The sequence below is a fragment of the Maribacter sp. ACAM166 genome, assembly GCF_005771495.1.
Classification (GTDB): Bacteria; Bacteroidota; Bacteroidia; order Flavobacteriales; family Flavobacteriaceae; genus Maribacter.
Genome location: NZ_VAUW01000028.1, coordinates 1 through 57281, shown reverse-complemented (window position 1 = coordinate 57281; position 57281 = coordinate 1). Strand labels below are relative to the sequence as shown.

The following is a 57281-nucleotide window of genomic DNA, read 5'->3' as shown; positions in this document are numbered from 1 at the left end:
TTTGTTATCGGCCGTTTTGCCATTGGTGATATTAACGTAAGCAGGTAGATTTCCATCATAATCTAATAGGGTATGCATTTTTATGGCCCCTTTGGCTGTTTTATACTTGGCCCAATCAAACAGGCTCGGGCAAAGACTTACCGTAGTGGAATCAAGCAGGAATATTTTTGATTTTATCTTGAACTTCACGCGTCTTAAATGTGCCTGCTGTCCCAGACTTTCCAACAGGGAATAATAGTAATCCCTGAAAAGCTCCCAATCACGACGTTTGTTCTGATAACTGATCGTTGATTTTGAAGGGGCCTTGTCCACTCCCATATGGTTGAGATTGCCCGTGGCCGAACGCAATCCATTACTGATATCACGAACGGACTGGCTTTTTGCGAACTGACAGAAAAGCATCGAGACCAAGTGCGTCCAACTTGTAAAACCCTTTTGGTGCTTATCGGTATTCCTTTCTTTTACCAACTTATTGAAAATACCGCGGTCGAGCTTTGAGATGATCTGAGAAAACAAAGTTATATTTACCATAGGAGAAAGGTGTTTTTTGTGTTGCACCATAAAGGTAACTTTAAGGAACAGGATTCCCTTTCTCTTTTTTAATCGTTTAGGACGCTATTGATGTAATATATCAAATGAGCAATGTTATCTTTTTTAATTAATTTTCAACCTTAAACAGTATGTTATATGCTAATGTCTTCACCTGTAATTGATGCCTATTGTATTCAGCCTAAAGAATATTTTTGCAATATCAATAGATATACTTTTCAAGAAATTATTTTCTTAGATAGTGGGTATCAATTTGAATTCAAAATATTGGAAAATTTAAAATCAAGTAATGCCAAATCCGCTGACGACCTTCACCTTACACCGAAATATATTTTATTTGAAGATATTCAGCTACTTAACAGTAAGTATTGGGATACGAGTCTGAGAATGGATTTTTTATTTAACCTGATTGAACTCATTGATGTAGAGGATAAATTTACCCTTCTTAGGAAAATATACCTTCATAACGGACCCTATGTTATAAAAGTAAAACAGGCATTAAGGAACATCGGAATTCATCCAATTTTAGATTCAAACTTATCTATATTAAAAAAATATAATGAAGATTTGATTGGTGCTTATCTATTAAAATATTATGATTAGATACAACTCAAACTTATCAATATTATTGAAATTCAATTTAATTTTACAGTGATTGTAGCAGTAGAAGATATTTTTTATAATTCAAAAAATTGACGACCCCTTTTCCGAAAAATAGAAACTTTCTCAATCCAAAGCATCTACCTCCATTATTAGAACTACATTTTTCGATTATTGAAAATCGACTTAGCCTCCTCATAAATCCGCTCAAAATTAGCCTCTAAATCTGCATTGGAAAACTCTCTTGCACACTGTGGAAGCCCTCTTTCAATTTGCTGTAATTTAAACTGTACCTTCTTATCCTTCCCATCTGCGTAGGTTATAAATTCGCCCTGTTTCAATCGAAAGAATACATCTGCCCTAATTTTTGGTATTTCCTTTTCCCCTGTGATAACCCGTGTGTCAAAATCTAGGCTATAGCCCCGACTCACACTTTTGGTCGGATCTTTAACGATTTCAAAAAATCGTTCATAATACTTTGCAGTGTCCGGATCGTTTACCTTTCCGAAAAACTGATAGGAAAGATTACTCAATATTGCCTTACTTGCCTTGTCACCATACATCATATCGTTTTGAACCTTGTCCTGCATCACATACACCGTTGAAATATCATAACTCCGAAGTGTTGCTGGAATACGGTGCATATTCAATAGTCGGATGGTTGGGGCTTCCTCCATTAGCAAGAATGAAGGTTTCGAATTCCGAACGCTCATTTGCTTGGTAATGGTGTGAATAATTGTGGCAATAACCGGCGAATAGGAAGTCTCAAATTTTGGATTATTCACAATCGAAATTACAGTAGGATTATCTTCATTATTTATATTGAGTGGCACTTCATCTGCCGATAATGCCATAAAAATGCGCTGTGTACTAATACGTTTGAGCGCATTGGCCAAGGTACTTTTTACCCCTGCCGTTTGCCGTTCAGAATCCTTGCCACTAATAAAGGCATCTGCCATCGCTCTTGATGTTGTATTCGTCTCCAAGAACTTAATAAGGCTCTCCGTATCCAGATATTGATAAACAGCTATTAAATGAGGCAATGTACAGCATTGAGGATAGTCTGTTTTCAGCTTCCAAATCAATCCACCAACCAATCCTTCCGCAGCATCGTTGAAAAATTTTGTTGCTCCAGTAGTTCCAGATTCCCGTTGCTCCAAAAGATTTTCAATCAATACCCGTGACACCTCGTTTACACTTTCCTCGTTCTCTAAATAGCGTGGTGCGATAGGATTTACCCTATGAATGATTCTGTCAAAGGAAATGACCTTAAACGGGATATCACCATCCTTAAAAAGTGGATAGGCCATCTCCGTAAGCTCAAAATCTTTGTAGTCGTGAATGATTCCACAAAAGCCTTCTTTTTTAAAGTGTTTCAGAAATCCATAAACCACGCTTTCGGTCTTGCCACTTCCCGCAGAACCGATGACCGATGCACCACGTTTGATGTTGTCCAGTTTAAAATTTCCTTTGGTGGTGGCGAAGTTGACCTCGTATTTGGTAATTCCATTTTTTGGCTTGTCCGTCGTATGCAAGAAAACATACATTCCTACATTAATTAATAGCAGCGGGCAAACGATATAGAGGGCAATTTCAATCAAATTCGCTTCTAGGTTTAAATAAAACACAAGGGCACCAAGCAATTGAAAGTTGATGACGAATGCAAATCTGCTTACCCAATAGATTGTATAGAAACCAATACTGGTCAAGCCAATAATCAAAAATACCATTAAGAGATTGTCCGGTTGCATACTTCTATATTAGATTCCGATGGAGCTTGATTTGATGGCCACTTCAACCCCACGTCGAAGTCTGTTGACCACCTTCATTGCCAGTTGTGCCTGTGTGACGGGAATGGTCGGCATCATAGGGATACCCGCTTTACCCATTATTTTGAACGCCAATGCTTTTTGATTGGTAGGCAATTTCATCAGGGAAGCGTAATACGCTTTTGGATTTTTGACGAACTCCTTTCTTGCATTGTAGGTCTCCGCAAAGTTCCGTTGGTAGCCAAATGTCTTGTCAAAGGTCTTCTCTGCCTTTTCAAAAAATTTGTCACGGTCAAATCCACGTTTTACCGTCTTACCATTTAATTGAACATCGGAAGCTTTGTATTTACTTCCTGGCGACAAGCTGAAACTGTTGGAAGCATCCTTCCGGCTCACAACAATATGGATGTGGCTTTGGTTTCCAGGCTTTGGCATTCCTTGAACAATACGATTACCATCTACTTGATGCGGAGCTTGCTTTTCTAGCTTAGCGATTTCTTTATTCATCTTGCTGATGTTACCCTCCGTTCTTCCATCTTGGACATTTCGTATTTCGGATTTGAGCTGAAGTATTTTCGTGGCGTATGGTTGGTTTTCGTTGATCTCTCTATCCGTTCCCTTAAAGGTTCGTTGGTGTTCGATTTTCGCATAGTACTTTATGTCATCAATATTGACAGGCCGACCATTAATTTCACGGTTAAAGGAAGCCACATAATCCTTCATCAGCTCACGGGTATACTTTTTCAGATCTTCACTGCTGTTCTGTAATCTGTTCAATTCATATTTGGATGGACTAACAGTAATGGAATAAAATCTCGGTTCGGTCTTTTCCAGTTTGGCAGTATTACCATCAATCTCCTTTACCACTTCTTCGGCTGAAATCTCATCGCCATATTGGTTGAAAAATTGCTCCATTCCTGCCTGTCCGGCAGGCAGGTGTTCCTCCTCCGGACCTTGATTTTCCTTCTCCAAGTAGCCCACAAAATCCGCTGAACTTTGTGAATATGTACCCCCTAATTTTTGAGGTGTGATCGTGATATACATAGCTCAAAATTTAGAGTTCGTTGTTTGGGTTTTTCCTTTCTTGAAACCGAACTTGCTTCTTTTCTTCCACGAATTTCTTTTCCAAGATCAACGGTTTCTTTTTCGGTTCTTCGACCTGGAAAAGAGATTCGATCATCGCTACCGTGGGTTTGGTCTGGGTCTTTTCCATATCCCTCATAATGGCGATCACTGCATTGATCCGTTTCTTGATGGATGCTTCGATGGTCCTTCCGGTCGGGCCCAATTTTTCCTTTGGCGAGATTTCGTTGTAGAAGAAAAAATCGAGCATCGTGGCCATTGCCTCGGTGTGCGATTTGAAGTGTGTCCGTGAAAATTCCTGAAAACGTTTGGCAGTTGCCCGCTTAAACCTGATGGTGATGAATGAGTCCATTTTCTTTCGCTTTTTTGTGCATTTGACGTAAATCCATCCCTGTTTACAGGCTGTTCAAGGGCATTTGACGCAAATCGAAGAAACTTTTATAATCCATTAATTTTCAAGTAACTGAAAATCAATGGATTATACACTAAAAGGAATATGTAACGCGGCTCTGCCCGTTACCCTCTTGCTACTCCTTTTCGTCACGCCAGAGCGTGACAAAAATTTCATACAATCTGGCCAAAAAGCCAATTGCCATTTTAGGGAAATGAATTTCCTATATGTTGTTTATTCGATGGGTACGGTTATCGGCGAAAGTCGAAAAATGGATAACCCTACGTAAATTGAATGCTGAATATCAGCGAATTAAAGATAGTGATTTTTATTGAACTGGAATTACTTGAACAGAAAAGCACCTCCAAAATTTAGAGGTGCTTGATTATTAAGTTTAGAAAATTAGATGTTGAATATGAACTTATAGGAATATAAATTTCGCATTGCTTCTTCTTCAATCATCGTTTCAAAACAAGTATAATTTTCGGTTACGTATTTACGGATACTATCGCCGAATTTTCGTTCCACGTCTTTTTTGGAATCCTCTAAAAGTCGGTTTTGAGCTGCCTCGCTCAAATCTGTAAAATTGAGATATACCATCGCTTTATATTTTAATATTCGCTTGGTAACATCAGCGTATCGTTTACAAAAAACAGCCGGAGTTCATCGAGCGGAAAATCGGTTACGTGATACCCCTGTTTTTCCAGAATAGTATCGTTGCCATCGGTGTATATAATTTCGGCTTCGTAGCCTGTAAGATTCTGTTTCTCCTCGGACAATCTTTTAAAATCTATGTTAATGAATTCACTTCGGTCCATCAGGCTTTTTGCGATTACGGAAGTGTCCGTAATGAGCCAAAAACAATCTGCTGCATTGGCGAGATATTTGAGTCCGTCCGTAAAACGTGTTCTTAATAATGGGATTTGATAGAATAGTTCCGTTCCGTGAAAATGTTGCAGTCCTTCTTTGATTTCGGTAACTTGTGCTTTCATTGTTTACTACTTAAAAGGTTAATAATGAGAATTGAAAAAAGGGCGTTTAATTTCGGGAACGCCCTTTTATTTTTAGATGTTACTTATCGTTTTTACTTCCAAGTAAAAGGATTTCATTTGCTTCAACCTCTGTTGCATAGCGTTCATTGCCATCATCGGTGGTATAGGTCCGGGTCTTAAGTTTCCCTGTAACACCGAGTTCTTTTCCCTTAACGACATATTTTTCGATAATTTCAGCGGTCTTGCCCCAGGCTACGACGGTGTGCCAATCCGTAGTCTGTATTTTTTCGCCTTTGGCATCTTTGTAATACTCGTTCGTGGCGAGTGAAAAACGGGCGACTTTCTTACCGCTTTCAAGGTTTGTAATGGTTGGCTCTTGTCCAACGTTTCCGATTAACTGTACGTGATTTTTTAAAGTACCCATAATAAAATATTTAAGAATTAATTAAAATACTATCTCAACCCCGCCAGAACTCTTCGGGCTGGCATTCAGATAGTTTGCGTTTCTATTTTTTTGAAGTGATTTACTTATTACACCTCGAGCGTTTTCCTTTTTTGTTTTTTTTGGTGCCGCTTCATTTTTGAGGAGTTGATATGATTCCATGTTTTCTAATTTTTGATTTACTTCCCACAGCGCCGTCGCCGTTACCTTTTTTTGTTGCTTACGGCCTTTACAATATCCAAGGTTGGCAAGACGTATAAAAAAGAGGGCGCACAGCGCACCTGGTTTATGCCGTCGGCCAAGAATGGATGTTGTTTTTTCGCAGGCAAAAAAAGGTTGGTGACGGTCGGGAGGTAGGTCAAAATGGAACTTGGTAAGATCTCAACACCTATGAAGCGGCACAAAACGATTTATGGGATGCAGCGTGGCAGCGGACTTGATGCCTACGTGTTGAAATAGGATCAAGCCTTAGCATGGAAAAGAATTTTAAGTAAAGTACTATTACTGAAATGGGGACAGGCCGAACGTGGGCATTATGTCCAAGACCTTGGCAGTGAAGCGGATTATCCGAAATGTAGCTTTTCGCGAAATGCAGGGGAATCGGCTGGAACGGTTTATGGAGACGAATGAGTCTTTTTGGGACGGTCTAGCGGACGCTATTCACGCTTTCGGCTCTGGAATGCAGCGTCCCGTTCCAGCGTAGCGGACCGGGTTAGCGGAATGGAAAGCCGAAATTGGGGATTGTGTCCAAGACCTTGGCAGTGAAGCGGATTATCCGAAATGTAGCTTTTCGCGGAATGCAGGGGAATCGGCTGGAACGGTTTATGGAGACGAAGGTGTCTTTTTGGGACAGTCTAGCGGACGCTATTCACGATTTCGGCTCGGGAATGAAGCGTTCCGTTCCAGCAGCGGACCGGATTAGCGTAATGGAAAGTCGAAATTGGGGATTGTGTCCAAGACCTATGGTAGGGAAGCTCTTTTCCCGGAATGTAGCTTTTCGCGAAATGTAGGGGATTGTGCTGACCGGGTTCAAATTATGTTGGTTTTAGTGTCCAACACAAGATCCAAAGAGCCTTCTCAAAACAAATCAACTCTCAAGATTTCAGACTGGGTCATCGAAAAAGGAAAATTATATTTGGATTAAAGATTTACTTTTTTAAAGATGTTTCCGATTTAATAAACAGTTCTTTGATAGCGCCCATTGCTTCTCCTTTGATAAGCCATGATAAACCAAAAGACATAACGGCCAAAGTTTCCATCCAAAAAACAAAATTTTTGATTCTGACACCCAGCAAGAAATATATTGCTAATAAAAGAATAGCGGACCATACCAGAGTTCCACAGGTTTTAAATAGGACATACCTCGAACTTCCTTTCTCCTCCCCTCTGGAAAATTTAAAAAAAGACATCCAGCCCATTAAGAAAACAAAGATACCGGCGAAAACAAAATGATAGTTATCGGTTGGGGGGTCAAGATGACCAAATAATGGAAAATTTCCGTTATCACATATTTTATCGATTGTGGAACTTCCACTATTATCACAGGCCGTAGGAACCCAAACTACAAATAATGCGGCTATACCCGCTAAGTTTGTCAGCCAATTGTCATTAATAAATTCATCTTGGTCCTTACTGAATCCCTTATACGAAATTAGAAATAGACCCAATGAGGATAAAACTATAATTAAATATATTGACGGAGCGGTAAGGTAATAATAATGACTCAACGAGGAAATGATAGTCCTATCTGCTAACAATGGAAGTGCAATAGGTAGAGATAGCCCCAGTAGGCCGATTAGTTTCCTGATGCGATAATCCGACGGTCTTAGATGTCCCATAATCTATATCGTGTTTTTGTCCGAGATTTTTTTAATATATTTTAGAAAAGTAGTTTTACCAGTTCCTGGTTTCCCGGTAAGATATACAAGTTTGTCCGTCTGTTTAACGAATTCTGCTGCCCTATTAAATTCGGTATTTTCTTTGTCGAGTTCTATGTTATCTATAAAATCGGGCATTCCTTTTTTCAGCTTTACATAACAATTTGATATAGTTGCTAGTACGTGGATTTCTTTAATGATCGTAATATATGAATACTCAAGTGTTTATCGACAATGGAGAAAACATATCAAGTGTAATAAGGAAAGTATCGATGCGCTAACGAAAATATAACTACTAAAATTGGAGCGTTTCGACAATCTCTTTTTGAAGTTCTTGTAATACGATTGTTTTTTATAACATTCATTTAACGTCACTTATCCAGAATAATAAAATACATTATCAAAGAATATCAAATGATGTTATTTGACATAGGTCAAAAAAAAAGGCAAAATGTTGTACCTATGTTGTACCTGAACAAAAAAAGCCCCTCAAAACTGAGGGGCTTTTGACTGCTAAATTTGCAGTCTCTAAGTACAGGTGGGGAGACTCGAACTCCCACACCTTGCGGCACCAGATCCTAAGTCTGGCGTGTCTACCAATTCCACCACACCTGCATTTTTACTTTTTTTTCGACTTTTACTTGCCTAAGTCCTAAGTCTAGCGTGTCTACCAATTCCACCACGCCTGCATAGTTTCCCGATTATTATCGGGCTGCAAATATAAGCCAAAATTTCAATTCTCTAAATTTTACCTATTTAAAAATTACTCTTTTTCGTACATTTATCAAAAGTCCTATAAAATATACCATGCAAAACGTAAAAAAATATCTCTCAGAAAACAAAGACCGATTTTTAAATGAGCTTATCGAACTACTTAAAATTCCGTCTGTTAGTGCAGATCCGGCTTTTTCACAAGACGTACTAGATACTGCCGAAACAGTAAAGACAAGATTAGAGGAAGCAGGTTGTGATGTGGTAGAAATACATAAAACTGCAGGATATCCTATTGTTTATGGTGAGAAAATTATAAATTCTGAATTACCAACCGTATTGGTATACGGTCATTACGATGTACAACCGGCAGACCCAATCGATTTATGGCATTCACCACCATTTGAACCAGTGATTAAAAAAACCAGTTTACATCCTGAAGGAGCTATTTATGCTAGGGGAGCCTGTGATGACAAAGGTCAAATGTATATGCATGTAAAAGCAATGGAGCTAATGGTGAAAACCAATCAGCTGCCTTGTAATGTAAAATTCATGATTGAAGGTGAGGAAGAAGTAGGTAGTAATAATCTAGCTATTTATGTGGCGGAAAATAAAGACAAATTGGCGAATGATATCATATTAATTTCTGATACAGGAATGATTGCCAACGATGTACCTTCTATCACTACCGGTCTCCGAGGATTAAGTTATGTTGAAGTTGAAGTAACCGGTCCAAATCGTGATCTTCATTCAGGACTATATGGCGGTGCCGTTGCCAACCCCATCAATATTCTAACAAAGATGATTGCCAGTCTACATGACGAAAATAATCACATAACTATACCTGGTTTTTACGATAAGGTTGAGGAACTTTCAAATGAAGAAAGAGCAGAAATGGCAAAAGCTCCATTTAGTTTAGATGAGTATCAAAAAGCGATTGACATAACATCTGTCTATGGCGAAAAAGGATATTCTACAAATGAACGTAACTCCATTAGACCTACATTAGATGTAAATGGTATTTGGGGAGGATATATTGGTGAAGGTGCTAAGACCGTAATTGGAAGCAAGGCATATGCCAAAATTTCTATGCGTTTGGTTCCACATCAAAATTGGAAAGAAATCACGAATTTATTTAAGACCCATTTTGAATCGATTGCCCCGAAAGGAGTTACCGTAAAGGTTAAACCGCATCACGGAGGGCAAGCATATGTGACCCCAATTGACACTATTGCCTACCAAGCAGCATCGAAAGCTTATGAAACTACCTTTGGTAAGAAACCAATTCCACAACGTAGTGGTGGTAGTATTCCAATTGTTTCTTTGTTTGAAAAAGAATTGGGTAGTAAGACTATTTTAATGGGCTTTGGTCTGGATAGCGATGCCATCCACTCCCCTAACGAACATTTCGGTGTGTGGAACTATCTTAAAGGCATTGAAACCATACCATACTTTTACCAGTATTATACGGAGATGAATAAGAAATAAATTAGAACGTCTCTGTGAGCGTAGCGAAGCAATCTGTAAGTTAGGTACACGAAACTAACAGATTGCTTCGTCGCTATTAAACTCATCGCAAAGTCGTTTTATATCTTCTTAACGTACTTTGTAATAATAACAGTTAGCGTAGGCCCTACTTTACCTTCAATATATTCTGCGTTCTCGCGGTCTAAAGAAATTCTACGAACTGCAGTACCTTGCTTGGCAACTTGGCTAGATCCTTTTATTTTAAGGTCTTTAATCAATACCACACTATCTCCATTTTCAAGAATAACACCGTTCACATCTCTATGAATAATTTTATCTGCTTCAGCTACCCCTTCACCTGTAGCTTTTGCCCATTCTAAAGCTTCTGGCTCTAAGTACATCATATCTAAAAGGTCTTTTGGCCATCCTTCAGATTTTAAACGCGATAACATACGCCAAGCAACAACTTTCACAGAATCGTATTCACTCCACATGCTGTCATTAAGACATCGCCAATGGTTTGCGTCCATTTGTTCTGGGTCATCAATTTGGGTCCGGCAGGTTTCACATGCCAAGATACTCACGTCCACTCCACTGATAGAAACCGGTAGAACTTCATACACTTCTAAATTATTGGTTGCCGTACAAAGTTCGCAAGTGGAACCGCTACGTGCTTCCAAATCAGATAATACACTCATTATTGGTTGTTTTGAGAACAAACTTACATCTTTTTGATGGGTGGTTGAGCCTTTCCCCAAAGAATTGGGGTCGGGCTATTCATTACAAGAACACTTCGCCAAAAAAGGCGAATGCGGGCTTTTCATTACTATCCTTAAGGCAAAAGCAACGAAATTTACTCTACAGTTGTAGAATTAGAATATTTACTCTATGTTTGTAGAACACACTCTAAACTTGTAGAAAATGCAGTTATCTAAATCTGAAGAAGAATTAATGAATATCCTCTGGAAACAGAAGAAAGCCTTCATGAAAGATTTGTTAGATGCATACCCAGACCCCAAGCCGGCTACTACTACGGTAGCGACTTTATTAAAAAGAATGGCCGACAAGAGATTCATTGATTATAAAAATTTTGGTAGAAGTAGGGAATACTTTCCGCTAGTTAAGAAGAAAGATTATTTCTCTAAACATGTAAACGGACTCATTAAAAACTTTTTCAATGATAGCGCCAGTCAGTTTGCATCATTTTTTACCCAAGAAACCAATTTGAGCAAAACCGAATTGGAAGAATTGAAAAAATTGATAGACAACGAACTTCTAAAGAAATAGCTATGAGTATCTTTCTTTTAAAATCTACCGCCTGCATGGCCGTTTTTCTACTTTTCTACAAACTACTTTTAGAAAAGGAAAGCATTCATACCTTTAAACGGTTTTACCTTTTGGTAGCATTAGTAACTTCTCTCATAATCCCTAATTTAGTTTTTACGGAGTATGTAGAAATAGCACACGTAAATCTCAGCAAAGAAATACCTGTAATTAACTTTACAGATGATGCACAATTAACTCAACTATATATAAAAGAATCAATCTTTAATTGGGAATTAGCATTATGGTCATTTTATGGAATAGGGGTGCTTGGCTTCGGCTTTCGTTTTGTCAGACATTTAGTTCAAATTGGGTTACGAGTTTGTAATAACCCCAAAGTAAAAAATAGTTTTATCGTAAAAGTTCTATTGCAAGAACAACTACCGCCACACACATTTTTCAGTTATATTTTTCTAAACAAACAAAAATTTGAAACAAACAGTATACCTGATGCCGTATTACTACATGAAGAAACCCATGCCAGACAAAAACACAGTTTAGATGTCTTGTTCATAGAATTAATTCAAGTGCTGTTTTGGTTCAATCCGTTAATCTATATTTTCAAAAAATCTATTAAACTTAATCATGAATTCTTAGCAGATAGTGCTGTAATCCTTAAAAATGAAGACCAAATAAGCTACCAAAATATTTTACTGGCGTACTTATCAAACGACAGCTTTAATAAACATCAATCAACTGGTGTCGCCAATGCCATCAATTATTCATCAATCAAAAAACGATTTAAAATCATGAAAAAACAAACATCAAAAAAGTCAATTATTTTAAGAAGTTTTCTCTTTTTGCCCTTAATAGGTTTGCTACTGCTAGGGTTTACGGAAAAAAAAATAGTCCAAATTTCTAAAAACAACTCAGTTGTTAATGAAGTAGGGATTCTTATAGAGAATGTTGAAATCCGAATCGATAATGAAGGAAATCTATTTCTTCAGTATAACTTGCAATCAACTTTTAATAATTTAGAAATTAATCTTTACAATTTAAACAAGAATCTTTCAAAAGAGGAAAGAGAACAACAAGTTAAAGCTGTTATCAATTTAGAAGCCGATACCCCTCAAAAGTTAATTGAGGAGGTTGACCGTATTTTAATGGAATATGGCGTTGCACAATTAAACATTCTTGGGCCAGAACCTGCTTACATTGGGAATCTCATTGAAACTGTTACGGAACAGTCCCAAATTAAAAAGTATAATACCCTATCCAAAAAATACAACGCTATTCCTATTGAAAAAAGAATTATCCCCTTAAAGGATTTAGAAGTATTAGAGACCATCTTTAAAAGTATGAGCAAGGTGCAAAAAGGAGCAGCACAACCTTTCCCTGAATATCTTCCTAGACAAAATCAAGAAAGCGCTACAAAAAAACAAGTAACAGAATACAATAAATTGGCTAAAGAATATAACGCTATGATGGCCAAGGGTGGAAACATTCGCATCATGAAATCAGATGTAGATCGACTGACTCATATCTATGAATTAATGTCTGACGACCAAAAAACAGATGCAGCACCTTTTCCAGATTTTCCTGAACCACCGCCAGCTCCAAAGGCACCTAGAGTAAATAAAGGTGAAAAAAGTAATATTCCAACTCCACCATTGCCAAAAGAACCAAAAACGAACGCAGAATCATTTCCAAATTTCCCTGCACCACCGCGTTCGCCAAAAGCCCCAACGACACGTAACACTACTAATTATGCCAATAAACAGCTAAGAGAAATTATTCAGAACCAAGATCCTTATGACATGAATCATATTTCCCTAAAAACGGTCAGTGGTATTCCCGTAACTCCGAATACTTTTTATTCTGGTGGCGATGTGGAAAATCTAGATTTTAAAGCTCAGGAAAATATGAAAGTTTACATTCATAACTCTAGTTCGTCTAAAACAGACAATTCTCCTAATCTTATGGAAAACTTGTATTCACTCGAAAAACAAGATGCCCAATTCTATTTTGATGGAAAAAAAATAACCTCCGAAGAAGGGTTTGAAATTATTGAGAATGAAAAAAATATTAAAATTGAAACGCTACCTTATTCAAATAAACAACCAGAAGTTCGAATTTATAAAGAAGATAATGATTTACGAATTCCACCTCCTCCTGTAACACCAACACCAAAATCTCCTTTAGATTATGCTATAGACATGGCAAAAAAAGGAGCCACATTCATGTATGAAGGCCAAGAAGTTTCTTCGGATAAGGCTATTGATTTACTGAAGAATAACAAAGAGTTAAATATTGAATCGCGTAATAAAAATGGAAAGACAATTGTAAGAATTACAAAAGACCCTGTAACAATAGATTAATTTTTACGTCACATATGTGTTAAAGCCCTCCTAAATGAGGGCTTTTTGCGTACCAAAAATCAAATAGTTCCGTTCTCACTTTATACACCATCATCAATCAAAACAAAATCAACATGTTACAAAAATTTTTCATTCTTTGCTCTGGCGCTGATGCCGACCTCTTAAAAACATGCTCTAAAGGGGAGCAAAACAAATACGCTGGCATTGGTGCTACCGTATTCTTTACGGCCGTTATGGCATTTATCGCCAGTAGTTACGCACTTTTTACGGTATTCGACAATGTCTACGCTGCAATGTTCTTCGGCTTTATCTGGGGAATGCTAATTTTCAATTTAGATAGATTCATTGTTTCTACTATAAAAAAGCGTAATAATGTCGGACAAGAATTTCTACAAGCTACGCCAAGAATCATATTGGCGATTATTATAGCCGTGGTGATTTCCAAACCATTGGAAATGAAAATTTTCGAAAAAGAAATCAATCAGGTTTTATTGGAGCAAAAAAATGAATTGACATTAGCCAATAAAGACCAATTAGCTTTGCAATACACTCCAAAAGTAGAGCGCTTAAATCAAAGTATAGCTGCTTTAAAATCTGAGATATCAATCAAAGAAACCGAGACAAACGCTTTATACAATATTTACATAAATGAAGCAGAAGGTACCGCTGGCACCAAACTATTGGGAAAAGGTCCGGTTTATGAGGAAAAAAGAGAAAAGCATGATGCAGCACTTGCCGAATTACAAGAGTTAAAATCAATAAATTCTGAAAAAATAATGGGAATTGAGTCCCAAATTACCGCTTTAGATATTGAGTTTACTGAAGTAGTCAAAAACTCTCAGCCTATTATTGATGGTTTTGACGGACTAATGGCAAGAATTACAGCTTTGGATGAACTCCCTTGGTTTCCATCCTTCTTTATATTTCTATTGTTTTTGGCCATTGAAACATCCCCTATTATTGCCAAGCTATTGGCTCCTAAGGGCGAGTATGATATAAAATTAGAGGAAGAGGAAAGTATTTTAGCCTCTTGGGTTGCACAAAAAGTAGCACAGCGTAAACTAATCGTTGCCACAGATGGTGAAATCAACCAAAAAATATATGAAGATTTAAAAGGTGAAGAGGAACTATACGGCTACAAAAAGAAAAAAGCGGAAGAATTATTACGCTTACAAGCAGATACCTTTCACGAAATACAGGTAAAAGGATTAAAATAGAAAAAGACCAATATTTCTATTGGCCCTTATAATATTTGGGGGAACTATCAAATATTTCAAACTGTTATTATTTCTTCATTATGGTACAAATGTACCCTGTTACTTAGATGAATATTTCTCATATAAGCTCAAATCAATAAACATGTAGTTGGAAGGTATAAAAGTGCCGTCAAGCCAATTAAAATTATCCTTAACGAAAACTACCGTAATTATGCATATAGATAATCTTAATCGCTAATAAGTTAAATTTATATATAGGTAGTATTAACTTTACATTCTTTATGGCAGCACTTAAAGATATCAAGAGAAAGAAGCGAAGGTTTTATAACCTGGTAATCATAATCGTACTTCTAATCATAATTGTCACGGGTATTATGGTGCAGCTAGGATAATAGGTTATACTAGCCCAAAATTGAACCGAAGTGTTCAATCTTATAATGTCTCCCCTATGACCAAGAAAAAACAGAAAATTAAAAAATACCTTAAACTCTTCGGGAAGATAATTCTTGTGCTATTATTGTTATTTTTTGTTTTGGTTTTAGTGGTTAGAACACCGTGGGCACAGAATATAATAGTTGATAAAATCACTACCTATATTTCAGGCAAAACGAACACAAAGGTTGAAGTTGGTAAAGCATTCATAACCTTTTCTGGAGATATTCAATTAGTCGATGTTTATTTAGAAGACAAAAAAGGAGACACCCTGCTATATTCGAAATCATTACAGGCAGACATACCAATTTACCCAATCTTAGTTGAAAATAAATTATCGATTGATGGAGTAGATTCAGATGGTGTTGTTGCCAATATCAGCAGAGCGAATACTACAGAAGAGTTTAACTTCTCGTTTTTAATCGACGCTTTAACTACGCCAACAGACAGTTCAAATACCACAACATCAGGATCGATGAAATTCTCTGTAGGTGACTTGAACGTTTCCAATTGGAAACTGAATTACAATGATGCTTATTTAGGAATAGACATGAAGCTCATTCTAGGTAAACTCGTTATTAATGTTTCTGAATTTGATTTGGAAAAGATGAAATTCACTTTGGATGAATTTACGTTAGATAATACTCAATTCACTTATTTACAATCGAATCGATTTCCTGAGGTTGAAGATACAACCAGTACAATCTTACCTTTTATTGAGGCAGGAAATTTTAATGTTCATAATCTAAAAGTCAACTATAAAAGTCAACCAGATGGTTTGGAAGCCAATTTAAAATTAGGCACCATTAACCTAACCGATATGTTGGCCAACGTATCCAAAAATCAATATGAAACAGATGACCTTGTACTTCATGATTCACAAATCGAACTGCAACTGGAAACTGAAGATACTTTTCAACCAGTTTCAAACTCCGATAAAGGATTTGAATGGCCAGCGTTTATTCTTGGTATTCAAAATTTAGATTTAAAAGAAAATAATTTTACATATAATTCAAATAAAACTTCACAAAACACAAAGACATTCGACCCAAATGCATTTCAGATTCAACAGTTAAAACTGCAAGCATCCAACTTTAAATATCAACCCGAAAAATTCAATCTCGATGTTTCAGAATTTTCATTTAAGGAACCCAGCGGCATCCGGCTGGATCAATTGGCTTTTAAGGCAGGGTTAACAGACACGAATGCCACTTTATCAGATATAGTTTTCCAAATGAACCAAAGTTCTGCTAATGCAGATTTAAAAGTTCAGTTCGAATCGTTGTACAAAGTATTTAAAAATCCGCAGAACAGTTCTTTATCTACAGCGATATCCAACTTAGTTTTAGAAATAGAAGATGTACAACAACTCTTGCCAGAACTTGCTCAAAACCCTTATGTAGATGCATTGGCCATACACAGCATTACGGGTTCGCTTAATGCTAAAGGCAATTTAAAAAAAGTGGATCATTTTAAAACCAAATTAGCATGGGGAGCAAATACAAAAATTGCTGCATCGGGTTCGATAAGCAACTTAACTCAAACAGACTCTCTTGGATATAATTTGAACAATATTGTCATAAATAGTATTAAAAAAGATTTAAATAGATTTATATCGTCTAAAGAAATTGGTCTTTCCATACCCGAAACCCTTTTAGTAACAGGAAGCTTATCGGGCGGAACTACTTGGGTAAACACGGATATGAACATTGAAATTCCGGAGGGACTGGCACAAATAAATGCCTTGGTAGATTTTGGAAATACCATGCGCTTTGATGGTAGCGTTGCGATAGACAGCTTACAATTGGGCAAACTTTTACAGAACGAACAATTGGGCAAAATATCATTGAACATAAAAGGATCCAGTTCGGGAACAGAACTATCCAATATTGATGCAGTCATAGATGGATCTATCTCTCAATTTCAATATAATGGTTATGATTACAAAGAAATTAAAATTTCAGGCAAGTTAAAAGAAGGCAACGGAGACGTTTCTGCAGCTATCACCGACCCTAATTTAAACATGAAAGCAACCTCAATCGTTGCTTTGGAATCAGATGAAAGCAACATAACTTTTACATCAAATATCATAGGGGCAGATTTACAAAAATTAGGACTTACCAAAAATAATATTAAGGTAGCAGCGAATGTGAATGGTACGTATATTGGTTCGCCCTCAAACTACACCGTGAATGCCGATATTGATGAAGGTATTGCCATAGCAGACAACGAACAATACCAGGGTTCTACCATATCTCTAAAAGCACATATAGAAGATTCTATTACTGATATTTCTATTAAGAGCGGATTTATAAATGGCACACTTTCGTCAAATGCATCACCGAACCGTATTACAAATGCTTTAAAGAAACAATTGGAGCATTATTTCACGACTGATCCAATAGCTTTTGAAGCCGAAGACGGCATAGAGGCCAAATTGGCGTTAGCGGTTGTGCCGACACCTATACTTTCTAAAGTATTTTTCAACGGAATTAAAGATTTAGATTCCTTGACTATCGATGCTAGTTTTAATTCTAAACTACAACGGATATCGGCCGAAGTAAACGTACCGCATGTTACTTATGCAGGCAGTTCTGTTGACAGTTTAAACGCCTTTATTAAAGGAGACTCTGTTGATCTTAAATTCTCTGCAGGCATTGCAGAATTAATTTACAATCCCGTACATTTAAAACAGACCTATCTAGGGGGCAGTCTTAAAAACAAGGAACTTGTATTGGACTTTAATTCTAAAAACGATACGGTGCAAGTCATGCATATATCTTCTGCACTTGTGTTTCAAAAAGATACACTTAAGTTGCATATAAGTCCGGAAGATTTGATTCTCAATAAAAAACAATGGGAGCTACCTGAAAATAATAGCATAGTCATTACGGAATCATATAGTGATTTTCAAAATTTAATATTGAGTAGAAACGCTCAGAAATTAGAAATTACCACCAAGATTCCCAAGATGGAAACCGACCACATAGGCATCCTTTTCGATAATTTTCAACTACAGACCTTTCTTAGTTTTTTCAACCCCGACGAAGCTTTAGCAAAAGGGAAGGTTGAAGGTGATTTTGTAATTCTTAATCCGTACTCAACTTCCGGTTTGGTAGCTAATATTGATATTAAAGATTTTCAGGTGATGCAAAATCCATTAGGCACCTTAACCTTAAATGCCGCTTCGAAATCGTTGTCTGAATATGATTTTGATTTGGCACTAAAAGATGCTGCGGCAAACTTGACTTTAACAGGTGATTATACCACTAGAGAAACTACTGCCGACCTAAATATGGAACTTGATATCCAAAAACTAGAGGCTAGTATTATACAAGGTTTTGCAAGGGGAGAACTTACCAATGCAAAAGGATATCTTGATGGCAGTTTGTTAGTTAGAGGTACACTTTCAGAGCCAACATATTCTGGTAGAATAAACTTTAATGATTTTGGATTGAGTCTAGCTTCTTACAAAACTGTATTGGTCATTAATGAACAAGCGATAGATTTAAACCAAGATGGAATTACTTTCAATTCATTTGATATTAACGATGTTAATCAAGGCACCTTAACCATAGATGGAGATATTTTGACAAAAAATATTTTTAATCCCGGGTTCAACTTTACTATAAATACGGACAATTTTAGGGTATTGAATTCTAAAAAAGGAGATGATAAATTGGTATACGGTATTGCTAGTATTAAGGCGGACGTAAAGGTAACTGGAAATTTAAAGACACCTATAATCAATGGAAAATTACGTGTAAGAGATGTCACCGATCTTACGTATTTAGTGCCACAAGACCAATTGGATATACAGGAGCGTGATGGGATAGTCATTTTTGTAAATAGAGAAAACCCCGATGCGATATTAACCCGAAACGACCGTGAAACATCCAATTCCTTTTTTGCAGGTATGGATATCAATACGACCTTAGAAATTGCCAATGAAGCGACTTTTACCATCATCCTTGATGAAAAGACCCAAGATAAATTACAAGCGTCGGGTGAAGCTACTTTAAATCTCAACATTGACCCAAACCAAGATATTCGATTATCAGGAAGGTTAGAACTCAATTCAGGTTTTTACCGTACCAGCTTATATAATTTGGTAAGCCGTGAGTTCCAGTTACAAAAAGGAAGTAGTATTGTTTGGAGTGGTGACCCTTATGATGCAAAAATGGATGTAACCGCTATTTATGAAATAGAAACTTCTGCAGCTCCGTTAATGTCTGCCATAAGTTTTGGACAGGAAAGTGGAGTTGCCGGAAGGTATCAACAGGCCGCACCATTTTTGGTCTATTTAAACATTGATGGTCAACTCATACAACCAGAGCTCTCTTTTGGATTGGATATGCCCGAAAATGCACAAGGTAATTTTGGTGGTGCAGTCTATGGCCGCATACAACAACTGAACGAGCAAGAATCTGAACTGAACAAACAAGTATTCTCACTTTTGGCCCTCAACCGTTTTTACCCCACGACGGGAAGTGACGGTAGTAACGGTGGAGCAATTGCTATTGCACGAAACAATGTAAACAAGGTACTTTCTAGTGAATTGAATTCAATTTCAAATAAGCTATTGGGTAATAGCGGTTTTGAATTGGGCTTTGACCTTGACAGTTTTCAAGACTATCAAACAGGCAGTGCTCAAAACCGCACACAACTTAATATAAACGCTAGCAAGAAGCTTTTTGATGATAGACTAATAGTTACAGCAGGTAGTGCTTTAGATGTTGAAGGCAGTGCGGCTTCGAGCGATACAGCTACTCCCCTCATAGGAAATGTGACCTTAGAATATTTATTAAGTGAAGAAGGTACCTATAGACTGAAGGGGTTTAGAAGACAGGAATATCAAAATATTATTGATGGGCAACTTATCGTTACAGGTTTAGCCTTTATTTTTGACCGAGAATTCAACAAGTTCAGTCAATTATTTAGTCCATTGAAAAAAGAAGATACCGAAGAGAAACTTTCAAAAAAGAAAGAGCAGGAAAAAGATAACGTAAAGAAAAATTGATTTTAGGCTATTGAAAAATAAGAGTATTACATATAGAACATTTTACTGCATGGCATTCTTGCTCATTTACTCGTGTGGTATAGAGAAATATATTCCAGAAGGAGAACAACTATATACCGGCGCAAAGCTCGATTTAGAAACCGCCAATGAGGTGAATGACATTAAAGAGGTGAAGACCGAGTTGCTCAATTTAATCGAACCCAACCCCAATACAACTTTTCTGGGGATGAAACCTGCCCTATTTTTTCATTATAAGGCACAACGCAGAAAACCTGGTTTCATCTATAAATTCTTAAATAAATCTTTTGGTGAGGAACCCGTTTATTTTTCAGATGTGAATCCAGAACGGGTAGAAGAACTTATATTGAACAGACTGGACAACAACGGTTTTTTCTACAGTCGTTCCGATTCAGAAACTCGTATCACTGGTAAATTCGCATCCGTAAATTATTCGGCAAAATTACCAGAACCTTATCTGCTAGAAAATTATAAGTTAGAAACCGATTCACTTCCTATCTATAAGGAAATAGAAAAAATGTTACCTGAAACGGCCTTAGTACAAGGTGACCGTTTTGACCTCGACCTACTAAAGATAGAAAGAGCACGATTAAACCATGGTCTCAAGCAACGCGGGTACTACAATAGCCAAGAAGACCTTTTAATTTTTGAAGCAGATACAAATCAATATAAGAATAGAAAATTCGACCTCTTTCTTAGACTGAAAAAAGATGTGCCTGGTCGGGCGTCGATACCCTATACAATTGATTCGATTACGGTTTATCCTAATTACTCAATTGAAGGAGATACCTTACCGTTGGCTCAAAAGAATTCGACCCAAATTGATGGTATCGATTTTATACAAGATAAACTGTATTTCAAACCAGAATTATTGGAATCCTATCTCTTATTCAATAAAGGAGACCTATATGATGCTAATACATCGAAACTCACCAGTAACCGACTATCGGCCTTAGGAAGTTACAAATTTGTAAACATCCAATACACAGAACTCGATACTACAGCAACCGACGGTGACAGTGGTTCTTTGGCAGCCAGTATTTATTTAGCGCCGTTAACCAAACGCTCTATACGAGCAGAATTGCAGGCAGTTTCGAAATCTAACGGGTTTACAGGCCCAGGAATTTTACTGACATACAGCAACCGAAATGTATTTAATGGCGGTGAAACCTTTAGTCTCTCCACTAACTTCTCTTATGAGTCTCAACTATCGAGCGGGAACAACTCAAGCTTAAGTAGCATTGCAGGTGGCATAAAAGGCGATTTAATTATACCAAGGTCCATCCCGTTTTCGCCCAGTAGATTCAAGTATGCAGTACCAAAAACAAAAATTTCATTAGGATTAGATTTTCTGCAGCGAAGTCAGTTATTTACTTTGAGCTCCATCAACACCTCTTTTGGATATACCTGGAAGGAAAATCAATATGTATTTCATCAATTAGACCCAATTAGTATCAACTATTCAAAATTATCGAATGTAACGGATCAATTTCAGACCATTCTTGATGATAATCCTTTTTTAAGAAGAAGTTTCGACCAACGGTTTATAGCAGGTCTTATGTATGGTTTCACTTATGATGAAGTCTCAAACCTCGGTAAGGAATATCCCATCTATTTTGCCACTAATTTTGATTTGGCGGGCAATATGTTCAGTTTGGTAAGTGGTAGCTCAGAAACCATTTTCGGTGCAGAATTCGCCCAGTATGCAAAAGTTGATGCAGATTTACGTTTCTATATGCGGTGGGAAAAAGAACGTACTTTGGTTTCACGACTTTATGCAGGTTGGGGTGTACCTTATGGAAATAGCCAGACGTTACCCTTTGTAAAACAGTTTTTTTCTGGCGGACCATACAGTGTTCGAGCTTTTAACATACGATCCTTAGGTCCCGGTAATTTTAATGCCGAAACAGAAAACTCCTCTACCGATTATTTTGACCGTTCAGGAAATTTAAAATTGGAAGCTAATGTTGAATATCGTTTTCCATTAATCTCCTATTTGAAAGGTGCCTTTTTTATTGATGCTGGTAATGTTTGGCTTACAGGAGATTATTCTGATATTGAAGATGATCAACAAAATAGCAACTTCTCACAAACTCTATTTACAGATGGTAAATTTGAGAAAGACTGGTTAAAAGAAATAGCGGCCGGTGTAGGTTTTGGGTTGCGATTAGATATTCAGAATTTTGTAATTCGATTAGATTTGGCTTCTCCGCTTCGTATTCCATATTTACCAGAAAATAACCGTTGGAATGTTCCTTTCTTTGGCGATATCGATAACAATATGACCTTAAATTTTGCAATTGGTTATCCGTTTTAAGGAATCAGTTTCCCCAAATGCGCTCCCAAAGGGCTGTCATTAAACGTTTCGCATCCTTTTTAAACTTTGGCATTTCTTCAACTAGTATGTCATCCCCTTTGGGAACAAGTCGATAACTGAATGCAAATTGCGTATCATTCTTATCCATACTTATTAACCCGAACCGTAAATCGTTAAAGTATAACTGCCCTTCTTTTTCTGATATGGTATACCAACCTTCAGTGATTATAATGAGCCTTTCTATTTTCCCATTTGCAGCCAAATCACCCAATAATTCATGGTTCTTTGAATATGATGTGAAAACGATTGGTTTACTGTCAAAAAAAGAATAGTCACCCATAAGGTACGCATTCTCTGTATCGACATTGGCCATCCATAAAATAGTATTAAAAGGAGCAGGTCTTGTATGTAATTGCGAATATGAGATTCCCTGAACCTCCAAGGCATTTTCAAATTTATGATATGCAATTCCTTTTAAAATTAACGTCAATACTAAGTAAGAACTACTAATAATGAGTCCCAGATTGACATACTTTCTTCGTTTCAAAGCTGTTCGCTTTTGAAATAGTGTCAAAATCAGGAATACCAAAAAAGGAATTGTATACAAAGGGTCAATCACAAATACACTCTGAAAGGCTAGTCTAGTCTTGAAAGGCCAAAAAAGCTGTGTACCCCACGTGGTAAAAGCGTCTAATAATGGATGAGTGAATAGGCCCCAAAACATAAGCCATGACCAGTCTTCCCAAGAAGCTTCATCACGTCTATTTAATTTCCAAATGAGCCAACCAAAAACTGGTGCGAATAAAACCGCAAAGAAAATGGAATGACTAAACCCCCTATGCCATTCCGTTGCGGTTACCGTATCCATAAAATACCGCGACAGAACATCTAAGTCTGGAATAGTACCTGCAATAGCTCCATAAAGCATTGCTTTATTCCCTACTTTTTTACCCAATACAGCTTCACCTACAGCTGCGCCAAGAACTATTTGCGTTAACGAATCCATATGCCCCTTAGCCCCCAAAGGGGAATTTAAATATCAAGTTCAAATACTAACACTTATACTATTTCCTTTCTCTATCAAACTTGAACTTCTTCACTCTACAATACCCATCTTTTTCAAAAGAAATGAAGCATTCATATTCTGACAAATACCATCTTTAAATGTATAGTCGAAATGGAGTTCATTGTCAATAATTTCAGCATCAAAATAATAGTTCTTAACCATAGGATATTCTTTGGCGACTTCACATAAACTTAAATCGTGGGTTGCAATAATACCTGTAGATTTACTTTTCACCAAACGCTCTACGAACTTTTTAGAACCAAGTGCCTTATCGGTACTATTCGTTCCTTTTAATATTTCATCTAATACAATGAAATAACGGTCGGTTTGGATTTCATCGACAATGTATCGAAGACGTTTTAATTCTGAAAAGAAATAAGATTCATCGTCTGTCAGTGAATCGGTCGTACGCATACTAGTAATCAATTTTATCGGTGAATAAGACACTGCCCCTGCACAGACAGGCAAGCCCACATTCGCCATCATTATCTGTAAGGACACCGTTCTTAAAAAGGTACTCTTACCCGCCATGTTGGCTCCAGTAATGATAAAAAATTGACCACCTTCAATAATGATATCATTTAGGATACTTTTTGAAGGATCTAACAAAGGATGGCCCGCATTTTTAGCTTTCAAAACCACTTCATTAGTGGTGATTTCTGGATATGTAAATGATGGATGGTTAAAAGCATAATTCCCCAAACTGTTATAGGCATCAAAAAAAGTAATGGTCTCGAACCAAGTTTCTACATCCCTACCATAACTATCAATCCATTTTTCAACAGCAAGACAATCGGTCAATGAGCGTAGAAAAAATCCGTTTGCTATAACAAGATATAGTAGGTTATTATTACGGTCTAAGTTACCCAAGAGCGCTGCGAATTTTTTAAGGACTCCAGAGTTTTTCTCTCCTCCACTAAGAATTTTTGATTTATTCCTTTTTAATAATTCAGAAGTAAAAACAGTACCTTCAATCATTTCCAGCAATTGGTTATACTGGTCGAAAGTGGATTTTAATTTGGTAGCGTCCTGCCCTAATTTTGTTACCTTTTTGGTGAATACACCAACAATAAGCATCCCTAATAACAACCAAAAAATCAATAAAGATTCAGGTACAAAATCCAAAAAATAAGCTACGAAAATACCAATGGACAAACCTGAAAATACTAACGGTATATACTTCATCGCCTTTGGCACAAAAGGAACATAATTTTTCAACCAATCGGTAATGGTTTTTGTAGAAGTTTCAGTTCTGGTAAGTGAAGCCATCGCGGAAAATTCTTGACGCCAATCGACCATTTCCCCTATTTCGATTATTGCCTGCTGCTTTTCTTGAATAGAGTTTATATCATTTTCCAAGTAAATATCGGCAAGCTTTTGACTTCCTTCTGGTAATTTCGTACGATTAGAAATTTGATAAAAAGAACCATCCCCAAATAAATCAATATCCTGACTAAAATAATGGCCTTCTTCATTGAATTCCTTTCCAGTCTGAAGTTTGCTATAATTCCGTTCAAAAACTTGAAGCTCTAAAGTATTGATAGCGACCAATTCTTGTGATTTAGCCTTTTTGCCTTTTAAATCTGAATACCTTGAAATCAAATACAAGAATACCGGGATACCAATCAGCAAAACACCAACCACATATTTGGCATTTATAGAAGCAAAATAAACAGCGGTAACAGTCACTAAAAAAATGACTAGCCGTAATGAGCTAAATAAAAATAGTTTTTGATTCAGAGCGCCTACTTCCTCCTCAAAACCAGCAACTCTTTGTGTATAAAATTCAGATAAATTCCTCATTGATTTGCACTCATTTTAAGTTTGCAAAGATACTCTTAGAAAATGATAGCTACTTACACTTTTAGAGGACATCTAATTCTGCACGCAACTTTTTAGTGAATTTGGAAACTACCATGTCGTAGGAGTGGTCTATTAATTCCTTCAGTAGTTTTGGTGGTAATTGATCAAGAAAAACTGTATTCCAATGCACCTTACTCATGTGCCAACCTTCAATAACACCATCATGCGACTCGCGCAGTTCAATAGCCCTGTCAGGGTCGCATTTTAAGTTTACTTGTGAAGGAGCACGCTCTAATCCACATAACGCGAACATTTTCCCCATCACCTTAAAGACTAAGGTTTTTTCATCGAATGGAAAACCCTCTGTCACTGCTTTTTTTGAAAGGCAATAGTCTCTAAACGCCTCAATGTTCATTTTAATTTGGTTGATGATTGAAAATATCTAAAAAAGAATGTTTTCAAAATAACACTTCCTATTTTCCTTGAGTTCTAATACCAATATTTACCATTTAGCAAGTCCAAAAATGTCTCAACATCTTTCCAGACACACCTAATTTTGACGAAGTACGTATCACCACTATTATTGACCTATACCATCTCAAAGACTTCCCCTACTAAATTAGGATTACATGGAATTTAAGATAAATCTATATCCAAAACCTATTGTTACCAAGACTTAGTCAATGTTGCATTTAAATACTTATAGAGTCGTAAACAATAACCTTGTTCCACAAGCTTTCAGATTCTTTAATGAATAGCTTATGCGGTGCTTCATCTTGATAGGCCTTTTGAGATTCAGCAGAATCAAAAGAAAGAATTAGTGAATAGGTGAAAGAACCATCGACCACATTTCTACTTGCACTTGGTGGCGTACCAATAAACTTGGTCTTTGCGTAACCCGAGTTGTCTAAAAACTTCCTTAAAGAGGTTTCAAATGCTGCACGATCGGCTACATTATCTGGATTTTTTAACCAAAAAAATACGGTATGGGAAAAATTGGAATCGAATTCTGTCATTTCTTTATTATTTTGACCAAAAACGGTGCTGGTCATAAGTGTTATTGCAAGGATACAAATTATGTTTTTCATTTTTAAATTTTAATTAATTAACATTAGTTCTCTAATTGGTCTATTTTTTGTTGTGGGATTTTAAGTGCTGTATAATCTAACTTCCAGCCTATGGTTTCCACAATTTTCTCCATTATCAATACCGTCTGCAAGGCTTCTTTACGAGCGGTTTCCATCAATCCGCTTTCTGGTATTTTTTTGCGAATATGTTTTTTAGCCTCTGCATTTAACTTGGTCAAATCCTCCGGTACGAAAAAATTAAAAAAACCACTCTTAATATCATAAAACTCTAACTCCGGCTCTATGCTTAACACCTCATAAGACTATTAGTTTTTTTTCTTCATCTGCATGCATCAACAACTTACTAAGGTCATACCCAATATGAGCTTTTGCCTTAATAACAACCAAGGCTTTTTTCTTACTACTTACCAAGCTCATAAACTCCTTTACATTCTCGTATTTATATATTTCAGCAAAATCGCCCTCAACGGATATCAGCTTACAAACACTCTTCATTTTATCTAACAGTACGGTAGATTGGTGTGTTGTAATCTCTTTAGTTTTCCTTCCTTTAAAAAAGTTAAAAAACCAATATGCGCCAATAGCACCTAAAATTAAACCAAAAATAGTATCGAATATATTATCCATTTGTATTCCCTATTTCACCCAAGTGAGTGAACTTAAACCCTTTTTTATATTTAAGTCCGTAGCCAAAGATACGGTCCATGGCTATATGTATAAAAAGAATTGTGCCTATTAATTGGACGAAAGGCCACATTAAGTAAATACCTACAAAATATAAAAGTATGCCTACACCTCGATGATGCGCCACATTATAACAATAGGCTCCTACTTTAGGGCCAAGAAGATAACCCACCATCGAGATATCGGGAGCCAAAATCAATACGGGCAACCACCACCATTGGTACCCTAACAGCCCGAACATAAATATACCAAGAATCATTAAGGCAAGCTCTTCTAATTTCAATAGGTTTTTCATGATTATACTATTTTATAAAGCACAGGTCTACTCGGACTTGCATCATTTTCAAAAGGGGCTACTTGTAGGTTTAAAAAATAATTCCCGTCGGGAACGAAATTAGGAACATAAATAAATTCAGTAATTGTCGAACTCAATCGTACTTCCCCACTAAAATTCCAAAATGCTTTGTGGGCCAAAAGCTCCCCATTATCTTTTTCTTTATCTACAGATGGTAAATCAATTAATAGATGCTCTATACCCAAATTTCGAATATACTCCATTGCTTCTTCCAAAATGTAAGGTGGGTTGGTATGTGAATATTGTCTTGTCAATTTAGACTTAGCATTTGGTATTGTACGAATGATCAAAGCCTTCGGCGCCTCATCTTTTAATATTTCTTTTAATTGGTTTTTGGTAATCACCAAATCGCCATTTTCCTCAACAGGTATTATTGTAATCACTTCTGCTAAGAAAAAAAACTGATGTAGATTTTGATTGATGGACTGATGTTCTTTTGATATATGACCAACACACTCGGTATGGGTGCCATGTGCGTGCGGATTAAACCAAATATCATAAAAATTAGTGCTCGAACCTGCAGAAATACTACCCGTAAATTCTCCGTCTATATGTGGTTCGAGTTTTGGGTGCCCAACATACCATGCATTTACATTCTGAGCGATGTTTGTAATTGGTATTGAAATATCTAAGGGTTTAGATAAATCTATTTGGTAGTCTTTAGTTTCGTAAGTAATAGTAGTTTTCATTTTTACTTTGTGTCAGTATGAACGCAGTCGAAGACCTATACGAACTATTTACAAAATTAAAATAGTATACTTGGTAGCAACAATACGCATAGAAAATTACAACTTTTTAGATTGCTCCTCGTAAAGATTTTTTTGTCGAGAAGCTTCATGTTTTCCGGATTGTTCTCGATACATTTTTTTTGTTTTCGTTTTACTTCAACAAAAAAATACTTGAACTGACATTTATTACTCGTGGACACCCTGTCACTTCGAGTAAATTTCAAAGTAGTCGCTGAGCCTACCGAAGTGTAAGAAATTATTCATATCGAGAAGCTTTCATGTTACATACTGTTGTCGATACCTAGCTAACGGAGGTTAACCATAAACAAGTCGGCGGCAATTCCATCAGCTAAAAACATTCCTTTTTGAGTAGTTTTCAATACATCATCCTGTAAAAGCAATAATCCTTCCTTTATATATTTATCAGATTGAAGCAATGCATATTCCTTGTGCTTTTCACCATATTCTGAACCAATTCTTAATAAAGATACACCCCAAATAGTGCGCAGCCCAGTCATTACATATTCGTTATATTGGTCAGCAACTGTCAAAACCTCAACTTCCATAGGAACAACCCCTTGTTCGATTGATCTTATATATTTTGGATTATTATTGATGTTCCACCCTCGTCTTGTTCCGTCAAATGAATGTGCCGACGGACCTATACCTATATATTTTTTTTGCTGCCAATAGGCAGAATTGTTCTGCGAATAAAAGCCTGGTTTAGAGAAATTTGATATTTCATAGCATTCAAATCCTACATCCAATAAAGTAGTATACAACTCCTGAAAATGTTCTTGCGCTTCTTCGTCTGTAGCAGGTACGACCAATTCTTTCTCAACGAATTTTGCGAGAGCCGTTTTGGGTTCTACCGTTAAGGCATAACTGGATATATGAGGAATATTAAAACTAATGGCTTTTTCTATGTTTTTCTTCCACCGCTTCAAAGTCATATTAGGCATCCCATAAATAAGGTCGATAGAGATATTACTAAAATGTTTCGTTGCTATTTGCAAACACTTTTCTGCCTCAATAGTATTATGAGCCCTATTCATCAGTTTTAAATCTTCTTCAAAAAACGACTGTATACCTATGCTCAATCTGTTGATAGGACTCTCGGCCAACTGAAGTATTTTCTCTTCAGATAAATCATCAGGATTCGCTTCTAGCGTAATCTCCGGATTACTTACAACACTATAATGTTCATAAACCGAAGCTAAAATTAGCTCTATTTCATCTGTCTGCAAAACGGATGGCGTACCTCCACCAAAATAAATAGTCGCTACCGTTTCATCGTTAAATTCAGCTTTTCGCAGTTCCAGTTCCTTGCAAATAGCCGAAATCATTCCTTCTTTCTTACTTAGGGAAGTAGAAAAATGAAAATCACAATAGTGACATGCTTGTTTGCAAAATGGAATGTGAATGTATATACCGCTCATAGTTCAGTTTTCAGTGGACAGTTTCAGTTGGCAGTAAAATTCTCTGAACCAAATTTTAAAGGATTATTGTTCATGTAATTTAATAGTTTACCCACTTCTTCACTTTCATTAAAGAACTCTTGATAAGAATCTTTATCAAGATAATTACACTCCAAGGCAAACTCTAACCAAGTTTGTGTTTCAGAATTTTCAGGATATCTCCTTTTACGATAAGCTTCCGCAATATTAGCACTTACACTCCTAGAAGAACGTCTAACCTGATCTGTCAGTGAATACTTTTCTTCCTTTAGAAATGATTTAGAAACATGATAAATCTTCATCGCCAAAGCAAAAAATTTTTTATACGCCAATAAATCCTGAAACTGCATTTCTTATTGTTTTACTGCAAACTGAAACTGTCCACTGCTTACTTTTTAACTCGCTTATCATTCTGCTTTACAAAAGCATCCCACCCGGTATAATTTTTACCAACCTCGATTCTGCCTTCATTGTAAAAATGGCATACTGCAGCAGCTAGTCCATCAGTGCTATCTAAGTTTTTAGGTAAGGTTTTTAAGCCCAACACACTTTGAAGCATTTTTGCAACCTGTTCTTTACTAGCATTTCCATTTCCGGTTATTGCCATCTTAATCTTTTTGGGCAAATATTCGGTTATCGGTACTTGTCTTGAAAGACCGGCAGCCATGGCAACGCCCTGTGCCCTGCCTAGTTTGAGCATAGATTGAACATTTTTACCGAAAAAAGGTGCCTCAATAGCGATTTCATCGGGGTGATATGTGTCTATAAGTTCAATAGTACGTTCAAAAATAAGTTTCAATTTGGTGTAAGGGTCCTTATATTTTTGGAGTAACAATTCGTTCATTTGAATGAACTCCATTTTTTTACCTACTACTTTTATGAGTCCAAACCCCATAATCGTAGTTCCTGGATCTATCCCTAATATAATTTTCTCGTTCGCCAAAATGCTTAATTTGTATTTAATTGAACAGGAATACGGTATTTACTATTTACCGGAATCCCTCTTTTTAAAGCGGGTGCAAGTTTAGGAAGATTCTTTAAGCTTTGGGTAATCACGCCATCAAATTCTGGCATTTGTTTTAGTACCGAAGCATCTTTTTCTATGTTGGTGACATTAATTCTCCCTGTAGTATCAATCACAAAAATAACAGAGATAGTTTCACTTTTCTTATCGGAAAGGATTAGTTCAAAATCATTTAAGGTTGTTTGAAAATGAGTTATTAATGTTTCCTCAAAGCAAATTTTTTGTTCTGCTTTGCTGGCCGTTTCATCACACGTATAAAAAAATGGATACGAATCAACACTGTTCCAATCTATATGGCGTAATTCTTCATTAATAAGCTCTTGCGTTCTCTTTTGTTTAGATTCAAAGAATGAACAAGAATTTAAAAGCATTAAGATAAGAAAGTATACATATCGTTTCATTACACCTGTTCTACATGTGAAATTACGATTTTTTTGAGGAGTTTATTCTTTGGTAAAATGGATTTGCTCCTTTAACTCCGTAATGCGTTTTCTAACCGATTCATAAAAGTATGGATGCTCGTTTGGATATTGCTTCAGAAAATTTTGATAAAACTCTAACTTCTTTTTTGGGTCAGAGCCCAGCTGATCATATACCGTAGTGATATTATAATAGATACGTGCATCTGTTACATCATTATCGTGGGCCAATTTGTAATAATCCAAAGCAGTTTTTAAATCCTCTTGATCACGGGCTATATCTGCCAATCGACTATACCCTTCGGCAAATATTGGTTTTTGCACTTCCATAGCTTTATTAATGAACATTTTAGCAGAATCCAATTTCTTTTCTTTCTGATAAATGCTAGCCAAACTAAAATACGTTTGAGAATTGCTGTCATCTCTACTTAACAAGACGGTATAGTTCTGTTTTGCCTTTTCAAATTCCCAATTCATAAAATAAGAATACCCCAACTTCTCGTATACGTACTCTTTGTTCTCCCCCAAATCTAATACTCGCTCAAAAAAGGGAATCGCATTTTTGAATTGAAAATCGTTATAAAGAACAAGTGCATTAAGGTTAATCATGGCTACATCATTTTCATATAGCAGTAATCCCTTTTCTATATAATTCAGAGCGCTATCCCGTTCCTGTTTTATGGTATAATATTTTGCCAGTTGAAATAGACTTCGAAGATGTGTACTATCTAAACTCAAAGCTTTTTTATAATGAACCAGACTTTCATCAGATAATTCAAGATTGCTATTAGCTTCCCCTAAATAAAATTGAAATTCTGGATTTTCATTGTTGAGTTGTATGAGGTTAATAAACACTGATTTTGCATCCGCATACGTCTTTACTTTTAAAAGTAATTTACCTAACTCTAATTGTGCCAATTGAAAATTCGGATTGTCATTCGTCACATACCGATATTGAACAATTGCCTTATCAAAATTTCGAATAGCATTGTAGCTTCTTGCAATCTGGAGTGCTGCCGTACCATCGCCGATTTTCGAATATTCATTGATAGCTTTAGAATAATTACGGGTAGCATATAAACTATCTGCAACGGAGGAAGACGAGGTTTGCGCCTCGGCTTTACATAGTTGTAATATTAGAACAACAAGAAAAAGTTGTTTCATAGTAAGATACTTCTATTGTAATTTGAAGTTTACCGGAATTGAAAACGGAACATTCACCGCTTTACCTTCATTTTTACCGGGCGTCATTTGTGGCAATCTTTTAATGATACGCTCTACCTCATCTTCCAATAATTTATCGGGACCTCTCATTTCTATGTTATCGATAACTCCTATAGAAGTAATCATAAACATAACGTTTACTCTACCCTGAACACCAGCCTCCTGAGCTGCTAAAGGATAATTAAAATTTTTACTTATATGCGCTTGAATCATCTCATTAAAACATGCCCTTTTATCGAAAACATTTTCACAACCTGGGAAAATTGGGACTTCCTCTACTATAGCAAAAGCAAACTCTCCTTCAATATCATAGTTTTTTGATTGCACGTTTGTGATTTCAGAATCATCCAATTTAAATACTATTGGAATAGAATAAGGTATACTGATTACCTTTCCATTTTGTTTAGCAGGTTGCATTTGAGGTAATCTATTTATAATGCGCTCCACTTCATCTTCCAACAATACATCTGGCCCTCTCATTCTTAAGTCAGCAACAATACCATTCTCGTCAATCAAAAACATCACATTTACTCTACCTTCTATTCCAGCTTTTTGAGCTTCCTCAGGATAAGAAAAATTCTTACTTATATGCTTTTGTATTTTTTCATTAAAACAAGCTCTTTTATCTTCAACATTCTCACACCCAGGAAATACCGGTGCTTCATCTACAACAGAAAAATTAATACCAGAACCTACCTTCAGTTTTGTCTCATTAAATGAGCCATCTACGGTTTTTGATTCCAACTCACAACTAGTGTAAAACAACATTCCCAGTACCATAGGCACTAATAGCAAATACTTTAATTGCCAGATTTTCTTTGATTTTTATTTTTGTAACATAACGATTCGTTTTTTGATTAATGATTGTGTGAAAAACTGATTGATGAATGATATTTGTTCAGTTTGAAATACTTGTGATAATAACTGCTGATAATGTTCAGATTTATGCTCTTTAGCAACTTGGGCATCAGCAGTATATTCGTGTAATTCTGCAGTACGATTTTGATACACGTATACTAATGGATTAAACCAACCTACAATACGCATCAATTCAAAGAATAGAAGATCCCAAGTATGACCCTGTTTTATATGTACCAGTTCATGTTCAATAATGGTATTATGTTTCATTTTCAACACCTTATCACCAATGAAGATTGATTTGAAAAAGGAAAAAGCCAGTGAACTATTTTCTATGATGACTTGAGTAAAATTAGCATACCGAATTTTCTTACCACTTTCTCTAAGTAGATATAATTGTCTCAATTTTAAACCGAACAATACCGTGGCGACAAACATTCCTGCATAAAAAACGACCATATACCATGATAGTTGAAAAACATTAGTATCCATTACTTCAACTGAAACCACTTGTCCACTTAAATTCCATAAAAAATCAGGATACCCAGCAAAAGTCTTTGGTACTTGTTGCTTAAATGCTTCAATTTTTACCCAAGGCAGAATTATGGAGAGCACATAAGTGCCTAACAAATACACTCTGTTCAATTGAAAGAAGGTTTCCTTTTTTAGGAAAAAGTCATAAATGACCAAAAATAATAATTGAAAGGCGATGCACTCAAGAATGTATTGTATCATTTGATCTTGAATTAGTCTTCTGTTTTAGTATTTACCTCTACCGGTTCGGCAGCTTTTTTAATTTCCTTCATTACCGACTCTAGTTCAGAAAGGCTCATATCGTTCTTCTTCATGAAAAAAGACACCATACTTTTAAATGACCCTTGAAAATAATTGTCAACCAATTTATTGATGGACTGATTACTGTAATCTGACTTCTGCACCAATGGAAAATATAGATACCCTTTTCCTTCTTGCTCGTGATCTACAAAACCCTTGCTTTCTAAAATTCTTACTATCGTAGAAACCGTATTATATGCCGGTTTTGGTTTCGGCAACTGTTCTAAGATAGACGCAACATTACATTTCTGTAATTTCCATAATAATTGCATTACCTCTTCTTCTGCTTTTGTTAACTGCTTCATTCAACTAAATATTTAGTTAAAAAATAATATTTATGAATCTCACTGTAACTTTTGAACGCTATCTTAGTCTAAACAACTACAGTTACTTTAAACAATGGATATATTCTTACTCGTACTTGGTTTTATTTTAATGCTTGTAGGCATACTAGGTAGCTTTTTGCCTATTTTACCCGGACCGCCGATAAGTTGGGTTGGGCTGCTTTTGCTTCATTCTACCAGTGTAATTACAATGAATTGGGTATTCTTAGGCATCACTTTAGCTATTGCGCTAATAGTTTTTGCCTTGGATTATATTATCCCTGCCATAGGAACTAAAAAATTCGGAGGTACACGTGCTGGTGTAATCGGCACTACGATAGGTTTGGTTGTAGCACTAATCTTTCCTGTTCTAGGGCCTTTCGGTATTATTATTTGGCCTTTTATTGGTGCATTGGTTGGTGAATTATTAAATAAAGCGGACAAAAAAACCGCTACGAAAGCGGCTTTTGGTTCATTCTTAGGATTTTTGACCGGTACTTTTTTAAAGTTTATGGTCACTATCGTTTTTCTAGGCTTGTTCATTTCGAAAGCATGGCAACACAAAGCTGCCCTGTTTCCTTTCTTTGACTAAACTTATTCGTTAATCCAATCTGTTTTAGCTGCTATAGGGTTTCGTTTTCCTTCTGGAAGTTCTCCATCAAAATTTCCCATATAAAAGAATCCCAAACATTTTTCACCATCCGCCAAGGTGAAAAATTCATTCACGTATTTTATGAGTCCGGGTGAAGACCAATAACAACCTATACCCATTTCAGTACATAAAAGCCACATATTCTGTACTGCCATTGAAACTGCAGCAACCTCCTCCCATTCAGGTAAAGATTCCTTCGTATCACGCTGCATACAAATCGCAATGACAGCTCCTGCTCTTTGTGGGTTTTCTTGTAGTTTTTTAATTTTTATCGCCTTAGGCCTAGGGTCTACTTCCTTGTATTTTTTAGATAAAAATGTTCCTAAACGCCTTTTGGCATCACCTTGTATTACCTTAAAGCGCCAAGGTTCAGTGCACTTATGGGTTGGAGCCCAATTAGCCGCTTCAAGCACCTTTTCAATATCGGTTTGTGCAATAGGAGTATCATCATATTGTGCCGGAAATATTGATCGTCTTTTCTTTATAATTTCAAATATCATATCTAATTTTGTTCGTTATTCATTGTTAGTTCTTCGCGATGGTTGATGGTTGATGGTTGATGGTTGATGGTTGATGGTTGATGGTTGATGGTTGATGGTTGATGGTGTTTACAAAATTAAGAATTTAATACACTCTTAGTTCGTAGCTCCTGACTCCTAACAAAAAGCTTATTTTTTAAAAATTTAAGCACTAAATACGTTCTGTTTGTCACTAATCACTATCTCCTAACAACAATTGTATGCAGTTTTTCAAAACCGGATTCGTATGTTCCTTCTTCCAGATAACCGAAAGTTCTGCACGCTGAGGAATATTTTTAAGTTCTATAAACTTTACACGCATTTGAAAACCGTTCTGTAATGCTGTTGGTACTATAGCGATGCCCATATGATTCTCTACCAACTTAAAAATAGTATGCGCATGAACCGATTTATGTGAGACTTTAGGTGTGAATCCTGCATCTTGACAAATGCTCATTATTGTATCATAATACAATGGACTATAGGCTTTGCTAAAAAGTATAAAATCATCATTTACAAATTGATGTATTCCTTTAAATTCTCTAGTAAGTAATGGATATCGTTCTGGCAGCACCAACGAAAATGTATCCTTGAAAACGGTTTTCATTGATAATGTACTTGGAACGCGAGAAACACGTACAAAACCCATATCCAATTGGTCGTTCAAGACGGCATCTACTTGTGCGAAATTTGCAAGTTCCTCTAAAGATGTCTTCACTTTTGGGTAGGCGTCCTTTATTTTCAACAATAATTTAGGAATCACCTCTTGCATTGCCGAACCTAAAAACCCAATCCGTAATTCCCCACTATTTCCGTCACTAATTAATTTTAATTGCCGTTCAACCTTTTCTAAATGATTAAAAACGAATTCAACTTCTTTCTTTAAGTAATGACCTGCTGGTGTAAGAGATACCTTTTTCTTAGTACGTTCGAATAATTGTGTTTCTAAAATTTCTTCCATTTGCCTAATCTGTCTACTTAATCCGGGTTGGGAGATGAATAATTTTTCAGCAGCTTTTCTAAAATGCAATTCCTCTGCAACGGCAAGAAAATAAGTAAAGTGACGCAATTCTATTTGATTACTCATAGTTATGAATTGATGATACTATTGATATTGGTAATTATCAAAAATAGGTATTAATTTTAATTCAAATCTAGAGACGTCAAAGCTATGAGTGAACAGGCATTTAAATTAGGTGAGGATTGGCTTACTGCCGGGAAAGCTTTAGAAATTGCAAATGGTAAAATTTCCATTATCCTTTCTGATGAAACTCAGCAAAAAATAGCAAAAAGTTGGACCATTGTTCAAAAGATAGTAGACAAGGGGCATCCGGTGTATGGTATTAATACTGGTTTTGGACCATTATGTACAACCAAAATTTCAAAATCTAAAACCCATATATTACAGACCAACATCCTTCAAAGTCATAGTGTAGGGGTAGGTAACCCAATAGCGAAAGACATAGCGAAATTGATGTTAATTCTTAAAGTCCAATCGCTGGCTAAAGGATTTTCAGGAATTGCCCTAAAAACTTTAAAACGGATTATTTGGCATATAGAAAACGACGCTATCCCTGTGGTGCCTTCCCAAGGATCTGTTGGTGCATCAGGTGATTTGGCTCCCCTGTCCCATCTATTTCTACCGCTTATAGGTCTGGGCAAAGTTGAGTTTAAGGGTGAAAAAATTACCACTGCAACCTTGTTCGAGCAAACTGGACTCGAAGCTATACCTCTTGGCCCAAAGGAAGGGTTAGCGCTAATTAATGGCACACAATTTATCGCCGCACACGGAGTGAAGGTTGTTGCCGAACTTCACTCCTTATTGGCTCAGGCCGATATTATAGGTGCCATGATGATTGAAGGGTTACAAGGTTCGGTGAAACCATTTTACAATGAACTTCATGCACTGCGACCGTTCAAAGGCAATGTTCATGTTGCTAAACGCGTTAAAAAATTATTGAAAGGTTCTGAAATAATGGAGGATCACATTGATTGTGAAAAAGTACAGGACCCCTACTCCATTCGATGTATTCCACAAGTACATGGCGCTTCCCGAACCGCTTGGTTGCATTTGAAAGAATTATTAGAAGTTGAATTGAATTCAGTAACAGACAACCCGGTTATCATAGATGAAGAATTGACCATTAGTGGTGGTAATTTTCATGGACAGCCATTGGCTATGGCCTTAGATTATGCATGTTTGGCAGCGTCCGAATTAGGTAATATTTCAGATAGAAGAATTTATTTGGCCTTGGAAGGAAATAGTCCTGGAGTTCCTAAATTACTGATGAGCGATACCGGTATTAATTCGGGTTACATGATTTTACAGTATACAACGGCAGCTTTAGCAAGTGAAAACAAAGGACTCTGTTTTCCATCAAGCGCAGATAGTATTCCGACATCCCTTGGTCAAGAAGACCATGTAAGTATGGGCTCAATAGGCGCTAGAAAAGCATTACAGGTCATTGGTAATGTTCAGAAAATATTAGCTATTGAACTGCTGACAGCAGCACAGGCATTTGAGTTCCGAAAGCCATTAAAATCTGGTGTCTTTTTAGATGAGGTGCATAACGCTGTACGAGAACAAGTAGCATTTGCTAAAAAAGATCGCGTTTTTGCAGACGATATTGAAAAAGGAATAGAAATGATTCAGAATAAGACAATCATCAATGTTGTAGAACGTGTTCAAAAAGAACATAACATATCATTAAAAACTAACTTTTCAACTGAATTCGAAGTATATTGAATCTATGGAAAAAACAACTTTAATAGGCCCTTTCAAACAAATTATACCCATGACCGGGCTCCCTTTAAAAGGTGCCATAAAGGATAGCGAATTGCAGATTATACCTGATGGCGGTATCTTGATAAAAGATTCCGTTATTGTGGCGATTGGAAATTTTCAAAACTTACAAGCAGAGATTAATCCTGAAGAAACGATACTTTTAAAAGGCAATCATGTTTGCGTACCGGGTTTTATAGATGCACATACCCATATCTGCTTTGGAGGTTCACGTGCGAAGGATTATGCCATGCGAAATGCCGGTAAAACCTATTTAGAAATTGCACATTCAGGTGGAGGTATCTGGGACACGGTCACTCAAACTAGAATGGCCACTCAAGAAGAATTGACGAAAAATACTATAAAAAGAGCTAATCGTCATCTCAAAAATGGCACTACTACGATAGAAGTAAAAAGTGGTTATGGGCTAACGGTAGAAGAAGAATTAAAAATGTTACGGGCAATCAAGAATGCCAACTGTAGCACTTTGCCAGATTTAATACCGACCTGCTTAGCCGCACATATGTTACCCAAAGATTTTTTAGGCACAGAAACTGCATACCTAGCTGAAATAGCTGAAGGTTTATTCCCTATTCTCAAAGCGGAAAAACTAGCAAACCGTATTGATGCATTCATTGAAGAGAGTGCATTTTCATCCAAAGACATTAAAGCCTATTTTGAAAAAGCAACTAAAATGGGATTTGACATCACCGTACATGCCGATCAATTTACACCGGGTGGAAGCAAAGTTGCTGTAGATCATAATGCAGTAAGTGCGGATCATTTGGAAGCAAGTACTGAAAATGAAGTAGTCTTATTAGCAAATAGTACTACTATAGCCGTTGCATTACCAGGAGCTTCCATAGGTTTGGGCTGTGATTTCACTCCTGCACGTAAATTATTAGATGCAGGTGGCTCACTCGCCATTGCTAGTGACCACAACCCAGGTTCTGCCCCAATGGGCGATTTGTTGACCCAAGCCAGCATCTTGGGTACTTTCCAAAAACTAACGAATGCAGAGGTACTTGCAGGAATTACGTATAGAGCGGCGGCTGCCCTGAACCTTTCGGATCGTGGAAAATTAGCGGAAGGACTTCTTGCTGATTTTGGTGTCTTTCACAGCGATAACTATCAAGACATTCTTTACAACCAGGGCAACTTAAAGCCTTGTATGGTATGGAAGGATGGGAATTTGGTCTACGATAAGCATAAATAGTAAGTGTAATTATTGAATTAGCGAACAGTAAAAATCAGAATGATGGAATTTAAAGAACAGATACAAATTGGAATTCCCAATGACCTTCCTCCAAAAAAAGAACGTTCTTCAGCAGTTAGTCATGCTCCCAATCGCAAGCAAATACTTTCTAAAGCCGAAAAACAATTGGCTATTCGAAATGCCCTACGGTATTTTCCATCCAAATGGCATTCGATACTAGCTCCTGAATTCGCAGAAGAATTACAAACTTTTGGGCGAATTTATATGTATCGTTTTCAACCATCATATAAGATAGTTGCGCGACCTATATCTGAATATCCAGCTAAAACAACCCATGCAGCTGCTATTATGTTAATGATTCAAAATAACTTGGATCCTGCCATTGCACAACATCCCCAAGAACTGATTACCTATGGTGGTAACGGAGCTGTTTTTCAAAACTGGGCGCAATACCTGCTAACCATGCAGTACTTGTCTGAAATGACAGAAGAACAGACATTACACATGTATTCTGGTCACCCTATGGGTCTTTTTCCATCTTCAAAAGAAGCGCCACGAGTTGTGGTGACCAACGGAATGATGATTCCTAATTATTCTAAACCAGATGACTGGGAAAAATACAATGCGCTTGGCGTAACACAATATGGTCAAATGACCGCTGGTTCATTTATGTATATTGGCCCTCAGGGTATCGTTCATGGTACTGCTATCACGGTGATGAATGCATTTAGAAAAGTATTAAAATCCAATGAAACATCTGCAGGAAAGTTGTTTTTAACGGCAGGTTTAGGAGGCATGAGTGGTGCTCAACCCAAAGCAGGTACTATTGCCGGATGTATTACCATCTGTGCAGAGGTTAACCCACATGCAGCGAAAAAAAGGTTTGAGCAAGGTTGGGTAGATGAATTAATTGAGAGTTTAGATGCTTTGGTAAAAAGAACCAAGGAAGCTAAAGCGAAAGACGAAGTAATATCCTTGGCATATATCGGCAATGTTGTTGATGTCTGGGAACGATTTTATAAAGAGCAGATTTATATTCATTTAGGTTCTGACCAAACTTCATTGCATAATCCATGGGCTGGTGGATACTATCCTGTCGGACTTTCATTCGAAGAAGCTAATTTAATGATGAATCAAGACCCAGAAGCTTTTAAAGCAAAGGTTCAAGAATCATTATGTAGGCATGCAGATGCCGTTAACCTTCACACAGAAAAAGGAACCTATTTCTTTGATTACGGAAATGCCTTTCTTTTAGAGGCTTCGAGAGCAGGTGCCGATGTTATGGCATCGAACAACATCGATTTTAAATATCCATCTTATGTGCAAGATATTCTAGGCCCAATGTGTTTTGATTACGGTTTTGGTCCTTTTAGATGGGTGTGCTCCTCCGGCAATTCTAAAGATTTACGAAAAACTGATGCCATTGCCTTACGGGTATTAAAAACTCTAAAAAAGGAAGCTCCACCGGAAATTCAACAACAGTTGCAAGATAATATTAAATGGATTTCTGAAGCCGAACAAAATAAGCTAGTAGTAGGTTCTCAAGCCAGAATCTTATATGCAGACGCAGAGGGCAGGGCAGAAATAGCGTTGGAGTTCAATAAAGCGATTGCAAATGGAGAATTGTCTGCTCCTATAATTTTAGGCAGAGACCATCATGATGTAAGTGGAACAGATTCGCCGTATCGGGAAACAAGCAATATTTCAGACGGAAGCAAATTCACAGCCGATATGGCGATACATAATGTCATTGGCGATAGTTTTAGAGGTGCTACTTGGGTATCCATTCATAATGGCGGTGGTGTCGGATGGGGTGAAGTCACCAATGGCGGATTCGGTTTAGTACTTGATGGATCACAAGATGCAGATCGAAAACTCAAGAATATGTTGTTCTATGATGTAAACAATGGTATCTCTCGACGTAGTTGGGCACGAAATAAAGAAGCTATGTTTGCTATTCAGCGAGAAATGGATAGAACCAAAACACTAAAAGTTACTTTCCCTAATTTAGTGGAAGACAAATATTTAGAGAATTTATTTTAATTAAATAGTGGTGTAAATTACATTTTTTAAAGTTTAAATTTTTACTCAAACACATTTAAAATTTTGTACGATTATTATTACTTTTACACCATAAAAAAGTGCTGTTTTAAAATCTTCTCATTCTTCCTATACTAGGGCAACATAGTAACGTAAAGATTTTATAATTCACGAAACGATAATACAAAAAATTCGAAATCACATGTCACATTACACGCTAGCTAGTAAGGATAATTGGATTGGTAGATCTTCGAATCAAGAACTATACTTGAACGAAAAAATTCGTTTTTCAAGTATTGAAAAACCACTTCAATCCGAAGAAAACAAAGTTATTGCATTATTAGGCTATAGTAGTGATGAAGGAGTCCGCAGAAATCAAGGTAGGGTTGGTTCAGCATTGGGCCCTGACGCCATACGTAAGCAATTGGGAAAAATGCCCAATCATTTAAATAATGAAACTAGACTGATAGATTTTGGCAATCTAGAATGCCCAGATAAAGATTTAGAAGGGTTACAGAGCGAATTAGTGATTGCAGTAAAATTTCTATTAGAGAATAACGCCACACCCATCATATTAGGAGGTAGCCATGATCTTGCCTACGGGCATTATAATGGTTTGTCACAACACTTACCGGAAGGAAAAATCGTAGGCATTATTAATTTTGACGCACATTTTGATTTAAGGTCTAATACCGATGGCAATAACTCTGGCACACCTTTTTATCAAATTGCTATGGAGCATGATACTAAAGGAACACCTTTTAGGTATCTAGCTTTGGGAATTAGAAAGGATGCGAATACTAAAGACCTATATGAATTTGCCGAGAGACATTCAGCTTTTAATCTCCCACAAAAGCATTTCAACATGGCCCATTCCGAACATGTAGAATTACTATTGATGCAGTTTATAGAAGATGTAGATTATTTATACATAAGCATAGATTTAGACGGTTTCTCATCGGCATATGCACCAGGCGTAAGTGCTGCTTCACCAATGGGATTTTCACCAGATATTGTTCTTAAAAGTCTTAAGTTGATTCTCGAATCAGGAAAATTATTGGGGTTAGATGTGGTAGAATTAAATCCGAATTTCGATGTGGATGATCAAACGGCTAAATTAGCTGCCTCCTTAATTCATTATGTAATCCATAATCTTTAGGGGAAAAACAAAAAAAGCCTCCCAATATGGAAAGCCTTTCATTGGGTACTATCGGTATAAACCGATAAACACAATTGCCTCAAAGTTTGTCTGAGGCACAACACAACATGGTAAAGATAATAAAGGTTTTTAAATAAATGAATTCCCTGTTAATTTCTTACAATAACTAATTGCATATGTACATTTATTGATCTTCTTTGTTCGTATTAAGAAGTAGGTATATCTGTTGTTTTTCATTTAAAGTAAATTGCTTAGAAGCAAACCAATCGTGAATTTCAATCTTTTCATTTTCTATTTGGGCATTGCGAATTGCTTTTAGGGAGACGATATGCCAATGCGTGCCTTTTTTACGGGAAACCGAATACCCCACATCTTCCATAATATAAGATTGCTTAGGCCTATTTATGAGTCGAATCCCATTTTTCAATACCGCAAGTGTCTCTGTTAAACTTGTTACTTCAGAGAATGAATACCTCGCAAAATCGTTAAAACCATTCTGCTCAACATTATAAAGTTTATCGCCAATTTTAAGGTCATCCATAGAATAAAAAAGCTGCAAATTTAAACGGGTATGGTTCGAAATGAAATTAAAATAGTCCATAGTTGTTCACAAAATGGACGTACACTACTAAATAAAAAAGGTTGATTAGGCCATGCCCTTCATGGTCAACACAGTGGTGACCCAAATAATTACAGAAGATAAAAAGATACCAATCGTATTTGCAACAAATGCTTTCCTTCTATCTATCTTAAAAAGATAACTAGCGATACTACCAGCATATACCCCAGTACCAGGCACAGGTAACATAACGAAAAATATAAGCCCGTAAAACCCATACTTTTTTATTTTATTACCAGAGCCTGTTTTCGCTCTTCTGGCAATGAAAAGTGCGTTTTTCTTGTAAAAATGCCATCGTAGTAATGATTTATTAATGGTGTTCAAGAAAAACATCATGATAGGAAAAACTAAAACATTAGCTAAAAAACATACCACAAATACTACGTAGATATCCACCCCATGTAGCAGACCATAGGGTATACCGACCTTGGCTTCCCCCAGTGGTGAGATGCTCCAAAGTGCTGCTATGATCAAATCCTTCAACAAAAGTTTATTTTTAGCGACTGCAAAATTACGTCCTTCTGAAAAGAATTTATCTTATTTAAATCACAAATATTATTAGAATTTCTTTAAAAAATTTTAAACAGCCATTGTTTCAGTCAATTATCTTGATGTAAGCTTCAACCCTTAGTTATTTACGCTAAAAATGCACATAGCGCTACCATAAAATCACTAATTTTAAAAGCTTGCGAAAAACATAAAACTCATATCATTCAAATTATGGATAAAAAAAATTCTAGAAGATCGTTTATAAAACGAGCTTCACTTACCTCAGCGGCCATAAGTACAACCCCTTTCTTATTGGCATCTTCTAAAAATGAACAGCTGCTTTTAAAGCGAACTTATGTCCATCAAGAATTTAGCGTCAATGACCAACTTAATATAGCTTTGATAGGTACGGGTATTCAAGGAATTTATGATACACAATCTGCCCTACAAGTTGATGGGGTTAAATTGGTAGCCGCATGTGACCTATATACGGGTAGGCTTGAACGGGCAAAAGAACTTTGGGGCGAAGATATATTTGTAACCCGAGATTATAGAGAAATTTTAAATCGAACAGATATTGATGCCGTTATCATTGCTACACCAGATCATTGGCACCAAACTATAGCCGTTGCATCGCTAAAGGCAGGCAAGCATGTGTACTGCGAAAAACCAATGGTTCAAAATTTCAAGGAGGGCCAAGAAATTATAAATGCCCAAAAAGATTCAGGGAAAATTTGCCAAATTGGTAGCCAAGGAATGTCCTCACTCGGAAATGAAAAAGCGAAACAATTATATGAAGATGGCGCCATTGGGGATATCGTGATGCTAGATATGTACAATGACCGCTATTCGGCAGAAGGGGCATGGCAATATCCTATTCCCACAGATGCAAATCCAAATACAGTTGATTTTGACACCTTTTTAGGCAATGCCCCGAAAGTACCTTTTGAGCCTAATCGTTTTTTTAGATGGAGAAACTATCAAGAGTATGGCACCGGAGTTGCAGGTGATTTATTCGTTCATGCATTTTCGACCTTGAATTATGTAATCAGTTCCCATGGCCCAAATAGAGCTTTAGCCACTGGCGGACTTCGCTATTGGAAAGATGGTAGGAATGTACCCGATGTTTCTATTACCCTATATGATTATCCAAAAACAGAGACGCACGCTCCTTTCAATGCAGCTTTCCGCATTAATTTTATCGCTGGAAGTGGTGGTGGTGGTGGTTTTAAACTAATTGGTACAGAAGGTGAAATGGAAATAGGTCAAAACTCGGTAACAGTGAACAGGTCTAAACTTGACATGGTACCAGGTGGGTATTCAATGAATTCTTTTACAGAAGAAATGCAGCAGAAAATAAAAAAAGAATACGCTGCTAAAAACCTAGAATCTAGAACTTCAAGTCTTTCTACAGGCACGACTACTTGGCAAGCACCACGTGATTATAAGGGCGGCCATTATGATCATTTCAATAATTTCTTTACAGCCATTAGAAATAATGGAACAGTAGTGCAAGGACCAAAATTTGGTCTTAGAGCTGCAGGTGCGGCACTGTTGGCTAATGAGAGTTTCAATAAAAAACAACCTGTAAACTGGAACCCTACCGAAATGAAACTGATGTAGTCAACTATTCGGTTAATTCGACAAATTGAATGTGACATTTCATATTTTTCACAACTTAAATTAAGGAATCTTAATATCTTATGTTGCCTATATTACACTAAAATAACTGCATGTAATGGAAACTGTTCCTTACATACAGTTATTTAATACTGTTCGTTCTTGTAAACTGCAAAAGAAGGCACAACTCTGCTATTCTTGACGCATCCTGAACAAAAAATTCTGCCAAATATGGCTCTGATGACACTGTCCACTGTAGATGACAGTTAACCCTACCCTCTAAAAGAGGATGTAATAATTCACAATTACTTTGATAGAAGTGGTTGAGCCTAATACTTCAACAAAAGTTAATAATTTTCTTTCATCCAATCATACGGTTTTCTTTTTATCCAAAGACCACGGGTAAAATCAGGGAAATCTTGAGGTTCACCATTATTAGCTATCGAAACCTCTGAAAGAGGTGTAACTGCGCTCCAAGCTGCGGCATCGTAGGCGTCTAATGGCGGGGCAATATTTTGTTTTGCAGATTCCACAAAGGAATTCATAACAAAGAAATCCATACCACCATGACCGGCATCTAATGCATACTCCCCATATTTCTTCCACAATGGATGATCATATTGGTCTAACCAAGATTGTGCTTCATCCCATTTGTGCGGTTCTGACTTTCCATCTACGTATATACGGTTTCCATCAACTTCCCAAAGGCCATTTGCACCTTGAACTCTAAAGCCTAATGAATAAGGTCTAGGAAGATTACAATCGTGGGTGATAATTATTGTTTCACCATTTGCGGTATTGATAGTCGAGGTAATTACATCTCCCTGTTTAAACTTAACTTTTGCATTGGCGTGGTTTTCACCACCCTCTTTAACAATATAATTATGTAACCCTATACCTTTGGAGGCATGTGATGTCATAGACATAAAACGATTGCCCCGATTAATATCTGCCATTACAGCAATTGGGCCAAGACCGTGGGTTGGGTAAACATCTGCATTTCTTTTAACAGAATGTTCGGTACGCCATTTGGCTTCGGAGACACCTTTTTCCCCAAATTCAACACCTTTTCCATTAGGCGATTTACCATCGTTGAACTTTACATGACGCAAATCATGTTGATAACCACATCTAAAATGAACCAATTCACCAAAAATATTCTGCTTCACCATATTTAAAACAGCCAATATATCTCTACGATAATTTACATTTTCTAGAATCATCATATGGGTACCGGTTCGTTCGTGGGTATTAACTAAATCCCAACATTCTTCCAATGTATTCGATGCTGAAACTTCCACCCCAGCGTATTTACCCGCTTCCATAGCATCTACCGTCATACGCGTATGCCATAACCATGGCGTTGCTATAACAACCGCATCTACATCGGTTTGTTCCAAAAGGTTTTTATAGTCCATATCACTTGAACCATAAATCTTTGGTGACTTACCACCAGCACCTACAATAAGTTCTTTAGCTAAAGCTATTCTTGCTTCATCAACATCACATATCGCCGTAACGTTTACATCCTTTCTCAACAACAAATTTTTCAAATGATTGGTTCCTCTAAGCCCTACGCCTATTAAACCAACATTTAATTTATCTGCTGCGCTAAATCGATTACGAGCAAAGCCTGGTACAGCAACCAATCCCATACTTGCGATTGATGTATTTCTTATGAAATTTCGTCTTGATGTCATTATTTAAATAATTAGGAGCTCTGAAAGTATAAAAATTAATTGATTCAGATTAACCAATCGTCAATTTTAAGGACGATACATCTAAATTGAGACATGATTATTAATGGCATTCCCTATTTTTGACATATAAATTAAGAAATCATGACATTACTTTTAATGGCTGCCGGCAGCGGTAGTAGATATGGAAAACTAAAACAGTTTGATGATTTAGGTCCGAACGGTGAATTTTTAATGGAATTCGCCATTTTTGATGCCATTCAGAATAATTTTGAACAGGTAGTCGTCATCACCAAAAAAGAAAATGTTTCCTTTTTGGAAGAACACCTTTCAAAAAGAGTACCAAAAAGCATAAAATTAGATGTGCTCGCACAAGAACTTACAGATTTACCTGATGGAGTTACTTTTACAGGTGAACGTAAAAAACCATGGGGCACGGCACATGCAGTATGGACAGCTAGAAATGTTATTAATGGCCCATTTGTGGTTATCAACGCCGATGATTTTTATGGCCAAGCAGCGTATAAGAAAGCAGCCGATTTCATAAAATCTAATAAAAATGCTTATGCTCTTTTAGGATATACCTTAAAGGATACATTATCTGAGCATGGTTCAGTTTCTAGGGGAGTCTGCGAAGTAGTTGGCGAAAACTTGAAGTCTGTACAGGAACGTCTAAAGTTAGTTCAGCAAGAAGACAGAGTATTTGATGAAGATACTCAATTAGAATTTACAGGGGATGAGCAGGCAAGTATGAATTTCTGGATATGTAGACCTTCAATTTTTAACAAAATAGAATCTGAATTTAGACGCTTCTTAAATGATGAAGACCGTATTGCAAATAGCGAACTTTATATACCATTGATGATACAAGAGATGTTGCAGGCAAATGAAATCGAAGTGAAATGTATTCCTTCTGGGGGAGATTGGTTTGGAGTTACTTATGCCAGTGACAAACAAATAGCAATGGATAGTCTTAAGGAGAAATCCAATTCAGGAAAATATCCAGCTCCTATTTGGAGTTAATGTTTTTTGAAGTTGTACATAATGCCCCATTAAAATTGTTGTTCTATTGGGGCTTTTTACGTTATTGGCGTAAGCAAAATAATTATATCTACAAGGTTGTTGAGCGAAACCAAGTAAACTAAAAAGAGTCCAATCTTTAAAGATTGGACTCTTTTACGAGAACACTATATGAAAATGAAAAAATTTTAATTCGTTTTTTAGTACATAGTAAACTTACAAGTTCCATTGAAAATTAAAAACAAATTGATGTCAACCTCTAAAATTATGTTGAGATATGGGCTATTTTTGTTGTGAACTCAAATTATAGTTATGAAAATTCGTATAAAAGGCGATTCCATTCGGTTTCGATTGACCCAGACAGAGGTTAAAATCCTTTCAGAGAATGGCAAGATTTATGATAGCACTAATTTTGGGAATGTACAGTTTAGTTATAGTGTTATTTTAAATGCGAACATAGATAACCTAGAGGCAAGCTTCAACAATAATCACATTGTCTTAAAGATGCCAAAATCTCTTGGCGATTCTTGGTTTGAGAATGACATTATTACTTTTGACCATACGTTTAAAACCAAGCAAGGAAACGTCTTGTATCTATTATTGGAAAAAGATTTCACTTGCCTAGACAATACCATAGAAGATCAATCGGATAATTATCCTAATCCAAAATTAAGTTAAATTTCATCTTATGAATTTTATAAAAATTCAATACTAGGGTGCTTTTTAACAAAAACAACTACAACCTTTTCCTCTACAATAGCTAAGTTTAAGTTATGGACTCAAATATGCAAAGAAAAGTATCCTTTAGGGGGTCAGAAGATTTTCATGAAATTGAGCTAAAAGCGCCTATTACCCATGCAGCTGGCTATTTGGGCGTACGCGAAGCGCTAAAGCATACTTTTAAGGAAATGGGTGTGCTACGTTCAATGCGAACATTGTTGAGCATGAATCAAAAAGATGGCTTTGATTGTCCTAGTTGTGCCTGGCCTGACCCAGAACATCCTTCACCTATTGCAGAGTACTGCGAAAATGGAGCAAAAGCTTTAGGAGATGAAGCAACTAACAACCATATCGGGGCGAATTTCTTTCAGAAAAATTCAGTCGAGGAATTATCGCTACTATCAGATTATGACCTGAACAAATTTGGCCGTTTGGTAGAACCTATGGTACTAAAACCAGGTAGTGTTCATTATGAACCTATTTCATGGCAAGAATCTTTTGAACTAATTGCATCAGAATTAAAAAAATTAAACAACCCCGATGAAGCCATTTTTTATACCTCTGGAAGATCAAGTAATGAAGCGGCATTTTTATATGGTATGTTCGCACGTGCATTAGGCACTAACAATTTACCTGATTGCTCAAATATGTGCCATGAAAGTAGCGGTGTTGCACTAGGTGAAACATTAGGCATAGGAAAAGGCTCAACAACATTAGAGGACTTGTACGAAGCAGAAGTTATACTCATTGCAGGGCAAAACCCTGGCACAAATCATCCTAGAATGCTTTCTGCCCTTGAAAAATGCAAACAAAATGGTGGTAAGGTCATTAGTATAAATCCACTGGAGGAATCAGGATTGGTAAATTTCAAAAATCCGCAGCATATTAAAGGCTGGATAGGCGGTGGTGAAGACATGGCCGATATTCATTTACCTGTCAACATTAATCAAGATATACCTTTAGTAAAATTGATTTTAAAGAAATTGGCAGCCTTAGACGCACAATCTAGAGATGTATTCGATCATAATTTTATTGAAAAATATACAAATGGCTATGATGCACTAATTTCAGATTTAGAACAATATGATTCCGAAGAACTCCTAAAACAATCAGGGGTATCAGAAAACAAAATTGATGAAACGGTAGCATTATTGGCCAACAAGTCTAAAATAATAGTTTGTTGGGCCATGGGCCTAACGCAACACAAAAATGGTGTTGAAAATATTCGTGAATTCGTGAATCTACTGTTGCTAAAGGGTGCGATAGGAAAACCGAATTCCGGTACTTGTCCCGTTCGTGGGCACAGCAATGTACAAGGCGATCGTAGCGTAGGCATACAGCATTTCGTTGACAAGGAAATGAACGAACGTATAAAAAAGTATTTAGGTTTTACCCCACCCAAACATGAAGGAGTTGATGTCGTTGCATCAATGAAAGCCATGTACGATGGCAAAGCTAAAGTATTTATGTGTCTCGGCGGTAATTTTTTAATGGCTGCATCAGATACGGAATATACTGCTAAAGGAATTCAAAATTGCGACCTTACCGTACAGATTAGTACTAAGCTGAACCGAACACATTTAATCACCGGTAAAACAGCATTAATACTACCAACAATCGGTAGATCTGAAAAAGACATGAAAGATGGCAAGCCACGTCATTTTACAGTTGAAAATAGCATGGGCAGGGTTAAACAGTCTAAAGGCATTTTAAAACCTGCCGCCGAAACCATTATGAGCGAGCCTGAAATTATCGCCAATATAGGGCATGCTTATTTTGGTGACGACCACGCTATGGATTGGAAATTATTAGGAGAGGATTATGAATTGATAAGAACTCAGATAGACCAAGTTGCAAAAGGCTTTGATAAAACCAAGGAACGTTCTAAAGGTGCTGGGTATTACTTGCCAAACAATGTACGTGAATTGGATTTTAGCATGCTCCCAAACGGAAAAGCGCAAATAACAATTAACAGACTACCTGATCATGATTTGGAAAAGGATGAATATATGTTAATGACCATTCGTTCCCATGACCAATTTAATACTACCATTTACGGGCTAGACGACCGTTACCGAGGCGTGTATAATGCACGTAGAGTGATTTTTATGAATCCTGAAGACATGAATGCCGTCGGTTTCAAAAAATTAGATGTAGTCGATATCACGAGTACCTACGATGACACCGTAAGAGTAGCTCATAAATTCAAGGTTGTACCCTACAATATACCTTTAGGTAATTTGGCTTCTTACTTTCCTGAGACCAATGTTTTGGTCCCTTACAACCACTTTGCAGAACGCAGCAAAACTCCCATAAGTAAATCGATAAAGGTGAGATTGGTTAAAAAATAGTTGCCGCAACTCTAAAAGCCAAAATAATTAAGGCAAGCAAACGTAACGCACCAAATACTTTGATAGATTAGAAGGTTTATCCTCCTAGTATTTATTATATAAAAGTAAAGCTCCTATCCCTAGATTAAAAAAATAATCATAACCAAAAATGGTGCTGCCTTTAAAGGTCTTATAGATAAGGAAAACGTTTTAGATAAAGACCGCTTCATTTTTTTTAAAGTTTATTTGGGTCAAGTTTTACGGGCTAAAACAAGGGATTAAATATTTACGGATATTTCGTCTGAACCTTTACCGATAATTTTCAATGGAAAAGTCATTTTCTAAGATTTGGCATGTTTACGATAACTATATTCCTAAAAAGAACCGTAAACGATTCTGAAAAATGGATTTCCCGATTTCCATAAAACCAAAACTCAAAAAAAGCAAGCATAAAAAAGCCGATGTTTCCATCGGCTAGGCTATTACAAAACATGCACACATCTTACCAGTGTGATTCAAAGATAGATGGAGATTTCTCAATACATGTTGCGGTAATTAAAACAAACTATTATGTTATTGAAAAGCAGGCATACCCGTAATATCCGCGCCTGTAATCAACAAATGAATATCGTGGGTGCCTTCATAGGTGATGACACTTTCTAAATTCATCATGTGTCGCATAATACTGTATTCCCCAGTGATTCCCATAGCCCCTAAAACTTGCCTTGCTTCACGGGCTATTTTTATAGCCATATCTACATTATTTCTTTTTGCCATTGAAATTTGTGCGGTAGTTGCTTTTCCTTGGTTCTTTAGTTGTCCCAAACGAAATGCCAATAATTGCGCTTTCGTAATTTCGGTAATCATTTCGGCCAATTTCTTTTGTTGCAATTGTGTAGCAGCAATGGGTTTACCAAATTGAATCCGCTCTTTGGCATACCTCAAAGCAGTATCATAACAGTCCATTGCAGCGCCGATTGCTCCCCATGCGATTCCGTACCTAGCAGAATCCAAGCACCCTAAAGGTGCGCCTAAACCTGTTTTGTTCGGCAATAAATTCTCTTTGGGAACTTTTACGTTATCAAAAATTAATTCACCAGTGGCCGAAGCTCTTAACGACCACTTATTATGTGTTTCTGGAGTCGTAAAGCCCTCCATTCCTCGCTCTACAATTAGACCGTGAATACGACCTTCTTCATTCTTTGCCCATACTACGGCAATATCAGCAAAAGGAGAATTGGATATCCATAATTTAGCCCCGTTGAGTAAATAATGGTCACCCATGTCCTTATATTTGGTTTCCATGCCACTTGGGTTTGAACCATGACTAGGTTCTGTAAGTCCAAAACAACCCATCATTTCGCCGGTAGCAAGTTTTGGCAAGTATTTCTTACGTTGCTCTTCTGTACCATAGGTATAAATCGGGTACATGACCAATGATGACTGCACAGAAGCTGTAGAACGCACCCCACTATCCCCTCTTTCAATTTCTTGCATGATGAGCCCGTAACTAATCTGGTCTAATCCTGCTCCTCCATATTCTTCTGGAATATAGGGGCCAAAAGCACCTATTTCTGCCAGCCCTCCTAAAATCTGCTTGGGGAATTCTGCTTTTTGCGCATATTCCTCTATTATAGGAGATACATCTCTTTTAACCCATTGTCGCGCTGCATCACGTACTAACAAATGTTCTTCGGAGAATAAATCATCCAAATTATAATAGTCTGGTGCTTCAAATAAATCAGGTCTCATATCAATGCTTTTATCAAAGGTAAATAAAGAAATATAACATTACGCAAACCTAAAGTTACATTTTTAAATAAAAATTTTTTGTCAAGTTCTTGTAATCAGAAGTATAGCAATGCCTTTCTGTTTCAATAATAAGTTCACTCACATCGTAGGTCTGTTCTAGTTTGGTGAACTCCAACAAAGTTCGCTTGAAATCAGCTGCAGAATTACCTTTCACATTTAAACAGCGCTTTGGATATAAACCCAGAGCTACTGCCATACCAATAAAATCATCTTTTCCTTTATATGGGATTATAGTGGCAAAAATTCCATTTTCTGCCAATAAAGACGACACTCCTTTTAATAGTTCATCGAAAGGTAGAAATTCGTTTTGCCTTGCACGGTCTCGTTGCAAATTACCCGAAGTAACATTCTCAATATAGAATGGTGGGTTGCAAACTATCAATTCATACACGTCTTCTATTTCATCAACGAACTCATCTAAACCCGAATGGTAACAATAAAGACGGTCACCCCAAGGTGACATCTCGAAATTATCTACACATTGTTCGTATGCATCCGAATCAATCTCAATGGCATCAATCACCTCGGCGGTACTTCGCTGAGCCAACATCAGAGCAATCACCCCAGTACCGGCGCCAATGTCCAAAATGGACACGGGGTTATTGTGGACATCAGTCCATGCACCAAGCAATACTCCGTCAGTGCCTATTTTCATTGCACAACGGTCTTGCTTAATCTCGAATTGTTTAAATTTAAATGGTTCGTTCACTATTTTGAAAATTTGCAATACACTTTAAGAACAATGACCTTATCGTTAGACCAGCTACTCATTAAAACGACTCTATAAGCGTTACAAGTTGAAACAATAACAGACTACTTTATTCATCGTTATTATTCAAAATTCTACTTTTAGATTCGGTCAAATAACTTCTACCAATAGTATATCGAATTCCACCAATTTCTACACTATTACCTTCAACAACACGTACTTTATCTATTGCAATAGTATAAGACCTATGGATTCTTAAAAAGTTATCTCCAGGCAATTCAGCAGTAAAACTACTAAGTGTTCTATGTATTATATATTTAGCAGCAGGTGTTATAATACTGATATAATCTTTAAGACTTTCAATAACCATTATTTCATCGAGAAAAATTTTCTGTAATTTCTTTTTATCAACCTTAACAAAAATACTTGGTTTTTCTTCTTTATCGATTACCGTTTTACTGACCCCTTGTTTAAGACCAATAACCCTATTTACAGACTTAAAAAAACGTGGTAATGATATTGGTTTTACCAAATAGTCAATTGCTTCAAGCTCAAAACTTTTTAACGCATGTTCTTCATGTGCAGTAGTCATTATGACAAAAGGTTTTTTATGCAGTGTACTCAAAAATTCCAACCCATCGAGAAAGGGCATATTAATATCTAGGAACATTAGGTCCACTTGGTTATCTATTAAATATGTAGACGCATCCATAGCATTAGAAAAAGTGCCTTCCAATTGCAATTCCTTCAGTCTAAGAATATAATTCTTAATAATATTTACTGCCAATGGCTCATCATCTACAACTATTACTTTCAATATCATATGACCTTAAGTTTTAGAATAACATTAAACATTTGATTTTCTTCAAAAATCGATAATTTAAAATCGGTCTTTTTATACCCAAGTTCCAACCGCTTTTTAACATTTGAAAGTCCTATACCTCCCTTTTTAATCGGATAAACCAATGCCCTATTGGCGTTAGGTATTGTATTCGACACCTTAAAATTCATAAATCCATCGAAAACTTTCAAGTCAATATAAATCTTCATTTCTCCTATATTCTTACTAGCTCCATGCTTAAAACAATTTTCAACAAGAGGAATCAATAACATGGGGGCAATCTTATAATTATCAAGGTTTCCAGAAATATTCATTTCTATTTTTAGAGTGTTGTCAAATCTTATACGCTCCAAATCTATATAATTCCTAATACAATTTATTTCACTTGTTAAATCTTGCCGTTGTTTTTTCGTTGCGTACAACAAGTACCTCATAAGCTCAGATAATTTTAGGATTACTTCGGGAGCCAAATCAGATTTTTCTAAAGTTAGAGAATATATGTTATTTAACGTATTAAAGAAAAAATGCGGTGATACTTGGGATCTTAAAAAACGTAATTCCGTTTTTAACTGCCTTTTTTCTAAATCGTGAAGTTTACTACTTTCTCGCAACCAATCAATCGTTAGCTTTATGGCCGTGAAAAATGAAATTACATATACTTCCCCTATCATGGTTTGAACCGCATAACCCATAGTTAAACTATTTACCTCTTCAGGCCCTTCTGGCATTACATCTGTACTCACCAAATAGTACGTTAAATTGTACTTAAACAACAACATTATAAAAAGTGACGAAAGAATAAAAACAGTATAATGAACGTATTTTTTGTTATAAATGAATTTTGGCATTAAATAATACGCATTGACATAAGCCAATAGCATATGAATAGGAAAACCAATTAAATTGGTTTTTAAGGAAAGAATAAAATCATTATGAAGACTACTCCATCGAAAAGTGTTGAACACAAAATAAACTAGCCAGAATAAAATATGGTGCCAAATTTTTATCCCACTATCACCTGTAGAATTAACCTTTCTCAGAAAATTCACTATTCTAATATCCATAAACACAAATCAATATATTTTTTGTTCCCGTAATTGACGTTTAGCACCAATCTGAAGTTGTTAGGCTAAATATATTCACGCTTACAAAAATATTAAATATTATTTAAGGCACTATTCGAACAATCAATTGTTGCTAAAAATACTTAAAAACTACAATGGACTAATTTTTAATTTAAAATCTAAGGATAGTATAGAATGGATTTGATTTTGGAATACCAAAAAATATTTAACTTCCAATTCGGACAAAAAGGATTTGAAATAATATAACGGGGTATAAATTAGTCAGTTTTCATCAGAAATATTAATGCGATTTAACGGCACTCTCCAAGATAAGTATGCTGGACAGTAATAAAATTTTACAAATGGTACAATTGAAAAAAAACGCTCAAAATACAAAAAAGGTGCCATTCTAAATGCAAGTAGATCTAGTGGGTCGGTGGTGAAATCAGCTGATTACGATTCAGATGGGGATATGGACCTCTTTATTGGAGGCAGACACACCCCTCATCAATACCCAACTCCTACAAGTAGTATGTTACTGATAAATGAAAATGGGTAATTACACAATATTACAGAAACATTGGCTCCACATTTGGCAGATATAGGTATGGTAACCGATGCTATTTGGAGCGATTATGATAATGATACTGACTTAGACCTAATTATAGTTGGAGAATGGATGCCGATTACCATTTTAGAAAACAATGGTAGAACCCTATCAAAAATTGAAATTGAAAGTTTTAATACATCATACGGTTGGTGGTTTAGCATCGAACAAGGCGATTTTGATAATGATGGAGATATGGATTACGTTGCAGGCGACCTTGGTCTTAATTATAAATATAAAACTAGTACCGACAAGCCATTTGATATGTATTACAATGATTTTGATGCGAATGGAAATAGCGATATCGTACTAGGCTACTATAATAAAGATAAGCATTATCCTTTAAGGGGTTTCTCTTGTTCATCTGAACAAATACCGGCATTAAAGAAAAAAATAGTAAAATACGATGCTTTCGCTTCAATGGAATTAAAAGATGTCTATGGAGATGAAAAGCTAAATAATTCGCTGCATTATCGAACAGATACGTTTGCTTCGGTTTATATAGAAAATATGGGCAATGGTCCGTTTAAGATCAAAGAATTACCTAACGCAGCACAACTTTCCAATATCAATGATATGCTCGTAAAGGATTTTAACCATGATGGTTCACTTGATATCCTCGCGATAGGAAATCTATACGCTTCGGAAATAGAAACCCCTAGAAACGATGTAGGAACAGGCCCCCTGATACTAGGTGAAGGCAACGGGTTGTTTAAGGTACGGCGAGGTTCTGAAATTGGATTTTACGCTGCCAAGGATGCCAAAAAAATGGGGTCATTATCCAAAGGAACTGAATCATATATATTGATAGGAAACAATGATGATATTCTTCAGTTTTTTGAAATTCAAAAAAACTGATTCCTTAAACATTCTAAGTTCAAGTCATAAGTGCAACACGAATATTTAAAACAGATGGGGCTAGCCCCATCTGTTTTAGGCTCAATATTTATATTCGTTTTGATGAAACATTACAAACAATTGACCTTAGAGCAAAGGT

General features: G+C 36.5%; 52 protein-coding genes, 1 tRNA gene and 1 pseudogene. 18 read left to right on the top strand and 36 right to left on the bottom strand.

Annotated features, from left to right (window positions below):
- Positions 1-561 (bottom strand): DUF4372 domain-containing protein (locus ES765_RS15975; protein ID WP_249356510.1); only part of this gene is annotated, 561 nt, incomplete at its 3' end.
- A 126-nt stretch (positions 562-687) separates the two neighbouring features.
- On the opposite strand from ES765_RS15975, the gene ES765_RS15970 reads away from it, so the two are divergent.
- Positions 688-1152: a hypothetical protein gene (locus ES765_RS15970; protein WP_138115309.1), complete on the top strand. Its 465-nt coding sequence runs from the start codon at positions 688-690 to the stop codon at positions 1150-1152.
- A 155-nt stretch (positions 1153-1307) separates the two neighbouring features.
- Here ES765_RS15970 and ES765_RS15965 read toward each other — a convergent pair whose 3' ends face one another.
- Genes ES765_RS15965 through ES765_RS15955 form a run of 3 tightly spaced genes read right to left on the bottom strand, consistent with a single transcriptional unit; the run spans position 1308 to position 4353 of the window.
- Positions 1308-2900: a type IV secretory system conjugative DNA transfer family protein gene (locus ES765_RS15965; protein WP_138115308.1), complete on the bottom strand. Its 1593-nt coding sequence runs from the start codon at positions 2898-2900 to the stop codon at positions 1308-1310.
- A gap of 9 nt (positions 2901-2909) precedes the next feature.
- A complete protein-coding gene (mobB, locus tag ES765_RS15960) occupies positions 2910-3962 on the bottom strand; it encodes a MobB family relaxase (RefSeq protein WP_138115307.1) in 1053 nt (350 codons plus the stop codon).
- A 10-nt stretch (positions 3963-3972) separates the two neighbouring features.
- Positions 3973-4353: a BfmA/BtgA family mobilization protein gene (locus tag ES765_RS15955; protein ID WP_138115306.1), complete on the bottom strand. Its 381-nt coding sequence runs from the start codon at positions 4351-4353 to the stop codon at positions 3973-3975.
- A gap of 121 nt (positions 4354-4474) precedes the next feature.
- Between ES765_RS15955 and ES765_RS15950 the strand changes: the two genes are divergently transcribed.
- Complete coding sequence (locus tag ES765_RS15950; protein WP_138115305.1) at positions 4475-4681, top strand: hypothetical protein; 207 nt, start codon at positions 4475-4477, stop codon at positions 4679-4681.
- A gap of 113 nt (positions 4682-4794) precedes the next feature.
- On the opposite strand, the gene ES765_RS15945 is transcribed toward ES765_RS15950, so the two are convergent.
- From ES765_RS15945 to ES765_RS15925, 7 genes are all read right to left on the bottom strand, one after another.
- Complete coding sequence (locus tag ES765_RS15945) at positions 4795-4992, bottom strand: hypothetical protein (protein WP_138115304.1); 198 nt, start codon at positions 4990-4992, stop codon at positions 4795-4797.
- An 11-nt stretch (positions 4993-5003) separates the two neighbouring features.
- On the bottom strand, positions 5004-5384 hold the full coding sequence (locus tag ES765_RS15940) for a DUF6876 family protein (RefSeq protein ID WP_138115303.1): 381 nt from the start codon (positions 5382-5384) through the stop codon (positions 5004-5006).
- A 79-nt stretch (positions 5385-5463) separates the two neighbouring features.
- Complete coding sequence (locus tag ES765_RS15935) at positions 5464-5808, bottom strand: single-stranded DNA-binding protein (protein WP_138115302.1); 345 nt, start codon at positions 5806-5808, stop codon at positions 5464-5466.
- Positions 5809-5829: 21 nt separating this feature from the next.
- Positions 5830-5988 carry a hypothetical protein gene (locus ES765_RS21820; protein WP_171017325.1) on the bottom strand — a complete coding sequence of 53 codons (159 nt, stop codon included), beginning with the start codon at positions 5986-5988 and terminating at the stop codon, positions 5830-5832.
- 986 nt (positions 5989-6974) lie between these two features.
- Complete coding sequence (locus ES765_RS15930; RefSeq protein WP_138115301.1) at positions 6975-7664, bottom strand: hypothetical protein; 690 nt, start codon at positions 7662-7664, stop codon at positions 6975-6977.
- Between the two features lie 3 nt (positions 7665-7667).
- Positions 7668-7841, bottom strand: a complete 174-nt coding sequence (locus ES765_RS21815) for a hypothetical protein (RefSeq protein ID WP_171017324.1) — start codon at positions 7839-7841, stop codon at positions 7668-7670.
- A 395-nt stretch (positions 7842-8236) separates the two neighbouring features.
- Positions 8237-8318 (bottom strand) — tRNA-Leu (locus tag ES765_RS15925).
- A 192-nt stretch (positions 8319-8510) separates the two neighbouring features.
- On the opposite strand from ES765_RS15925, the gene ES765_RS15920 reads away from it, so the two are divergent.
- Positions 8511-9902: a dipeptidase gene (locus ES765_RS15920; protein WP_138115300.1), complete on the top strand. Its 1392-nt coding sequence runs from the start codon at positions 8511-8513 to the stop codon at positions 9900-9902.
- Positions 9903-10000: 98 nt separating this feature from the next.
- On the opposite strand, the gene ES765_RS15915 is transcribed toward ES765_RS15920, so the two are convergent.
- Positions 10001-10579, bottom strand: a complete 579-nt coding sequence (locus tag ES765_RS15915) for a PhnA domain-containing protein (protein WP_138115299.1) — start codon at positions 10577-10579, stop codon at positions 10001-10003.
- A gap of 223 nt (positions 10580-10802) precedes the next feature.
- Here ES765_RS15915 and ES765_RS15910 point away from each other — a divergent pair, with 223 nt between their 5' ends.
- The 5 genes from ES765_RS15910 (at position 10803) to ES765_RS15890 (ending at position 22526) form a co-directional block, all read left to right on the top strand.
- Positions 10803-11168: a BlaI/MecI/CopY family transcriptional regulator gene (locus tag ES765_RS15910; protein WP_138115298.1), complete on the top strand. Its 366-nt coding sequence runs from the start codon at positions 10803-10805 to the stop codon at positions 11166-11168.
- 2 nt (positions 11169-11170) lie between these two features.
- Positions 11171-13522, top strand: a complete 2352-nt coding sequence (locus ES765_RS15905) for a M56 family metallopeptidase (protein ID WP_138115297.1) — start codon at positions 11171-11173, stop codon at positions 13520-13522.
- 113 nt (positions 13523-13635) lie between these two features.
- Positions 13636-14739, top strand: a complete 1104-nt coding sequence (locus ES765_RS15900; RefSeq protein WP_138115296.1) for a DUF4407 domain-containing protein — start codon at positions 13636-13638, stop codon at positions 14737-14739.
- 448 nt (positions 14740-15187) lie between these two features.
- The gene (locus ES765_RS15895) at positions 15188-20191 is read left to right on the top strand and encodes a translocation/assembly module TamB domain-containing protein (protein ID WP_138115295.1); all 5004 of its coding nucleotides are present in this window, start codon (positions 15188-15190) and stop codon (positions 20189-20191) included.
- A 49-nt stretch (positions 20192-20240) separates the two neighbouring features.
- A complete protein-coding gene (locus tag ES765_RS15890; protein ID WP_138115294.1) occupies positions 20241-22526 on the top strand; it encodes a BamA/TamA family outer membrane protein in 2286 nt (761 codons plus the stop codon).
- A gap of 4 nt (positions 22527-22530) precedes the next feature.
- On the opposite strand, the gene ES765_RS15885 is transcribed toward ES765_RS15890, so the two are convergent.
- From ES765_RS15885 to ES765_RS15815, 15 genes and pseudogenes are all read right to left on the bottom strand, one after another.
- Positions 22531-23532: a metal-dependent hydrolase gene (locus ES765_RS15885; RefSeq protein ID WP_138115293.1), complete on the bottom strand. Its 1002-nt coding sequence runs from the start codon at positions 23530-23532 to the stop codon at positions 22531-22533.
- A 90-nt stretch (positions 23533-23622) separates the two neighbouring features.
- Entirely contained in the window at positions 23623-25395 is a 1773-nt protein-coding gene (locus ES765_RS15880; RefSeq protein WP_138115292.1) for a MutS-related protein, read from the bottom strand.
- 61 nt (positions 25396-25456) lie between these two features.
- The gene (locus ES765_RS15875; protein WP_138115291.1) at positions 25457-25810 is read right to left on the bottom strand and encodes an MmcQ/YjbR family DNA-binding protein; all 354 of its coding nucleotides are present in this window, start codon (positions 25808-25810) and stop codon (positions 25457-25459) included.
- A gap of 277 nt (positions 25811-26087) precedes the next feature.
- Positions 26088-26447, bottom strand: a complete 360-nt coding sequence (locus tag ES765_RS15870) for a Dabb family protein (RefSeq protein ID WP_249356513.1) — start codon at positions 26445-26447, stop codon at positions 26088-26090.
- Positions 26448-26506: 59 nt separating this feature from the next.
- A pseudogene (locus ES765_RS15865) lies at positions 26507-27110 on the bottom strand (DUF4230 domain-containing protein).
- Positions 27103-27462, bottom strand: a complete 360-nt coding sequence (locus tag ES765_RS15860; protein ID WP_138115289.1) for a DUF4260 domain-containing protein — start codon at positions 27460-27462, stop codon at positions 27103-27105. Before ES765_RS15860 ends, ES765_RS15865 begins: the two are co-directional and overlap by 8 nt.
- Before the next feature lie 2 nt (positions 27463-27464).
- Positions 27465-28211 (bottom strand): cyclase family protein, encoded by a 747-nt coding sequence (locus tag ES765_RS15855; RefSeq protein WP_138115288.1) that lies wholly within the window; start codon positions 28209-28211, stop codon positions 27465-27467.
- A 344-nt stretch (positions 28212-28555) separates the two neighbouring features.
- Complete coding sequence (hemW, locus tag ES765_RS15850) at positions 28556-29689, bottom strand: radical SAM family heme chaperone HemW (protein ID WP_138115287.1); 1134 nt, start codon at positions 29687-29689, stop codon at positions 28556-28558.
- A gap of 23 nt (positions 29690-29712) precedes the next feature.
- Positions 29713-30057: a four helix bundle protein gene (locus ES765_RS15845; protein ID WP_138115286.1), complete on the bottom strand. Its 345-nt coding sequence runs from the start codon at positions 30055-30057 to the stop codon at positions 29713-29715.
- A 38-nt stretch (positions 30058-30095) separates the two neighbouring features.
- Positions 30096-30650: a crossover junction endodeoxyribonuclease RuvC gene (ruvC, locus tag ES765_RS15840; RefSeq protein ID WP_138115285.1), complete on the bottom strand. Its 555-nt coding sequence runs from the start codon at positions 30648-30650 to the stop codon at positions 30096-30098.
- Positions 30651-30655: 5 nt separating this feature from the next.
- Positions 30656-31132: a hypothetical protein gene (locus ES765_RS15835; protein ID WP_138115284.1), complete on the bottom strand. Its 477-nt coding sequence runs from the start codon at positions 31130-31132 to the stop codon at positions 30656-30658.
- Between the two features lie 42 nt (positions 31133-31174).
- Entirely contained in the window at positions 31175-32314 is a 1140-nt protein-coding gene (locus ES765_RS15830) for a tetratricopeptide repeat protein (RefSeq protein ID WP_138115283.1), read from the bottom strand.
- A gap of 12 nt (positions 32315-32326) precedes the next feature.
- The gene (locus tag ES765_RS15825; RefSeq protein WP_249356508.1) at positions 32327-33118 is read right to left on the bottom strand and encodes an energy transducer TonB; all 792 of its coding nucleotides are present in this window, start codon (positions 33116-33118) and stop codon (positions 32327-32329) included.
- Between the two features lie 81 nt (positions 33119-33199).
- Positions 33200-33967, bottom strand: coding sequence for a M56 family metallopeptidase (locus tag ES765_RS15820; protein ID WP_138115282.1), 768 nt, complete (start codon positions 33965-33967; stop codon positions 33200-33202).
- A gap of 11 nt (positions 33968-33978) precedes the next feature.
- Entirely contained in the window at positions 33979-34371 is a 393-nt protein-coding gene (locus ES765_RS15815) for a BlaI/MecI/CopY family transcriptional regulator (protein ID WP_138115281.1), read from the bottom strand.
- 94 nt (positions 34372-34465) lie between these two features.
- Here ES765_RS15815 and ES765_RS15810 point away from each other — a divergent pair, with 94 nt between their 5' ends.
- Positions 34466-34981: a DUF456 domain-containing protein gene (locus ES765_RS15810; RefSeq protein WP_138115280.1), complete on the top strand. Its 516-nt coding sequence runs from the start codon at positions 34466-34468 to the stop codon at positions 34979-34981.
- Between the two features lie 2 nt (positions 34982-34983).
- Here ES765_RS15810 and ES765_RS15805 read toward each other — a convergent pair whose 3' ends face one another.
- Positions 34984-35541: a nitroreductase gene (locus ES765_RS15805; protein ID WP_138115279.1), complete on the bottom strand. Its 558-nt coding sequence runs from the start codon at positions 35539-35541 to the stop codon at positions 34984-34986.
- A gap of 211 nt (positions 35542-35752) precedes the next feature.
- Entirely contained in the window at positions 35753-36646 is an 894-nt protein-coding gene (locus ES765_RS15795; RefSeq protein WP_138115278.1) for a LysR family transcriptional regulator, read from the bottom strand.
- Between the two features lie 84 nt (positions 36647-36730).
- Between ES765_RS15795 and hutH the strand changes: the two genes are divergently transcribed.
- The 4 genes from hutH (at position 36731) to hutG (ending at position 42756) form a co-directional block, all read left to right on the top strand.
- Entirely contained in the window at positions 36731-38305 is a 1575-nt protein-coding gene (hutH, locus tag ES765_RS15790) for a histidine ammonia-lyase (RefSeq protein ID WP_138115277.1), read from the top strand.
- Between the two features lie 4 nt (positions 38306-38309).
- Entirely contained in the window at positions 38310-39557 is a 1248-nt protein-coding gene (gene hutI, locus ES765_RS15785; protein WP_138115276.1) for an imidazolonepropionase, read from the top strand.
- A 42-nt stretch (positions 39558-39599) separates the two neighbouring features.
- Complete coding sequence (locus ES765_RS15780; RefSeq protein WP_138115311.1) at positions 39600-41600, top strand: urocanate hydratase; 2001 nt, start codon at positions 39600-39602, stop codon at positions 41598-41600.
- 199 nt (positions 41601-41799) lie between these two features.
- Positions 41800-42756, top strand: coding sequence for a formimidoylglutamase (gene hutG, locus ES765_RS15775; RefSeq protein WP_138115275.1), 957 nt, complete (start codon positions 41800-41802; stop codon positions 42754-42756).
- A gap of 184 nt (positions 42757-42940) precedes the next feature.
- Here the strand turns inward: hutG and ES765_RS15770 are convergent, their stop codons facing one another.
- Together ES765_RS15770 and ES765_RS15765 are read right to left on the bottom strand one after the other, a co-directional pair.
- Positions 42941-43297, bottom strand: a complete 357-nt coding sequence (locus ES765_RS15770) for a pyruvate kinase (RefSeq protein ID WP_138115274.1) — start codon at positions 43295-43297, stop codon at positions 42941-42943.
- A 105-nt stretch (positions 43298-43402) separates the two neighbouring features.
- Positions 43403-43861 carry a COG2426 family protein gene (locus tag ES765_RS15765; protein WP_138115273.1) on the bottom strand — a complete coding sequence of 153 codons (459 nt, stop codon included), beginning with the start codon at positions 43859-43861 and terminating at the stop codon, positions 43403-43405.
- A 234-nt stretch (positions 43862-44095) separates the two neighbouring features.
- On the opposite strand from ES765_RS15765, the gene ES765_RS15760 reads away from it, so the two are divergent.
- Positions 44096-45487 (top strand): Gfo/Idh/MocA family protein, encoded by a 1392-nt coding sequence (locus tag ES765_RS15760; RefSeq protein ID WP_138115272.1) that lies wholly within the window; start codon positions 44096-44098, stop codon positions 45485-45487.
- A 344-nt stretch (positions 45488-45831) separates the two neighbouring features.
- On the opposite strand, the gene ES765_RS15755 is transcribed toward ES765_RS15760, so the two are convergent.
- Positions 45832-47184 (bottom strand): Gfo/Idh/MocA family protein, encoded by a 1353-nt coding sequence (locus ES765_RS15755; RefSeq protein ID WP_138115271.1) that lies wholly within the window; start codon positions 47182-47184, stop codon positions 45832-45834.
- Positions 47185-47325: 141 nt separating this feature from the next.
- Here ES765_RS15755 and ES765_RS15750 point away from each other — a divergent pair, with 141 nt between their 5' ends.
- The 3 genes from ES765_RS15750 to ES765_RS15740 all read left to right on the top strand — a co-directional run bounded on the left by ES765_RS15750 (position 47326) and on the right by ES765_RS15740 (position 51272).
- On the top strand, positions 47326-48204 hold the full coding sequence (locus ES765_RS15750; protein ID WP_249356507.1) for an NDP-sugar synthase: 879 nt from the start codon (positions 47326-47328) through the stop codon (positions 48202-48204).
- A 309-nt stretch (positions 48205-48513) separates the two neighbouring features.
- A complete protein-coding gene (locus ES765_RS15745) occupies positions 48514-48879 on the top strand; it encodes a DUF7009 family protein (RefSeq protein ID WP_138115270.1) in 366 nt (121 codons plus the stop codon).
- Positions 48880-48986: 107 nt separating this feature from the next.
- Positions 48987-51272 carry an FdhF/YdeP family oxidoreductase gene (locus tag ES765_RS15740; RefSeq protein ID WP_410504686.1) on the top strand — a complete coding sequence of 762 codons (2286 nt, stop codon included), beginning with the start codon at positions 48987-48989 and terminating at the stop codon, positions 51270-51272.
- A gap of 552 nt (positions 51273-51824) precedes the next feature.
- Here ES765_RS15740 and ES765_RS15735 read toward each other — a convergent pair.
- From ES765_RS15735 to ES765_RS15720, 4 genes are all read right to left on the bottom strand, one after another.
- Entirely contained in the window at positions 51825-53003 is a 1179-nt protein-coding gene (locus ES765_RS15735) for an acyl-CoA dehydrogenase family protein (RefSeq protein ID WP_138115268.1), read from the bottom strand.
- A 55-nt stretch (positions 53004-53058) separates the two neighbouring features.
- Positions 53059-53772 carry a tRNA1(Val) (adenine(37)-N6)-methyltransferase gene (locus tag ES765_RS15730; protein WP_212744249.1) on the bottom strand — a complete coding sequence of 238 codons (714 nt, stop codon included), beginning with the start codon at positions 53770-53772 and terminating at the stop codon, positions 53059-53061.
- 109 nt (positions 53773-53881) lie between these two features.
- On the bottom strand, positions 53882-54595 hold the full coding sequence (locus tag ES765_RS15725; protein ID WP_138115266.1) for a LytR/AlgR family response regulator transcription factor: 714 nt from the start codon (positions 54593-54595) through the stop codon (positions 53882-53884).
- Positions 54592-55677, bottom strand: coding sequence for a sensor histidine kinase (locus ES765_RS15720; RefSeq protein WP_138115265.1), 1086 nt, complete (start codon positions 55675-55677; stop codon positions 54592-54594). Before ES765_RS15720 ends, ES765_RS15725 begins: the two co-directional genes overlap by 4 nt.
- A 580-nt stretch (positions 55678-56257) precedes the next feature.
- Between ES765_RS15720 and ES765_RS15715 the strand changes: the two genes are divergently transcribed.
- On the top strand, positions 56258-57142 hold the full coding sequence (locus ES765_RS15715) for an FG-GAP repeat domain-containing protein (protein ID WP_138115264.1): 885 nt from the start codon (positions 56258-56260) through the stop codon (positions 57140-57142).
- The last annotated feature ends 139 nt before the right edge of the window (positions 57143-57281 follow it).

What these genes read in the sequence shown, in the direction of transcription:
- ES765_RS15970 (WP_138115309.1), top strand. Translation starts at nt 688, where the DNA reads ATGCTAATGTCTTCACCTGTAATTGATGCCTATTGTATTCAGCCTAAA.
- ES765_RS15965 (WP_138115308.1), bottom strand. Translation starts at nt 2,900, where the DNA reads ATGCAACCGGACAATCTCTTAATGGTATTTTTGATTATTGGCTTGACC.
- mobB (WP_138115307.1), bottom strand. Translation starts at nt 3,962, where the DNA reads ATGTATATCACGATCACACCTCAAAAATTAGGGGGTACATATTCACAA.
- ES765_RS15955 (WP_138115306.1), bottom strand. Translation starts at nt 4,353, where the DNA reads ATGGACTCATTCATCACCATCAGGTTTAAGCGGGCAACTGCCAAACGT.
- ES765_RS15950 (WP_138115305.1), top strand. Translation starts at nt 4,475, where the DNA reads ATGGATTATACACTAAAAGGAATATGTAACGCGGCTCTGCCCGTTACC.
- ES765_RS15945 (WP_138115304.1), bottom strand. Translation starts at nt 4,992, where the DNA reads ATGGTATATCTCAATTTTACAGATTTGAGCGAGGCAGCTCAAAACCGA.
- ES765_RS15940 (WP_138115303.1), bottom strand. Translation starts at nt 5,384, where the DNA reads ATGAAAGCACAAGTTACCGAAATCAAAGAAGGACTGCAACATTTTCAC.
- ES765_RS15935 (WP_138115302.1), bottom strand. Translation starts at nt 5,808, where the DNA reads ATGGGTACTTTAAAAAATCACGTACAGTTAATCGGAAACGTTGGACAA.
- ES765_RS21820 (WP_171017325.1), bottom strand. Translation starts at nt 5,988, where the DNA reads ATGGAATCATATCAACTCCTCAAAAATGAAGCGGCACCAAAAAAAACA.
- ES765_RS15930 (WP_138115301.1), bottom strand. Translation starts at nt 7,664, where the DNA reads ATGGGACATCTAAGACCGTCGGATTATCGCATCAGGAAACTAATCGGC.
- ES765_RS21815 (WP_171017324.1), bottom strand. Translation starts at nt 7,841, where the DNA reads ATGCCCGATTTTATAGATAACATAGAACTCGACAAAGAAAATACCGAA.
- ES765_RS15920 (WP_138115300.1), top strand. Translation starts at nt 8,511, where the DNA reads ATGCAAAACGTAAAAAAATATCTCTCAGAAAACAAAGACCGATTTTTA.
- ES765_RS15915 (WP_138115299.1), bottom strand. Translation starts at nt 10,579, where the DNA reads ATGAGTGTATTATCTGATTTGGAAGCACGTAGCGGTTCCACTTGCGAA.
- ES765_RS15910 (WP_138115298.1), top strand. Translation starts at nt 10,803, where the DNA reads ATGCAGTTATCTAAATCTGAAGAAGAATTAATGAATATCCTCTGGAAA.
- ES765_RS15905 (WP_138115297.1), top strand. Translation starts at nt 11,171, where the DNA reads ATGAGTATCTTTCTTTTAAAATCTACCGCCTGCATGGCCGTTTTTCTA.
- ES765_RS15900 (WP_138115296.1), top strand. Translation starts at nt 13,636, where the DNA reads ATGTTACAAAAATTTTTCATTCTTTGCTCTGGCGCTGATGCCGACCTC.
- ES765_RS15895 (WP_138115295.1), top strand. Translation starts at nt 15,188, where the DNA reads ATGACCAAGAAAAAACAGAAAATTAAAAAATACCTTAAACTCTTCGGG.
- ES765_RS15890 (WP_138115294.1), top strand. Translation starts at nt 20,241, where the DNA reads ATGGCATTCTTGCTCATTTACTCGTGTGGTATAGAGAAATATATTCCA.
- ES765_RS15885 (WP_138115293.1), bottom strand. Translation starts at nt 23,532, where the DNA reads ATGGATTCGTTAACGCAAATAGTTCTTGGCGCAGCTGTAGGTGAAGCT.
- ES765_RS15880 (WP_138115292.1), bottom strand. Translation starts at nt 25,395, where the DNA reads ATGAGGAATTTATCTGAATTTTATACACAAAGAGTTGCTGGTTTTGAG.
- ES765_RS15875 (WP_138115291.1), bottom strand. Translation starts at nt 25,810, where the DNA reads ATGAACATTGAGGCGTTTAGAGACTATTGCCTTTCAAAAAAAGCAGTG.
- ES765_RS15870 (WP_249356513.1), bottom strand. Translation starts at nt 26,447, where the DNA reads ATGACCAGCACCGTTTTTGGTCAAAATAATAAAGAAATGACAGAATTC.
- ES765_RS15860 (WP_138115289.1), bottom strand. Translation starts at nt 27,462, where the DNA reads ATGAAAAACCTATTGAAATTAGAAGAGCTTGCCTTAATGATTCTTGGT.
- ES765_RS15855 (WP_138115288.1), bottom strand. Translation starts at nt 28,211, where the DNA reads ATGAAAACTACTATTACTTACGAAACTAAAGACTACCAAATAGATTTA.
- hemW (WP_138115287.1), bottom strand. Translation starts at nt 29,689, where the DNA reads ATGAGCGGTATATACATTCACATTCCATTTTGCAAACAAGCATGTCAC.
- ES765_RS15845 (WP_138115286.1), bottom strand. Translation starts at nt 30,057, where the DNA reads ATGCAGTTTCAGGATTTATTGGCGTATAAAAAATTTTTTGCTTTGGCG.
- ES765_RS15835 (WP_138115284.1), bottom strand. Translation starts at nt 31,132, where the DNA reads ATGAAACGATATGTATACTTTCTTATCTTAATGCTTTTAAATTCTTGT.
- ES765_RS15830 (WP_138115283.1), bottom strand. Translation starts at nt 32,314, where the DNA reads ATGAAACAACTTTTTCTTGTTGTTCTAATATTACAACTATGTAAAGCC.
- ES765_RS15820 (WP_138115282.1), bottom strand. Translation starts at nt 33,967, where the DNA reads ATGATACAATACATTCTTGAGTGCATCGCCTTTCAATTATTATTTTTG.
- ES765_RS15815 (WP_138115281.1), bottom strand. Translation starts at nt 34,371, where the DNA reads ATGAAGCAGTTAACAAAAGCAGAAGAAGAGGTAATGCAATTATTATGG.
- ES765_RS15810 (WP_138115280.1), top strand. Translation starts at nt 34,466, where the DNA reads ATGGATATATTCTTACTCGTACTTGGTTTTATTTTAATGCTTGTAGGC.
- ES765_RS15805 (WP_138115279.1), bottom strand. Translation starts at nt 35,541, where the DNA reads ATGATATTTGAAATTATAAAGAAAAGACGATCAATATTTCCGGCACAA.
- ES765_RS15795 (WP_138115278.1), bottom strand. Translation starts at nt 36,646, where the DNA reads ATGAGTAATCAAATAGAATTGCGTCACTTTACTTATTTTCTTGCCGTT.
- hutH (WP_138115277.1), top strand. Translation starts at nt 36,731, where the DNA reads ATGAGTGAACAGGCATTTAAATTAGGTGAGGATTGGCTTACTGCCGGG.
- hutI (WP_138115276.1), top strand. Translation starts at nt 38,310, where the DNA reads ATGGAAAAAACAACTTTAATAGGCCCTTTCAAACAAATTATACCCATG.
- ES765_RS15780 (WP_138115311.1), top strand. Translation starts at nt 39,600, where the DNA reads ATGGAATTTAAAGAACAGATACAAATTGGAATTCCCAATGACCTTCCT.
- hutG (WP_138115275.1), top strand. Translation starts at nt 41,800, where the DNA reads ATGTCACATTACACGCTAGCTAGTAAGGATAATTGGATTGGTAGATCT.
- ES765_RS15770 (WP_138115274.1), bottom strand. Translation starts at nt 43,297, where the DNA reads ATGGATGACCTTAAAATTGGCGATAAACTTTATAATGTTGAGCAGAAT.
- ES765_RS15760 (WP_138115272.1), top strand. Translation starts at nt 44,096, where the DNA reads ATGGATAAAAAAAATTCTAGAAGATCGTTTATAAAACGAGCTTCACTT.
- ES765_RS15755 (WP_138115271.1), bottom strand. Translation starts at nt 47,184, where the DNA reads ATGACATCAAGACGAAATTTCATAAGAAATACATCAATCGCAAGTATG.
- ES765_RS15750 (WP_249356507.1), top strand. Translation starts at nt 47,326, where the DNA reads ATGACATTACTTTTAATGGCTGCCGGCAGCGGTAGTAGATATGGAAAA.
- ES765_RS15745 (WP_138115270.1), top strand. Translation starts at nt 48,514, where the DNA reads ATGAAAATTCGTATAAAAGGCGATTCCATTCGGTTTCGATTGACCCAG.
- ES765_RS15740 (WP_410504686.1), top strand. Translation starts at nt 48,987, where the DNA reads ATGCAAAGAAAAGTATCCTTTAGGGGGTCAGAAGATTTTCATGAAATT.
- ES765_RS15735 (WP_138115268.1), bottom strand. Translation starts at nt 53,003, where the DNA reads ATGAGACCTGATTTATTTGAAGCACCAGACTATTATAATTTGGATGAT.
- ES765_RS15725 (WP_138115266.1), bottom strand. Translation starts at nt 54,595, where the DNA reads ATGATATTGAAAGTAATAGTTGTAGATGATGAGCCATTGGCAGTAAAT.
- ES765_RS15720 (WP_138115265.1), bottom strand. Translation starts at nt 55,677, where the DNA reads ATGGATATTAGAATAGTGAATTTTCTGAGAAAGGTTAATTCTACAGGT.